Consider the following 57671-nt stretch of genomic DNA (forward strand, 5'->3'; position numbering starts at 1 on the left):
TGAGAACAATTCTTTCAATTTTATTGTTGTTTTTTTGCAGCTTAACTTATGCGCAAACAACAATAACAGGAACAGTAGTTGATGATAGCAATCTACCTATTCCTAGTGCAAACATTATTGTTATAGGAGCCTCAGTTGGTACGGTTACTGATTTTGATGGTAATTTCACATTAACAGTTAACCAAAACCCTCCATTTACATTACAAGCGAGTAGTGTGGGTTTTGAACCTTCATCTCAAGAGGTAAATACAAACAATCAAATCCTTAATTTTGTTTTAGCAGAAGGAACTTCACTTGATGAAGTAGTAATTTCTGCTTCTAGAACTCCAGAACGTATTTTTGAATCTCCAGTAACTGTAGAGCGTTTTGGCTTAAAAGAAATTAAAAACACAGCCTCTGCAGATTTTTATGGAGGTTTAGAAAACTTAAAAGGTGTTGATGTAAACACAAATAGTTTAACTTTTAAATCTGTAAACACTAGAGGTTTTGCTTCTTTTGCTAATACGCGTTTTATGCAATTAGTAGATGGTATGGACAATTCAACGCCAGCATTAAACTTCCCTATTGGTAACCTAGTTGGTTTAACAGAAACAGATGTACAAAGTGTAGAACTTTTACCAGGTGCTTCTTCTGCTTTATATGGTGCAAATGCTTTTAACGGTATTCTTTTTATGCGTAGTAAAAGCCCTTTTGACCACCAAGGTATAAGCGCATTTGTAAAACAAGGGGTTACTTCTCAAGAATCTGCAGGTACCAATCCGTACACAGATTTAGGAATTAGAATGGCTTACAAGTTTAGTGATAAGTTTGCTGCTAAAGTAAACTTTGGTTACTTAAACGGTACAGACTGGGAAGCTACTAGCGAAGTAGATAGCGATATGTATGGTGGTACAAGAGCAACCAATAGAAACTATAATGGTATTAATGTGTATGGTGATGAAGTTTCTGCAAACCTTAATGACTTAGCTGGTGGTACTGGTATTGTACCAGATGTATATGTTAGTAGAACAGGTTATAACGAACGTGATTTAACAGAAAATAAAGCCCAAAGTATTAAAGCAGATTGGGGTTTATATTACAGACCAATTACAGATAGTAATTTTGAAATTCAATATGTTGGTAAAGTAGGTACAGGTACCACAATTTACCAAGGTACAAACAGATATAATATTGATAACTTCTTTCAACAACAACATAAATTAGAATTAAAAAACGATAACTACTTTTTAAGAGGTTATGTAGTTGCTGATAAAGCTGGAGATTCTTATGATATGGTATTTACTGGAATTAACATAAACAGATCTTGGAAAAGTGATGAAGATTGGTTTGGTGATTACATAAACACATACGTAGCTGCAACTTTAGGTGGTGGTGCTACAGATGAACAAGCACATGCTGCAGCAAGAGCTGCTGCTGAAGACGGTAGGTTTGAACCAGGTTCTGCAGAATTTAAAAACGCTTTTAATAGAGTTATTAATGATCCTGACTTAGCTACAGGTTCCAAATTTCAGGACCAATCTAAATACTACCATGCAGATGGTAACTATAACTTTAGTCATTTAATTGATTTTGCAGATATACAAGTTGGTGGTTCTTTTAGACAATATGATTTAAATTCTTTAGGTTCTATCTATACTGATTATGATGGCTCTATTGACTACAGTGAGTTTGGTATCTATACACAAATTCAAAAAGATGTAGAATTAAATGAGGATATGGAATTGAAAATAACTGCTTCTGCACGTTATGATAAATCAGAATTTTTTGAAGGATTTCTTTCTCCTAGATTATCCTTAGGTTTAACACTTAATAAAGACCACAACATTAGAGGTTCTATTCAAACAGGTTTTAGAAACCCTACCACACAAGATTTATTTATTGGCCTAGATGCTGGTAGAGCTATATTAATTGGTTCTGCTCCAGATAACTTAGACAGATATTCAAGAGATTTTACTGCTAGTGACGGAACGGTTTACACACAAACAGGTGCTGCGGCATACAATAACTCATACGCTTCTTCTTCTGTAATAGCTTTTGGCGAAACTGGTGATCCAACGCAATTAAGAGTTGCTAACCCTAGTTTAGTAAAACCAGAAAAAGTAACTTCTGCAGAAATTGGGTATAGAGGTAAATTCAATAAACTTATTGTAGATTTTAGTACCTATTATAACAGATATAAAGATTTTATTTCGCAAGAGGTTGTTATCGCTCCATTTTATGGTTCTGTTGCTGATGGCTCTGCTGCTGTTGCCATTGCTAACAGCGACTTTCAAACCTATAGCGCATACACAAACTCTGATGTAAACGTAAATTCGTATGGTGCTTCTATTGGTTTATCTACTAAAATATTTGGAGATTTTGATTTAGGTGGAAGCTACACTTTTACAAAACAAGATTTTGACCAAGAAGCGAATCCTGATTTTGAAACCAATTTCAATACTCCAGAACATAAATTTAAAGCTTCTTTTGGTAACACTGAGGTATTTAAAAACTTCGGATTTAATGTAGCATACAGATTTAGTGATGATTATTTCTGGGAAGCAACTTTTGGTGATGGTGTAGTTCCTGAATTCCATACTGTAGATGCACAAATTAACTACAAAATCCCTTTCCTTAAATCTTTAATTAAAGTGGGTGGTACAAATATTGGTGGAAAAGAATACTTCACAGCATTTGGTTCTGGGTATATAGGTTCTATGTACTATGTTTCATGGACAATTAATAACTTATAAAATTAGCAAAATGAAAAATATAAAATATATATTACTATCTGCGGTCCTTATAGGCTTTACAGCATGTAATGACGAAGAGGATTTTGAAAACCAATTAGATAATCCTACACAAGAAGAAGTGTTACCTGCTTTAACAGCTGGTTCTGCAGATTTTTCTAACTATGTATCTATAGGTAATTCATTAACTGCTGGATATACAGATAATGCTTTATTTATTGCAGGGCAAACAAACTCGATGCCTAATATGCTATCGCAAAAATTTGCTTTAGCTGGTGGAGGTACTTTTACCCAACCATTAATGAATGATAATATTGGTGGGTTTTTATTTGGTGGCGTTCAAAATGCCGATGGTAGCTTTGGTCCTAGATTATATTTTGATGGTTCAGGCCCTGCTTCTTTACCAGGAACGCCTACAACAGAAGCTTTAGCTCCTTCTTTAGGAAGCCATAACAATATGGGTGTTCCTGGTGCTGCAAGTTTTCATTTACTATATAATGGTTATGGAAATCCTGCTAATTTAGCAACTACTCCTGCAACTGCTAATCCTTACTTTGTAAGAATAGCTTCTTCTCCAAGTGCAACTATTTTAGGGGATGCCTTAGCGCAACAACCTACCTTTGTATCTTTATGGATTGGAAATAACGATATATTAGGGTATGCTACTGCTGGTGCAGACGCAACTTTAGGTGCTATTACGCCGCAAACTATGTTTGATGCCTCTATAGACGCTATTATTGGTGCTTTACAAACTGCACAAGTACAAGGTGTAATGGCTAACATACCTTATGTAACAACTATTCCTCACTTTACAACTGTACCTCATAATCCGGTTCCTTTAGATGCAGCAACTGCAGCATATTTAAACAGTGCTACTGTGTATGGAGCATATAATGCTGGTGTGCAAGGGGCTTTTGCTTACTTGGTTAGTGTTAATGCCATTTCGCAAGAAGATGCAGATGCAGAAATAGCAAAAAGAACCATTAGTTTTGAAGCTGGTGAAGGTAATGCTGTTGTTATTATGGATGAAAACTTAACCGATTTAACAGGTATAGATCCAAATTTAGTAAGTATGCGCCAAGCTACTGCTGAAGATTTATTAGTTTTATCTGCATCTAATTTTATTGGTACAGAAGCGGTTCCTGGTAATTCTGCAACTGTAAATGGTGTTGCAATTCCATTGGCAGACAAATGGGTTTTAACTCCAGAAGAACAAGACGAAATAAAAATAGCTACAGATACCTTTAACACAAAATTACAAGATGCAGCAAATTCTGCTGGTTTTGCTTTTGTTGATGCTAATGCTTTAATGCAACAATTAGATAGTACAGGTTATCCTGATGGCGATTTTGTACTAACATCTAGCCTTGTAACTGGTGGTGTTTTCTCATTAGATGGTGTGCATCCAACGGCTAGAGGGTACGCTTTATTAGCAAATCAATTCATGAAAGCTATTGATGCAACTTACGGTTCTAACTTTGAAGCCTCTGGCAACTTAGTAGACTCAGGAGATTACCCAACAAACTACCCTCCTACGCTTCAATAATTTAAATAAATATTATAAAAAAAACGCCTTCAAATAGAGGGCGTTTTTTTATACCTAAAAAAGGGTAAATTTTTGATATATTTTTTAAATTAAAACCACTATATTTGCAGCGCGAAAAAACCTTATACTCTATATAATTGAGTAAATTGTCTTTCGTATTAATAATATACCAAAACATTAAATATAAAAGTAATGTCAAAAGTTACAGGTAAAGTTGCACAAATAGTAGGTCCAGTTATCGATGTAGAATTCGCTGCTGGTGCTGAACTTCCAAAAATTTATGATTCATTAGAAATCAAAAAAACAGATGGTTCTATTCTAGTACTTGAAGTACAATCTCACATTGGTGAAGATACTGTACGTACTATTGCAATGGATTCTTCAGATGGTTTAAGTAGAGGAACAGAAGTTAATACTACTGGAGCTCCTATACAAATGCCAGTTGGAGATGACGTTTATGGTCGTCTATTTAATGTAATTGGTGATGCTATTGATGGTCTTGGAGATTTACCTAAAGCTGGTGAAGCTGGGTTACCAATACACAGACAAGCTCCTAAATTTGAAGATTTATCAACTTCTACAGAAGTTTTATTTACAGGTATTAAAGTAATTGACCTTATTGAGCCTTATGCTAAAGGTGGTAAAATTGGTTTATTTGGTGGTGCTGGTGTAGGTAAAACAGTATTAATTCAAGAGTTGATTAACAATATTGCTAAAGGACATGGTGGACTTTCTGTATTCGCAGGAGTAGGAGAAAGAACACGTGAAGGAAATGATTTACTTCGTGAAATGTTAGAGTCTGGAATTATCAAGTATGGTGATGACTTTATGCATTCTATGGAAGAAGGTGGATGGGATCTTCAAAAAGTAGATAAATCTGTTATGAAAGACTCTAAAGCTACTTTCGTATTCGGACAAATGAACGAACCACCTGGAGCACGTGCGCGTGTTGCCTTATCTGGTTTAACTATTGCGGAGTATTTTCGTGATGGTGCTGGTGAAGGACAAGGAAAAGATGTACTTTTCTTTGTAGATAACATCTTCCGTTTCACACAAGCTGGTTCTGAGGTATCTGCATTATTAGGTCGTATGCCTTCTGCCGTAGGTTACCAACCAACATTAGCAACAGAAATGGGTGCTATGCAAGAGCGTATTACTTCAACTAAAAGAGGATCTATTACATCTGTACAAGCGGTTTACGTACCTGCAGATGATTTAACAGATCCAGCTCCAGCAACAACGTTTGCGCACTTAGATGCTACAACCGTACTATCTCGTAAAATTGCTGAGTTAGGTATTTATCCTGCAGTAGATCCTTTAGATTCTACTTCAAGAATTCTTACTGCTGATATTTTAGGAGATGATCACTACAACTGTGCACAACGTGTAAAAGAGTTATTACAACGTTATAAAGAATTACAAGATATTATTGCTATTCTTGGTATGGAAGAATTATCTGAAGAAGATAAAATGGCTGTTGGTAGAGCAAGACGTGTACAACGTTTCTTATCACAACCTTTCCACGTAGCAGAACAATTTACAGGTCTTAAAGGTGTTTTAGTAGATATTAAAGAAACTATTAAAGGATTTAATATGATTATGGATGGTGAATTAGATCACTTACCAGAAGCAGCTTTTAACCTTAAAGGTACCATTGAAGAAGCTATAGAGGCTGGAGAAAAAATGCTTGCAGAAGCGTAAGCCAAAGCAAGTGCTGAAAGTATTTCAGCAGCTGTTTAATATAAATGAGACTTCTGTTTGCTCAGAAGCTTTTAAATAAAATTTAAAAGATGTATTTAGAAATTGTATCACCAGAAGCAACTTTATTTAGCGGAGAAATAACTAGTGTTATTGTTCCTGGAATAAACGGTGAGTTTGAAATATTAAAAGATCACGCTCCTATTGTATCGCTTCTTAAAGAAGGAAACGTTAAAATTTATGGCGATATTTCTTTAGAGGATGAGGTAAAAGATAAATTTACTAAAGGAAACAATAATGCTACTTGGTTAGCTATTAACTCTGGTACTTTAGAAATGAATAACAATAAAGTGATTGTATTAGCAGACTAATTACAAACACATAGTATATATAAAAAACGCTTCAGAACATCTGAAGCGTTTTTTTATTTATATCATTTTGCAAAGAGCAAACTATCCTGAAGTAGTTCTTGTACAAATACTAGAGTCATTCTCACAAGAAGAACAATAATCTCCATTAGGAATGCAACCAGAACAATTTGCTAAGGCTGTTGTAGTACATAGCGTCTTACCAATGGCATAGCTGTTCGTTTTACCAGAATCTGTTGTACTATTTAATAAAGCTACCGTAGATACAGATGCGTCTTTATTTATAAATCGAAGATAATATTTGTTATCCTGTTTTTTAATTTGCGAAGAAACAGCTACTAAACCTAAATTTAATGTTTTGCTGTAATTATTAAAAGAGAGAATTAAATCCGTATCTGCAATTCCTAGTTGAACCTCTTGATTGGTCTTAAAAGCCACTACATTTCCTACAAACGTATTTGTTGAAAAATTCGAAGTATCAAAATCACTATTAGCATCTGCTTTATTGCAAGAATAAACAAATACACATAAAAAACTTAAAACAAGTAAATTCTTCATAACACGTACACGCATAGATTAACAGTGTTTTAAAGATAGAAAAAAAAAAATTAGTACACCTTTTTAATCACGTTAGTTACTATTCCCCAAATAACAAAATCGTTATCATCGGTAATTCTTATAATAGGATAATTCGGGTTTTCTGGTTGTAACCAAACGCCTTCTGCATCAACTTTTAAACGTTTTACGGTAAACTCACCATCTAAAAAACAAACGGCTATTTTGTTATGACTTGGCTCTAAACTTCTATCTATAACTAATAAATCATTATCATCTAATCCTGCTCCTATCATAGATTGCCCACTTACTTTTGCAAAAAAAGTAGCTTCCTTATTTTTTATAAGTTCACGATCTAAACTTATGCGCTCTTCTTTAAAATCTTCGGCAGGAGAAGGAAATCCAGCAGAAATTCCGGTATCTAAAAATACAGCACCAGAATTTTGTAATATTTCTGGAGTAAAAAAAGTAAGGGCTTCTGATTTATGTAGCAACATGACTTTAATATTTTATTTTAATTCTAAAAGTAGTACTATTTTACGAGATTTCTTTTCGCGAAACAATTTATTTTACACAAATAATATCATTAATATTAGTAGTATACTTTGGTGTTAAACGTTCTTGACGCATTTTCCAGGTACGCTTTAAGTCCTGATTTCCTAGCTTTATTTTATAGCTTCCGTATTTACTATTTACACCATCAATAGCGCGCATTAAATACCGATGCTTTGGGTTTTCTTGTTCAAATAAATGCAATTGGTAATTATCTATTGGTACTAAACCTGTAACAATAACTCCTGCTCTTTTGTATTTAATTCCTTTTTTAAAAATAGAGGCTGCTGCTTGTACAGCTTGCGTACTAATAATTAAAGAAGAGTTTGTTGGATACGGCAAACTCACCATTCTACTTACGTTATGCTGCTCTATATCTTTTTTATGTCTATCACTACTTAATTGCACAATAATTACATGACAGCTGGAACCTTGTTTTCGTAATTTTTCGGCACAACTTGTGGCAAAGGTAGAAATGCGTTCTTTAATATTAGCGATATCAGAATAGGTATACTCAAAACTTCGTGTAGTAGCAATCATCTTCTTGATGTTGTTGTGTGCTTCTAATGGTAGTGTTGGTATGCCTTCTAAATCTCGTTTTAAACGCGATTCTATTACAGAAAAGTGGCGTTTCACCCAAGCATCCGGTAATTGTGTAAAATCATAAGCCGTTTTACAACCTTTATCTTGTAAACGCTTACTTAATCTTCTGCCAATGCCCCAAACATCCTTTATTTTAGTCCATTTTAAGGCTTTTATACGTTTTTCTTCACTATCTATAACGTAAACTCCTTTTGTTTGTTCTGGATATTTTCTAGCTATTTTATTAGCAACCTTACTTAAGGCTTTGGTAGGCGCAATACCTACAGAAGTTGGTATGCCTGTCCATTTTAAAACGCGCTTTCGTATTTGTAATCCATAGGTATTAAAATCATAATTTTCAAAGCCTTTAAATTGTAAAAAAGATTCGTCTATACTATACACCTCAACGTCTGGAGTAAACTGTTTTAGTATTTCCATAACGCGCGAACTCATATCGCCATACAAAGAATAGTTAGAAGAAAGCACGTGAATATGCTTGGCTTTACAAAAGGATTCCCATTTAAAAATAGGCGCTCCCATTGGTAAATCCAACGCTTTAGCTTCGTCACTTCGTGAGATAACACAACCATCGTTATTGCTTAAAATAGCGACAGGTTTTCCTTGTAAATTAGGGTTAAAAACACGTTCGCAAGAAGCATAGAAATTATTACAATCTACTAGTGCAAACATAGTTTACAAAGATACTAGAAAAACAATTTCAATTTCTGTAAAGCAAATAATCTTATGAACTAAAATTTAAAAAATCACTCTTTAAATAATTATATTTGAAACAATGAAAGAAAACATTATTTGCGTTTCAGAATCTCCTAAACCCTTATGGGAAACCATTATTGCCGCATTGGCTTTTACTGCTGCTTTTGGTATTATTGTAGCCTCTTTATTATATAACTTTTTCAACATAAGCAATTTTAAAGCGGTTGCCACCATGACAGAAGGTGTTATTTATTTAGTAGGAATAGGTGTAGGGTTTAGCAGACATAAAAAAATATATGTAGATTTAAAAAACTCTAAGTTTAGAGCAACTACAGAAGTTGGCCTTGTTAAAATTGGCAAATGGGTAACCATTAAAAATTACGAATACGTTTCTATTTTCCTGCAATTACTAGCAGATGGAAGCTATATTTTTGAAGTGAATTTATGGTATAATAAAAACAAACACTTCAAGCTTTACGAAAAAAACAGCTTCGAAGATGCACTTGCAGTTGCTTATGATTTGTCTGAAGAACTAAACATACACCTGCTAGACGCTACCATTGCCAACGAATATAAATGGATTGACAAAGAAGCTTTAAAACAAAAGGTTATCTAAACAGAAAAGCGTAACTTTAATAAAGCAATTGTATGAATTAAAAAGTTCCCCACTTTCGTGGGAATAAAATGAGCACTACTTTTAAAACCATAGCTAAATTTCAATATTCTACCGAAGCCCAAATAATAAAAGGGCGTTTAGAGTCTGAAGGTATTCCTGTGTTTTTAAGTGATAATTTCACCATAGACACAGACCCTTTGGTAAGCAACGCTATTGGTGGTGTAAAACTTAAAGTGTATGTAAAAGATGCGCTTAAAGCACAGCATATTCTTACCACTATAGAAAAATATTCTTTAGATGATGCTGGCAATGCCATTACATGCATAAAATGTAACAGCAAACATGTGCAGCTGTTTTCTACAATTACAGATTTTAAATCCTTTTTTTCTTTTTTAGTAGGCTTTCTTTCTGGCACACTTCCCTTTTATACAAAAGACAAATACAGATGTAAAGATTGTAATACAGAGTTTGATATTAAATAATTTTTGTAACAAAACACCTACATAAACTACATATAAGTATAACTATATTATTAGATGCTTCTAAAATATAGAAAAACAAAAAGAAGAATAAACACATGGCTATTCTTCTAACTAAAATATTGTAAGGCAATTATAAAGGTCTTATATTTCAAACTTAATCTTTTATTTATACCAACTATGGAATGGTTTTCTGCTTTAGATTCTTTTGCGCAATTTTTTTGGGTTATTGCAAGTATTGCTTCTTTAATTTTTTTATTTGTTATAATAACCACTTTTGCAGGTATTGATGGTGCAGATGATTTTGAGGATTTAGATACAGGCATAGAATTTCAATTTATTACCTTTAAAAATCTTGTTGGTTTTTTCACCATTTTTGGCTGGATTGGTATTGCATGTAACAATGCTGGATTTTCAAAGCCCGTAACCGTAATTACAGCACTAGGTTGCGGATTACTTATGATGGCAATTATGGCTGTAATGTTTTATTCTATGCGAAAATTAACAGACAGCGGAACCTTAGAGTATAAAAATGCTATTAACGCTATTGGAGAAGTGTATTTAACCATTGGTGCAAACCGAACTAAAATGGGAAAAGTAAGCGTAAGAGTACAAGGTACTTTACGAGAATTAGAAGCACTTACAGACTCTTTAACCGACTTAAAATCTGGTACACTTATACAAGTTGTAGATGTCACTAGCAATGGCATTTTAATAGTAAACGAAACAAAAAAACCTATAGAACCAATTAAACAAAAAACACATGAACTACCTTCTAACACAGGAAATCTTTAATTTAGGATTTCCTATTGCAATTATTTTTGCAGTTTTATTTATTTTCATCTTCTTTATTATTTTAATAAAGCGCTATAAACGTTGTCCTTCAGACAGAATTTTGGTGGTTTATGGTAAAGTTGGTGGTGGGCAATCTGCCAAATGTATTCATGGTGGTGCGGCTTTTATAATGCCAGTAATTCAAGATTATGAATTTCTAGAATTAACACCTATTTCTATAGAAGTAAACTTAGTCAATGCACTGTCTAAACAAAATATTCGTGTAAATGTGCCATCGCGTTTTACTATTGGTGTTTCTACAGAACCTGGAATCATGCAAAATGCTGCCGAAAGACTTTTAGGTTTAAATCAAGATAATATTCAAGAGTTAGCACAAGAAATTATTTTTGGGCAACTGCGTTTGGTTGTAGCTTCTATGGATATTGAAGAAATTAACAACGATAGAGATAAGTTTTTAACTAACATTTCGCAAAGTGTAGAATCGGAGCTTAAAAAAGTAGGTTTAAAACTAATCAACGTAAACATTACAGATATTGTAGATGAGTCTGGATATATTGAAGCTTTAGGAAAAGAAGCTGCTGCGCATGCTATTAATGCTGCTAGAAAATCAGTAGCAGAAAAAACTAGAGATGGTTCTATTGGTGAAGCAAATGCGGTACAAGATGAAAGAACACAAGTAGCTGCTGCAAATGCACAGGCTGTTGAAGGTGAAAATACAGCAAAAATTGCGGTTGCTAATTCTGATTCTTTACGTCGTCAACGTGAAGCAGAAGCAGAACGTGTAGCAATTGCATCAGAAAAAGTACAAAGCGCAAAAGCCCTAGAAGAATCGTATGCTGCAGAAAAAGAAGCAGAAACAGCTAGAGCAGAAAGAGAACGTTCTTCGCAAATGGCAGATGTAATTGTACCTGCAGAAATTGATAAAAAGAAAGTAGAAATTGATGCAGAAGCAGAAGCAGAACGCATTAGAAGAAAAGCAAAAGGGGAAGCAGACGCCATATTATTTAAAGCACAAGCAGAAGCACAAGGGCAATTTGAAATATTAACCAAACAAGCTGCTGGTATGGAACAAATAGTAAAAGCTGCTGGAGATAACTCTAAAGATGCTGTGCTTTTATTAATTGCAGATAAATTACCAGAATTAGTAAGAATGCAATCGGAAGCCATCAAAAACATTAAGATTGATAAAGTTACCGTTTGGGAAAATGGTGGTAGTAAAGACGGAAAATCTTCTACTGCTAATTTCTTATCAGGAATGTATAAATCGGTACCTCCATTGCAAGAAATGTTTAATATGGCTGGAATGGAATTACCAGAATACTTAAAAGGAAAAGATATAAAAACAGACGATACTTCTACAGAAATTATAGAAGATAGTCCTGAAAAATAAAAACACTTTCGTTTTAAAATCCGCTTTTTAGCGGATTTTTTTTTGTCTTTACTTTTTCAATTAATCCTTATATTTACAGAAACCCTAACCTTTATGAAAGCACTAATAAAATTTTTAAGCATTACTTTATTATTAGTAACAATTACTATTTCTGCACAACAAGACCCTGAAATTTTTGATAAGTTTACATCTAAATTCTATACTATTGATGGGTACAAAATCAACGTAGAAGTTTTGGGTAGCGGAGATCCTATTTTCTTTCTTCCTGGAGGTCCTGGAAATTCTCATGATTATATGCAAGGTAATTTTGGGCAATACTACAAAACCAATACTGTGGTGTTTTTTGATTGGCTAGGTCGTGGTAAAAGTGACAATGCAAAAAACGCTTCAGAATATTCGGTAGAAGCAGATGTAGCACTTATAGAAAAACTTCGTAAACTATTAAATTTTGATAAAATTTCACTGGTTGGGCATTCCTACGGAACCGTTCCTGCGCAAGCATACGCCATAAAATATAAAGACCAAGTAGATAAAATGGTACTCATTAATGGGTTTCATTCTGGTGCCATGTGGCAAGCAAATTGCGACAGCTACAACCATTATGCAAAAACACATTTTCCTGAAAAATGGAAACAAGTAGACTCGCTTCGTGCTTTAGGCTACGTTTCTAGCCAAGAACCTTTAAAAACGGTGTATGGCAACTTTCCTACCAAATACATTTATTACCACAATACCAGCCTAAAACAAAACGTACCTAAATATACATACAGAGGTTGGGCTAATGATGTGTATACTACTATTATTGGTAAAGATGGTGATTTTGATGTTTCTGGTAGCATGATTAACCAAGATTACAGACAACAATTAAAAGATGTAAAAGCAAAAACATTAATTGTTGCAGGACGATATGATGGTGTTTCTACTCCAGAGTTTGCAGTACAATACAAAACCTTTATGCCACAAGCACAGTTTGAAATGTTTGAACAAAGTGGGCATAATCCCTATCTAGAAGAACCTGAAAAGTTTTATACAATATTTGAAACTTTTATGAATAAATAAGGTTGCTTACAGCAATACTTCTTCAAAAGATTGCTGTAATATTTTTACAACAGCTTCTATTTCTTCTTCGTTTAGGTGTCCAAAACCCAAACGTATGGCACAAGTACTTTTGTTTTGATATAGTATTGTTTTGGGTAAAAACAAGTTGTTCTTTTTTGCTTTTTCAGCAAGTTTAACAAGAGAAATTCTAGGAGAAAAACACAACCAAACCGCTAATCCTCCTGCTGGAATGTGCCAAGTAGCATATGCTTTAAAGTACATTTGCAAACAAGCACATAAATAATCTCGTCTTTGCTTATATACTGTAATATTCTTTTTAATTAATCGGTGTATTTCTCCTTCAGCAATTAGCTCGGTAAGCATTTGTTTTTGTATCAAATCGCCTTGCTTATCTAGTATTTGCAAATAATTTTTCGCTTCGTTAATAATATTTTCTGGAGCTACTATAAATCCTATTTGAAAACTAGGAAAAAAAGATTGGCCTAGTCTTCCTAAATAGATAACAACACCTGCTCCATCTGCACTTGCCATAGGTACCATTGCAGAACCTTCAAACTGAAAATCATAATCAAAATCATCTTCTATAATAGCAAATTGATATGCTTTTGCCAGTTGTAATAATTGCAATCGTCTTTCGGCACTAAGCGTTACTGTTGTAGGGTATTGTCTATGCGCACATACATAGACGCAGCGAATACTTCCTTTGGTGAAGTTTTTCTCAATAAAATCTACTTGTATTCCATGAGCATCAACAGGAATGGTTTTAATAGTTGCTCCTGCTTGCTGAAAAATCATATTCGATTTGTAATTACTTAAATCGCCAACAAGCACTACATCCTTTTTTTGAATAAGAAGCTGAGACACCATATACAAACTCATTTCGGTACTTCGTGTACTTACTATATTATTAGGTGGTATTTGAAAACCTCTTGTAGCATTTAAATAATTACATAACTGTTTATTAAAAGAGGTATATGATTGTTCTTGGTTTTGGTTCCATCTTGATATTAAAGAAGTACGCTTCATAGATGCACTATACCATTTTGAAAACTGGTATGTAGGATGTAATCTTAAATCGGGTTGCCCATCATTAATAACATATGTACATACCGAAAATTCTTGGGTAGAAGCCAAATGAAAAGAAGATTGAAATGGAAATCCTGCTGTTTTTGGGTAGGTTTTTAGTTTTTCTAAACCTTGTGATGCTGCTTTAATAGCAACGGTTTTCTTATCTGGTTTTAATACAAACGTACCTTTATTAGCAACAATATCTACCCAACCTTGTGATGCTAACTCATCATATACAGCTACTGCAGTATTTCTATTTATAGAAAGTAAGGCACTAAATTTTCTGGTTCCTGGTAACGCTGTACCTTCTGGTAAATAGCCACGCTGTATTGCATTAATAATTTGCTGGGTTATCTGTATATAAATAGAAGTGCTGGGCGACTTTTTAAATTGTATTAAGGTTTTTAATATGTCTTCAACCGGACTATGCATTGTTTTAAAACTGGACTACATTAATGATCCGGAAAGTTACGATTTTTGCAGCGTTAATAAACACTTTTACATTGTATTATGAAATTAAGTCCTTTATATATGTTTCTTGCGCTGTTTTCTATAACAACTCAAGCGCAAGATTTAGAAAAAGAACAACAATTAGATTCGGTTATTATTACTTCTACCAGAATAGATTTACCGTTTTCTAAAAACTCTAGAACCATAACAGTAATTACCCAAGAAGACATTAAAAAAAGCGCAACAACTAATGTTGCCGATTTACTACAACAGGTTGCTGGTGTAGATATAAGAAGACGTGGTACTGCTGGTATGCAAGCAGATTTATACATTCGTGGTGGTGGTTTTGATCAAACCTTACTATTGGTAGATGGTATAAAAATGGAGGATCCGCAAACAGGACACCATACCATGAATATGGCATTACCGCTAGATGTTATTGAGCGTGTAGAAGTTATTAAAGGTCCTGCTGCTCGTGTTTTTGGACAAAATGCTTTTACAGGTGCCATTAATATTGTAACCAAAAAAAATACAGAAAATAGCGTGGCAGTAAATGCGCAAGCTGGATCCTACGGCCAACTCCATGGTGCAGTTATGGTGAGTAGCCAATTAAAAAAATCTTCGCATATTTTTCAGGTTTCTAGAAATACTTCAGAGGGCTACAGATATAATACCGATTATGACAACCAGAATTATTTCATTAAAAGTAGCTTCAATACCAATAACACACCAATAGACCTTATTGCTTCGTTTCAAGAAAGAAAATTTGGTGCTAACGGTTTTTATGCTAGTCCTACAGCAACTAATCAATACGAAGAAACCCAAACTAGTCTTATTGGTATTTCTTCTAAAATTAAAAAAAACAAACTAACCTTAAAACCTAAATTGTACTGGAAACGCAACCAAGACATGTACGTTTTTGTAAGACAAGACCCTTCTATTTACAGAAATTTACACCAAACCAATAAAGTTGGCGCTGCAATAGATGCTTCTTACAAATCTAAAATTGGGGTTACTGGTTTTGGTATAGATGTATCAAAAGTATATTTATCTAGTAATAATTTAGGATCAAGAAATAGGTTTATGACTACCTTGTTTTTAGAACATCGTTTTAGCTTTGCAGATGACAAATTAGATATTACTCCCGGAATTGCGGCTACTTACTTTTCCGATTTTAAATTTCATGCCTTTCCAGGAATAGATGTTGGCTATAAAATAAACAACAACTTAAAAATCTACGGAAACATGGGGTATACCTACAGAATACCAACCTATACCGATTTATATTATACCAGTCCTACAGAATTAGGAAACGAAAACCTAGATCCTGAAGAAGCTATTGCGCAAGAGTTAGGCATAAAGTTTACTACGGGAAATTTTAACCTAAACCTTGCGGCTTTTAACAGAGATTCTAGAAAACTAATAGACTTTGTTAAAGAAAACGAAACCGATCTATGGCAAGCAACAAACATTAGAGATTTAAATACAAAAGGTGTAGAATGTAATGCTTCTTATGGGTTTACACTTGGTTCTTTTAATCAAGCAATGCAAGTTGGTTACACTTTTATAGAAGATGATTTAAAAGCGGTTTCTAACAATTTTTCAAGGTATTCTATAAACTCGTTAAAACACCATGCAACGGCTAGCATACAAACACAGTTTATAAAAAATCTGTCGCAAAATATCATTTATAAATATGCCGAAAGAACTTCTGGAGAAAGTTACGCAGTGGTAGATGCTAGTGTAAATTATACAATAAAAGCAGTAGAGTTCTCACTACTTGCTAACAATATTTTTAATACCGAATATACAGAAACCAACTTGGTGCCAATGCCTAAAGGAAACCTGCTTTTAGGTGTAAAATATGTGTTTAAATAAAACAACCTCGTCTTCTTATTGCTAGACGCTAACAGAAATCACTTCGCCTTATAAAAAAAACAGCATTTTTTTTTATAAGGCTTTTAGTACTACAAAACATATACGCAATTATTGGTGTTTTCCGCTTTGCAAAAAGAGAAGAATCCATACTAATTTTCATTTTTAAAAACGAGAAGAAAGCGCGGTTAAGAAGCTTGATTTTACAAAAAAGAATATCAGATTACTTTGGTTTTAGTAACTTTGGGTTTTTAAATCCATTATATTGAAACTCAACCTTCAAGACATACCTCGTGTAAAAAATATTACTAGAGAAAATTTTATTAAACACTATTTTAAACCACAAAAACCTGTGGTTATAGAGCGTTGTATAGAAGATTGGCCTGCATATACCAAATGGAATTTAGACTATATCAAACAGGTTGCTGGTGATAAAACAGTACCACTGTATGATGATAGACCTGTAGATTACAAAGACGGCTTTAACCAAGCGCACGCCACCATGAAAATGAGTGACTATGTAGACTTACTTAAAACCAAACCTACCAAATACAGAATTTTTCTGTATAATATTTTAAAGGAAGTACCGCAACTGCAAAAAGATTTTACATTTCCAGATTTTGGCTTAAAACTCATGAAAGGCTTACCAATGCTTTTCTTTGGCGGAAAAGATTCGCATACATTCATGCATTATGATATTGATTTAGCTAATATTTTTCACTTTCATTTTCAAGGCACCAAACAATGCATCTTGTTTAATCAAGAACAAAATAAATACTTATATAAAATACCTCACTCTTTAATTGTTAGAGAAGATATCAATTTTTCTAATCCAGACTTTAAAAAATGGCCTGCCTTACAACACGCTAAAGGCTATACTACAGAACTTAAACATGGCGAAGTTTTATATATGCCTGAAGGCTATTGGCACTACATGAAGTATTTAACTCCTGGTTTTTCTATGAGTTTACGTGCTATTGCTAGAAACCCAAAAAACCTTAGCAAAGCAATTTATAATATTATAATCATGAGGCACTTTGATAACTTAATGCGAAAACTAAAAGGACAAAAATGGATAGACTATAAAAACAAACAAGCAATTACTAAAACTAATAAAAATTTTAGCTAATTTTACCCCCTTTTAATACTAAAAATTTATAAATGAAAAATATCTTATTACTTATCACTTTACTAAGTGTTAGCTTTTTACACGCACAATCTTTTTCTGGTAATGGTGACCAAAAAGTACAAATTGGTGCAAATTTTCAAGACAATGCCACTAGTATTTTTGCTAGTTATGATTATGGATTAGGTGAAAACTTCTCTATAGGTGTTGCCTCTAGCTATGCTTTAGGTATTAATAATACCTATATTGATAAAGCTTTTGCAGATAGATTTGATATCGCAGCGCGTTTTAATGCCAATATAGGAAACGTAATAAACATTGATGATGCCTTTGATTTATATCCTGGGTTACACCTTGGTTTAAAGAATTTTGGTACACACTTAGGTGCTCGTTACTTCTTTACAGATGGTTTTGGTGTTTTTACAGAATTAAATGTACCTCTGGCTAAATATGATACTGGTGATTTAGAACCTTCAGAAAAATTACACAACCAATTTACAGTAAACGCTGGTATAGTGTTTAACTTGTAAGAAAACATCTACTACAAAACAAAAAGAGCATAAACTTATGCTCTTTTTTTATGCTTACATTTTAAAAATCAAGATTTCAAATAAAAAAAACATGCATTTCATCGAAAAAAAGATGCATTTCATGGAAACTAAAATTATTTATTCGAAATTTGATGTAAATATAACACCCCAAAACCTACTAACATGAAAACATTCCTACACTGTTATTTTGTTGCAGTCCTATTTACTATTTCTACCTATGCAAATTACAATAAGTCTGGCAACAATATAACTACAGCCTTTGCTCCTCCAGAAGAAGAACTAACTAATTTTACTTACGAAATCTATAACGGACCATCTACCACTAAAACATTTAGTATAGATGATGGTTTACTCTTAACAAGGCCGTATACAGTAATAGCTCCATCAGGATATGAAGTATCTACTTCTGCTAGTACTAATTTTGCAGATCAAATTGTAATTTCAGGCGCACTTATCTCCTTAGGCCCAGTTACTGTTTATGTTCGCTTAAAAGCCAACCTTATTATTGGCACATATAGTGGAAACATTACAGTTACTGCTCCAGAAACAACCGTAGCTATTTTTACATATCCTGCCATAAACTATACAGTATCGGTTACAGGAGAAGTTACCAGAAAAGAAACAATATGGAGCAATGGTGCATGGACTAATGGTACACCAACTTTAGAAACCACAGCTATATTAAATGACAACTACCATACAGATACATATGGAAACCTAGAAGCTTGGTCTTTAAACATTGCTGCCACCAAAACAGTAACTGTAGCTAATAACAGCTATTTAAGAGTAGAAAAAGACGTTACCGTTAACGGTACACTAGATGTAGAATCTAAAGGGTCTTTTGTACAAGTAGATGACTTAGGTACATTTACAGTAAATACTGGAGGCACCTCAAGAGTTAACAAAGAAACTTCTATTTTAAATAAATGGTATGATTATACCTATTGGAGCTCTCCTGTAAATGGCGCTACTGCAAATACAGCACTTGCTAGTGCTCACCCAAGTATGCGCTACTGGTTTAATGCGCAAAACTATCTAGATGAACTTACAGAAATGAATAATACAGGAACCTATGTTTCTGGTCATGATGATATTGATGACAATGGTGATGATTGGGCTGCCCTTGCTGGATCTTCGGTGTTACAACCTGGTGTAGGCTATGCTGCAACACATTCTAACGCTGGTTTTGTAGCTGGCAACTCCTATACCTATACCTTTACAGGACCTTTTAATACAGGAACCATAACCACTCCTATTTATTATAATGGCGATAATGGCGATTTAGACTGGAATTTTATTGGAAACCCTTACCCTTCTGCTATTAATGTAGAAGAGTTTTTTGCCCAAAACGATGGTATTGTTGGTAAAGCAGTGTATTTATGGTCACATGCAACACCTCCTAGTCAAAATGCAAGTGGTAATCAAACGCTAAACTTTAGTGCAGATGATTATGTAATTATTAACGGAAGTGGTGGTGTTGCTGGTGCTTCGCGTGAAATACCAAGTAATTATATTCCTTCAGGACAAGGATTTTTTATTCAAGGGCTAACAAATGCTAATGCTACCTTTACTAACGTGATGCGCGTTGCAGATGCAACCAGTAATGAGCAGTTTTTTAGAGATGCTAACGCAGCACAGGCAAATAAAATTTGGTTGAACCTTACTAATGAAGAAGGAGTTTTTAACCAAGCACTAATTGCGTATGTAGATGGCGCTACAGATAGTGATGATGGTGATTATTACGATGCCGTTAAAAACCTTTCTGCTGGTTGTGCTGCCGTTATTTACTCAACAATTGCAGAACAAAACAATAAAAAATATGCCATTCAAAGTAAAAATCCGCAAAACTTAAACCCCAACCAATCTATTGCTTTAGGCTTTAAAACCACTATTAGCAACAACACCCAATACACTATTGGTATTGCAAGAAAAGAAGGAGCTTTTTTTAACAACAACACCATTTTTTTAAAAGACAACCTTTTAAATACCACGCATGATTTATCTGCATCTAATTATACTTTTAATGCTACTTCCGGTGAATTTAATTCGCGTTTTGAAATACTTTTTACTTCAGAAACGCTAAGTACAAATACCAATGTATTACAAGACCAACTTAGTATTATACAGCTTAACAACGCAGAGATTATATGTAAAGTTGACCAAGGAAACACCATTAATAGTGTAGAAGTGTACAATACTTTAGGGCAACTAACAAATACCACAACAACAAAAGCAGCTGCTACAGTTACTATAAACAGTAGTGCGTTAGCAGTAGGTACTTATCTGGTAAAAGTATTGGTAAATAACAAAACCCTAATTACTAAAAAACTGGTAAAGCGCAGCTAAAAAAAAACAGCTTTTACTAAACAAATAAGCCTTAAAATAGTTGTTATTTTAAGGCTTATTGTATTAAACGGTTTACAGCATCATATACCAAAGGACTTTCCCAACCACGATAGAGCAGGTAATCGGCAAGTTTCTTTTTTTTCTTATAAATATTGCTTTCCCTAATGCTTGCCACCTTTTTTTCGGCCAAGGCATTAAAGGTTTCTAAATAATCTTCTTCCGCAATTTCTTTTAAAGCAATATCTATTATAGTCCTGCTAATTTCTTTTTGTTGTAATGCTTGCTTAAGCTTGTTTTTTCCCCATTTTTTTATTCTAAACTTACCAAGCACAAAGGCTTTTGCAAAACGTGCTTCGTTTAAAAAATTGTTTTGTATTAAATGCACCACTATTACATCAATTGCATCCGGAATCATACGCATATTTTTTAACTTTTCTACTACTTCTTTATGGCAACGTTCTTGGTACGCACAGTAGTATTCTAGTTTCTTTTGCGCTTCTTCTAAACTATATGTTTTTAGAGTATGCATAGACATGTACAAACAAATCAAGTTACGGTAAATTAATTATTAATTAACCTAACAAACCAACCCATAACTTAGTGATTAAATATATTTGGCTCTGTTATTTTTAATAAAAACAAAAATAATTATTTAAAAGGAATAAAACGTTACCCTGGCTATATTAACACATGTATTGGCTATTAATATTACGAACAAACAACCGGTCTTTTAAAAAACCCAACTAACACACTAACAAACAACACCTTAAACAAATAAAACATTCTGTTTTTGTATGCTATGTACCGTAAACAAAGGCTTACCACGCAGGTATAAAAAAAAACATAAAACGCTAAAAATTAACCTTTAGGTAACAAAAAAACAGTATAAAACACAAAATAATTACACTTTTTAACTTAAATTGCGCGCTTGTTTGGCAATATATTATCAAGCAAAATTAAAATATTTTCCCTATGACTAAAAACTACGCCCTAAGTTTACTAGCATTCCTATGCGCAATTGTATCTGGTTTTGCGCAGACAACAATAGCTATTCAGGATTTCGAAACTTCGCCTGCCACCCCAACAATGACATACACAGGTGGATCAATAGCAACAGGAACAGGCCCCTATCCTTCTGGAGACAATAATTTTGTAAGTGGTTCGCAGGCAATTGAAGAAAGTAATGGCACTTCAACTATAACTTTTTCAAATGTTGATGCTTCCGCATATACAAATGTTTATTTTACATGTAGATTAGCCTCTTTTTCTGGAACTACAGGAAATGGAGCTGATGGTGCAGATGGGGTTTACGTATATATTAGTAATGATGGAGGAACTACTTGGTTAAGTCAGTTAGAAGTACAAGGAAATAGTAATGCGAGATGGTCCTTTGATACAGGCACAGGAACTGCCTCTACTACATATGATAACAACAACAGCCCTACTGTATTCACCCCTGGTGGTGGTGGTTATAGAACTACTGATGGTTATAGCACAATAGTTATTGACGGTTTACCTAACGTGAATAACCTGAGAGTAAGACTAGTAATGAATAACAATTCTAGTAGTGAATATTGGATTGTAGATGATGCCGAAATTATTGGTACAATTGCTGGCCCAAACATCACCGCAACACCAACAACAATTACAGATTTAGATTATGCTTTTGGTGCAGGACCATCTGCTTCACAAAGTTTTGATGTTACTGGTACATTACTTACTGCAGGCATTGACATTACAGCACCTACAAATTTTGAAATTGCTACTACCGAAACAGGTCCTTATAGTAACACAGTGAATATTTCTGCTTTAAATGCTAATAGTAGCAATACCATTTATGTAAGACTTAAGACTGGCTTAGCATCTACTACGTATTCAGGGACAATTACCATGACTAATGCAACTTCAGGTATAGCAAGCACACCAACAGTTGAGGTTAGTGGAGAAGTATTACCTCCTCCACCTACTAATGACGATTGTAGTGGAGCTATAGATTTAACGCCAAGTTCTGGCACATGCACCTACACTACCTACTCCAATGAAAATGCTACAGATAGTAGTAGTGAAACTGCTCCAGGATGTGCCAATTATCAAGGTGGTGATGTTTGGTTTTCTGTAGTAGTTCCTGCAACAGGAGAAATCACTATAGACACCAATGACATAGGTTTTTCAGACAGCGGAATGGCTCTATATTCTGGGTCTTGCGGAAGCCTTACTCTAATAGAATGTAATGATGATGGCAGTATAAATGGAGCTATGTCTTCTATTACAAGAAACGACTTAACACCAGGAACTACTGTATATATTAGAGTTTGGGAATATGCAGGTAATGATTCTGGAGATTTTGGCATTTGTGTAACCACACCAACACCTTGTGTTGCTCCAACAACACAACCAACTAGTTTAAGCTTAAGTAATATAACTAGTTCTTCCATAGATGGTTCTTTTACAGCAACCACAGCAGACGACTACCTTGTGGTAGTTAGTACCTCAGCGACATTAGGTGCAAACCCTGTAGATGGTACTTCATATACTACAGGAGATTCTATTGGTAGTGGTACTGTAGTACAAAGCAGTAACGCAACTACATTTACAGCAACTGGTTTATCGCAAACAACTCAATATTACTTTTTTGTTTTTGCATTAAACGATTCTAGTTGTGCTGGTGGTCCAACATATAATACAACCATGCCTTTAACAGGAAGTGAAAGTACTGTTTCTGGGCCTTGTTTAGAAGAAGACTTTGAAAGTGGGCTTCCTGGAAGTTACCAAACAAATTCATGGACTTTAGCTTCAGGAACTTGGTCTGGAGCAAATGTTTATGGAGGAAATAATCCGCATACTGGATCTAAAAGTTGCCAAATGAAATCCACATCTGGAGCAAACATTATATCTCCTGATCTAGGTAGTGTACAAACCGTAAATTTTTGGGCAAGAGGTAGTACTAATTCCTCTATAATTCAAGTAAATTACTCGACAGATGGAGGTACTTCATGGACAGCTGCTCCAGAATCTCCATATTCATTAACAACATCACACAATCAATTTACAGCAACAATAAACACAACTTCTAACACAATTATACAGTTTTACAGAACTGAGGGCACTATATATCTTGATGACGTAGAAATTTACTGTGGTACACCTTGCACAACACCTGCAGACCCAACAGGTACTATTTCTGGTGCAACACCTATTTGTGCTGCTAGTACGTCTTTAAGTTTTTCTGGCACAGCACCTACTGATGTTGCTTATTATTGGCAAACTACTTCTTTAGGAGAAGACCTAAGCAATGATGCTTCAAGTAATTTAACCGTAACCACTTCTGGTGATTATTACGTAAGAGCTTACAATACGGTAGGTGGCTGTTGGTCAGACGGAGAAGTTGGTCCTTACACAGTTTCGGTAACAACAGCTACTCCAACTATAAACTCACACCCTAGCGATACTTCTGCAGGAATTGGCGGAAATGCTTCTTTTGTAGTATCTAGTCCTAATGCAAGTAGCTACCAATGGCAAGTCTCTACTAACGGTGGAACAACGTGGACCAACACAGGTACAGATAGCAACTCCCTTACGCTTACCAACGTACAATTAACAGAAGATGGAAATCTTTATCAAGTTATTGTTACCAATGCTTGTGGAAACACGACTTCTAATACAGCAACCCTAACAGTAACTACTTCTACTATTTTTAATCCTGGTGAACTTATTTTTGTAGGTTATGATGGTCAAATTAACGGAAACGGTTCAGAAGATGAGTTTTTAATTGCTACACTTGTAGATATTACTACTGGCACAGAATTTTCATTAGTAAATTCACGTTTTGAAGCTGGAGCTGCTGCTAATGCAAGAACCAATAAATGGGGAGGAGGAAGTAATGACGCAAGTCAAGCTCCTTTTGAAACCAAAATAACTTATACTGGTAGCACCGTAATACCTGCTGGTTCTGTACTTCAATTTGAGGTTACCAACACGGATGCCTTTATCATTTATGCTACAGTAACCGAAGGTACAACTACAACCACAAGAACTAGTGACTTTAATTTTAATGTTGTAAACCCTGGTTTACACGCTAACATTTCTACTTCTGGATCCGATCAACTATACCTAATGCAAGGAGATTTTGTATCTGATGGTTCTATTGATGCCAATGAAGCAAACTATATATTTAATGGTACCTTATTGCATGGTATTACCATTGACACACCATGGGTATCGCTTTCTAGTGCTTGTTCTGGTGGCTCTACAGATGCTAACCGTGTTTCTAGATTACCTGCAGAACTACGTTGCTTTAATGTAGAAAGTGAATATGATATTAGAGGATATTATGAAAATGACAAAGAACATGGGGTAGCTACTATTAGAACAATTGTAAATAATGTGTCTGATTATTCAGGAAACTGGAACATAGGCTCGTATAGTTTCGATCCAACTACTACAACCGCTTCTGATGGAGGTAGAACATTTAGCATTAGCCCAAGTAATCCTGCAGGACAATGGGTTGGTGATGTAGATACCAACTGGTTTAACTGTGCTAATTGGGAATCACTTGCAGTACCTAAACCTACAACAGATGTTATAGTAGATAATAGTGCTATAAATAATGCAGTTATAGACCATACTGCTTCTTACGCAGATGAGGTTAATGAAATAGCCTATGCCAACAACCTAACCATTGCAGGAAATGCTGTAGAAATTTCAGGAAGTATTAATAATGTTCTAGAAGTACATGGCGATCTTTTAATTGATACTCCTGGAGGTGTTCTAGACATGAATGATAATGACAACACCAATGCAGATGGTTATATTAAATTATATGGTGATTGGACAACAAACATAGGAACAACTGGTTTTGATGAAGGGAATGGTACAGTAGAGTTTGCTGGAACAACACCACAAATAATTACAAATACACAAACACCTATTCCTCCTAATATTCCAGAAGAATTTTACAATGTAATACTTAGTAACAACTTTAATACAAACGTATCTAATGATTTATATATGCATGGTAGTCTTACCATTAACTCAGGAAATACATTAACAGTTACAGATAACAGATATGTTTATGTAAATTTAGATGTTACCAATAACGGTATCTTTAATATTGAAAACAATGGATCTTTAGTTCAAGGAGATGATTCAGGTACAAACACTGGTAACATAAGCATGCAACGTACTGCTTCTATTCGTAAAATGGATTACGTATACTGGTCTTCTCCTGTTGCTGGTTTTAACACCAATAACATATCTCCTGCATCACCAACCAGCAGAATTTACAGTTGGAACCCAACAATAACAAATAGCAATGGTAGCCAAGGTAACTGGATTTCTGCTGCTAATACAACCATGACTCCTGGTGTTGGGTATATTGTTAGAGGCCCTAATTCTTTCAGCACAACTGCTGCTGATTACACAGCTACTTTTAACAATGGTGTACCTTTAAACGGAATTATAACTTCTTCTGTTTCTAGAGGAAGTAATCCTGCAGGTTATGACACCAATGATGACGATTGGAACTTATTAGGAAACCCATATCCTTCTGCTATAAACGCAATAGATTTTCTTACATTAAACACAAACCTTGAGGGATATATTAATATTTGGACGCATGGTACTCTACCTAATGCTTCTATTACAGATCCTTATTATTATGATTTTGCTGCAAATTATGATGAAAACGACTACCTAACTTATAACAGTGCAGGTTCTTCTGCTGGACCTAGTACTTTTAATGGTGATATAGCTGCTGCACAAAGCTTTATGGTAAATATGGTAGATGGGGCTGCTGCTTCAGAAACAGTTACTTTTAACAACTCTTTACGTGACATTAGCTTAAATAATTCTGAATTTTACAGAACTGCAAATACAGAAAAACACAGAATCTGGTTAGACCTAGTTCCAGAAGATCAACCTGCAAGAAGAATTTTAGTTGGTTATGTAGAAAACGCAACTATGCAAGTAGACAGAATGTATGATGCACAATCTGAACTAGATAGCAATAAAAACTTCTATTCGGTTATAAGTAATGAAGCTTATAAAATACAAGGTCGTGCATTACCATTTGTAGATACAGATGTTATTCCTTTAGGTATAAACGCAACAAGCGCTTCTAATTATACCATTGCTCTTTTTGCTGTAGATGGTTTATTTGAAAACAGTGAACAAAACATTTACCTTAAAGACAACACTTTAGGACACATACACCATTTAAATAATGCACCATATACCTTTGCACTAGATGCAGGAACACATAACAACAGATTTGAAATTGTATTTAATAACAACTCTTTATCTATAGAAGAAAACCAATACAACAACAGCTTAACTATAGTAGAACAACAAGATGGTAGCGTAGAATTTAGCACAGCTAAAGACTTACAAATTAAAAACGTAAAAATCTATGATGTATTAGGTAGGTTACTTTACAACCTAAACGGAAACAACAGTACAGAAAACTATATGCTAAATAATTTAAGCCAAGCCACTTATGTAGCCAAAGTAACATTATCTAATAATACGGTAATTACTAAAAAAGCGGTGAAAAGAAAATAACAATACAAAGTATTTCTTTTTATAACAAAAGGTTTAACCAATGTGGTTAAGCCTTTTGTTTTTTTTATACACGTAAACTTTTTTAAATATTATTAACTCCATTATAAATTATAAGGTGATAACACACCTAATAACACTCCGTTTTACCATTCATCGAATCAATATGTTATTAAAAGGTTATTTTATCTAAAGATTTAGAAATGAGACAGTTTCTTAGTATATTTACATTTTAAACTTCTTAATTAATAAGCATAACAGCAGAGATAGGTTATCTTATTGTTGAAAAGTTACGTTTAAATAAGTATCTCTATGAAAAAAAATTACTCCCTTTTATTGATAGCTTTTTTATACGCTTTAGTTTCTGGTTATGGGCAGATGAGCGATTTGATAATTTCGGAATATAGTGAAGGTTCTAGTAACAATAAATATGTTGAAATTTACAATGGAACAGGAAGTCCAATAGATCTATCTGATTATGAATTATGGAAGATTAGTAATGGTGGTAATTGGCACGAATCCTTAATAACCTTATCTGAAACATTAGCAGATGGAGATGTTTACATTATTGCTAATAGTTATTCAAATGGAGTGATTCTTGCCGAAGCCGATTTAACAGATGGAATTGCAACTTGGAATGGAAATGATGCTGTAGGTCTTGCAAAATTAGGATCTTTAATAGATGTAGTTGGTACAAATGGGGCAGACCCTGGTTCTGGTTGGGATGTTGCAGGAGTTAATAACGCTACTGCAAATCATACATTAATTCGTAAAAGTACTATTTGTGACCCAACAACTAATTGGACAGCTTCATCTGGAACGAATACTACCGACAGCGAATGGATTGTTTATAATCAAGACGAATGGACTTATATTGGTGCTCACACAGAAACTTGTTCACCAACCTCAGACCTAGAAATCACAGGCACACCAACAGACCATGGTTCTTTATGCGTTGGCTCTCCAGGTAGCACTGTACAATACACTATAACAAATAATGGTACTTTAGCAGCTCTTAATGTTACAGCCACATCTAGCGACACACAATTTACTGTTAGTGGTTTATCTACCACAACCATAGCGCCATCAGGTACTGCTACCTTTGATGTAGTTTTTACACCAACAGCAACTGGTGCTCAAGCCACGACCATAACCGTAAGTAGCGCGACAATTACAGACGATGCTACAATAAGCCTAACAGGAACAGGAATAACTACACCAACAATAATCACACAACCAGCAAACGCCACTCAAGTAATACCAGATACAGCTACTTTTACAGTTGCAGCAACAAACGCCACTTCCTACCAATGGGAAGTTAACACAGGTAGTGGATGGAATATCGTAACAGGAGGTTCTGGAGACACTACGGCATCTTATACCACTAGCGCTACTACAGAAGCTATGGATGGTAACCAATACAGATGCATTCTAACTAATGCTTGTGGCTCTACAACATCTGCTACTAGTACTTTAACACTAAGTAATAGCTCACCTAATAATGCGCAAAATTTAAGTGGCTGTTTTGAAGACACAGCAGTTACTTTAAACTGGAACAATCCATCCACTCCACCAACAGGAGGTTATATTATTTTTGCTATTGAAGGAACCACACAACCTACAGCTCCATCAAATGATGCAAATACCTATACAGCCAATTCTAATTTTAATACTGCTCCTTTTGAAACACCTGCTAGCTTAGGAAAAGTAGTGTATAAAGGCAACGGAACCACTGCTACTATTACAGGCTTAACAGAAGATACTACCTACTCCTTTAGAATTTTTGGCTATAATGGAGAAACCCTTACAGGATGGGCAAATGGTACTTCTGTTGGCAGTAATTTAGAACAAATTGCACAAGGAGATGTTAGAAACCTAACAGCAACACCGTTAACCAATCAAGTAACCCTGAACTGGCTAAACCCAACACCAACTTCGTGTTGGGATGAAATACTTATTGTTGCCAATCAAGGTGCTGTTACTTTTACACCAACAGGTGATGGTTCTGCGTATACCGCAAATGCCGTTTATTCTGGAGCAAATCAAGTAGTATATAAAGGCACAGGTAACTCTAGAGCCATTACAGGCTTAACTAATGACCTTAGCTACTGCTTTAAAGCATTTATTCGTAGAGGAACCACCTGGACACAAGGTGTTGAGGTTTGTGCAACACCAACTTTAACTTATTGTGATTCTTATGGAGATGGAAGCGACACTTTTCTTACTCTAATTAAAAATGTAGAATTTAATACCATTAATAATGCTTCAGACAATACTGATAATGATTATACAGATTACACCTCTATATCTACAAATGTCAATTTAGGAGAAAGCTACAACCTTACTGTAAACGTAAATACAGATGGTACTTATACCACCACCACAAGAGCTTGGATAGATTGGAACAACGATGGTGATTTTGATGATTATGGTGAAGATTATGAATTAGGAAATGCTTATAATGTAGTGAATGGTGCTACAGACGCTTCTCCTTTAAGTATTGATGTACCAACCAATGCAGTAATAGGAAATACAAGAATGCGTGTTTCTACTAAATTTGACACATCAGCCTCTACACCTTGTGAACAAAATTTTGATGGAGAGGTTGAAGATTACACCATTGTCATACAACAACCAACTGGTGCAGAAATAACGGTTGAAGGAAATAATATTAATATTCCTAACGGATTTAACGCTCCTTATGGTTTAAACAACACCTTATTTGGTACAATTAATCTTGGTAGTTCTAGTGCTTCAAAAACATTTACTATTAAAAATGTAGGATTATCAAACTTAAATTTAACAGGAACACCTAGAGTAGATATTGCTGGTTTGAATCCTGGAGATTTTTTAGTGAATGTACAACCAAGTACTGCAACATTAGCTTCTAATGCAGAAGTAGATTTTGAAATTACATTCACTCCTCTTGCTGATGGTGTAAGAACTGCAACAGTAAGTATTGCTAATAACGATGTTACTGGAACTGAAAATCCGTTTACTTTTGATATTCAAGGAACAGGTCAATGTCCTGCTTCAGTAACTAGTACCATTTGGCCTACAGAAGGACCTGTTGGAACAGAAATAACAGTAACCTCTAGTAATGATTTATCTGGAGCAACTGCACAGTTAAATGGCGTTGATATAACTGTACTTTCTTCTAGCACATCCGAACTTATTTTACAATTACCAAATGACGTTACAGATGGTAATTTAGTGGTTACTTTAACAACAGGTTGCTCTTCTTTCAATTCCTTTGATGTTATTGATACTAGTATTTCGGGTTGTGAATCTGGAACCTCATCTACAACACCTACCGATATCTTTATTAGTGAAGTTACTGATGCTACCTCTGGTAGTTCTTCTTACGTAGAAATATTTAATGGTACTGGTACAGCTGTAGATTTAAGCGATTATGATTTAAAATTATATAATAACGGAAGCACCTCTTCTTCTGGTACAGTAAACCTTACTGGCACATTAGCAAATAACAGTGTACATGTAGTAAGTATTGGTACAACTACTTGTACAGAAAACAACTTAAACGTAAGTCCAAACCAAAGCGAACCTAGTTTAGGAGGAATTAATTTTGACAACAACAAGGCAGATGCTATTGTTTTAGAAAAAACCGCTGGTACCAATCAAGGAGAAAAGGATGTATTTGGTGTAAAAAGCTCTGGTAGTTGGGCAAACAGCTTATCCTTTGGTGACGAGGGTGTTAATTTTAGAAGAAAAAATGATGCGCCTATTTTACCAACCATGACTTTTGATTTAGCACATTGGAATATTATTGATTGGACAACTTGTTCAGATTCTGATTATGTAAATATTGGTTTGTATGATTTTTCATTAGGTATACCACCAATTATTACACAACACCCTCTTCCTCAGAATGCAACTTGCGATCTTACTGCAAGCTTAACAGTAGAAGCATCAGAAGGTGTAACCACAGGCTTACCTCTTGCATACCAATGGTATTATTTGGCTCCAATGCAAACCACTTGGACTGCTGTTACAAACGACGCAACATACTCTGGTGCCACAAGCGCAATTTTAAGTATAGACAACACATTAAACGCTATTGATTACCAATTTTATTGCCAAGTAAGAGAGGATGGAGCTACTTGTTATACCGCAAGTGAAGCTGTAAAACTTAAAACACAAAAAGCAGAATGGGATGGCACCATGTGGTTAGATGGTATTACTCCAGACATGAACACCATAACAATAATTAATGGCGATTACAATACCCTTTCGGAAACTAGTTTTACTGCTTGCCAGCTACTTGTAAATGCAGGAAACCAATTGGTTATTGCTAATGGAGATTTTGTAGAAGTCATAAACAATGTAGAGGTGTATGGTGATGGTTCTAATACAGACGGAATACTTGTAGAAGACAAAGGAAGCTTTGTACAACGTGGTGATGGTGTAAATGCAGGAACATACACCTTACATACAGATGCTATAACACAAGTAAACAAACGTACTGCTCCTTTAAACAACTGGTATGAATACACCTATTGGAGCTCTCCTGTAGTAGGTGAAACTATTGGTAATGGTTTATTAGAAGCGCATCCTACAAGACGTTTTTGGTATAATGCGCAAAATTATTTAGACCAAACTGCCGAAACCAATAACAACAACGGAACCGTTACAGGTCAAGATGATATTGATGATAATGGTAACGATTGGCAATTCACCAGCAATAGCGATGTTATGTTACCAGGTATTGGTTACGCTGCAATGCACAACCAAACAGGTTTTGGTATGCCTGGAGCAAACTACGAATATACTTTTGAAGGCGCATTACATACAGGTGACTATACAGTACCTCTGTACAGAAACGATCTTGAGTTAAACGATAATAACTGGAACTTTATTGGTAATCCGTATGCTTCAGCAATTGATGCAGATGCTTTTCTTGCTGCTAACACCATTATAGACACTAATGTATCTGAAACAACAACAGGTGTTACCGATGGTGCTATCTTTTTATGGTCTCAAAACTCAGCATATACAGATACCAATAACGGAAATGAAGTTTTAAATTTTGCACAAAGTGATTATGCCGTAATTAATGGAATAGGGCAAACTGCTGGTGGTGATGGTGTAACACCAGATAGATTTATTCCTTCTGGACAAGGTTTTTTCATCTCGCTATCTAATGCAGCAACTACAACAACCGCTTCTGGTACTATAGAAACTGCCAATGTTATTTTTAACAATAGCATGCGTGTAACAGGAAACAATAATCAGTTTTTTAGAACTACAAACAGTGACCTAACAGAAAAAATTTGGCTAAATTTAACTACAGATAATGGCGCATTTAACCAAATACTAATTGGTTATATTAATGGTGCTACAAATGCCTATGATGGCATGTATTATGACGCACCAAAAAACTTTGCTACAGATGCGCATACTATTCTTTACTCTATTATTGAAGATACAAATGCTAAAGACAAATTAGCAATTCAAGCTAGAGCTCCTGAAAGTTTAAACCTAGAAGAAGTGATACCTTTTGGTCTTAAAACAAGTATTGCAGAAGCAACCATTTACACCATTAGTATTGCACAAGTACAAGGAGGGTTTTTAACCAATAACACCATTTACTTACGTGATAAATTAATGCAAGTGGTTCATGATTTAAGTGCTTCAAACTATAGTTTTACATCAGAAACTGGTGAGTTTAATGATAGGTTTGAAATTGTATTTAACGATACTTCTTTATCTATTAATGAAAACCAATTAAATAACGCGCTTACCATAATAGAACAACCTGATGGTATGGTAATGTTTAGCACTTCTGATGATGTACAAATTAAAAATGTAAAAATCTATGATGTTTTAGGAAGATTGTTATACAACTTAAACGGAAACAGCAGCACAGAAACCTATAATTTAGATAGATTAAGCCAGGCTGCTTATCTTGCCAAAGTAACATTATCTAACGATGTGGTTATTACAAAAAAAGCAATTAAAAGAAACTAAGTAGAGTCTCGATTTTTCTACTTTGTATGAAACAACAAAAAGCCTTTCTTTTTTTTGAGAAAGGCTTTTTTTGCGTTAAGGATGGAAATGGCATCCTTTTTATGGTATCTAAACCTGGTTTAATTAGTACTGTAGTTTCTATTTGTTTTCTGTTTATTTAGCACACTAAACATTAAAACATAAAAAGATATAATGTACAGCCTGGTACTACGTAGCTTAAGCGAAGTAGTAAACGCCCAAATAAAAAATTACAAACTATAGGCTATAACTTAAGGCTATAATAAAGTTTCTTCCTGGAGCAGCAATACCAGAAGAATAGGTTTTATAACGTTGGTCTGTAATATTTTCTAAACTTGCTGTTAGTGTAGTATTTTTACAGATTTCCATTTGTGCACTAAAATTTAAAGTATACCAGGATGGCGAATACGGGTTTCCGTCACTATCTAGAGCGTAGATGTAATCTTTTTCAGCTTCTGAAGGCGCTAAATCTAAAAACGAAAGTTCGTTATTGTATTCTGCAAAAGCATCTAGTTTTAATTTATTTGATTTCCAAATAAAGTGTGTATTTCCAAAATTTGGTGCTATATGCCTTACTGGAACCTCAACATCATTATCTTCTTCTGTACCACCAATTACATTGTATTGTGAGCGAAGTTGTGTTTTTTCAGAAAAGTTAATTTCCATGCCAACTTCAAAACCATAAATCCATGCTTTAGAAGCATTTTGCATGGCTTGTACTTGACTTAACTCTCCGTTATACATAATTTCACTTTCGCCATTTAAGGTGTAATCACGTCTTACCAAAGCATCATCTAAATAGGTGTAATAGGTTGCTAAATCTAAAACAACCACATGATCAAAGTTTAATTTTAAACCTAGTTCACCACTATACGCATACTCTGGTTTTAAGTTTTCATTTGGTACAACCACAGATCCTGGTTCGCTGTCAAACACTTTACCAACGTCATCAATATTTGGAGCTCTAAATGCTGTAGAGGCATTTAATTTCCACTGCATGGTTTTATTAGGAGCCCAACTTATACCTGCTGTACCTGTAAATGCGCCAAAATCACTTTTTGTAGTATTAAAAGGAAGGTTTAAAAACACATTATTTGCTGTAAAATCTGCTTGGTAAGCAACATGGTTATATCGAATACCAGATTGCAATACAAATTTAGGGTTTGGCTTATATTTTAAACTAGCATAAGCTGCAGCAGATTGCCAGCTGGAATTGTCTGGATATCTAGTTACAATTGCTTCGGTAGTATTGGTGGTTATATCTCTAGCAAATGCTTTTGAATGTACTTTATTATATACATACTCTAAACCATAAAATAATTCGGTTTTAGTACTTAACAGTTTTTCAAAATCTAGATTAGCAGAGTATGCATCTACATGTTCTTCTGTATTATCTTGAATTGTAGATTGATAATCTCTATCTATTCTGCTTTCTTGAAAATTTTGGTATGCAGTTACAAATTTTATTTTATCATACAAGCTAGCTCCACTACTTAACTTGGTTACCCCAAAGTTAGTCATAAACCATTTTTGCGGACCATAATCCCATTGTGCAGAACGTAATTCATCACCATTATAACGTATTAATCTATCATATCTTGGGTAATCTGAAGTAGCCGAATAATATACACCTGCATCAAAACTTAAATCATCTGAAGCTTCATAACGTACTTTTTGTAGCAGGTTTATTTGATCATAACCTGTAAATTTTTGAATTCTTGGATTGCTATTTTGCACAATAACATCTTCGCCATTATTGGTTTCAATATATTCTGTTCTTAAGTAATCGTCAGGACCATGCGCTCCCATTCTTAGGTCATCAAAAGAAGTATAACTAGCATTGGTAAAAAACGCCCATTTTTTAAGTCCTATATTAAAATCTAAATGTCCTGTTTTTTCATTAGATGCTGTAGCATATCTTACTGCTGCATTGGCAGTAAATGCAAGAGAATCTGTGTAAGATAATTTTGGTGTTTTTGTATAAAAACTCATCACACCACCAATGGCATCACTACCATAAATTATAGAACCTGCACCAAGGGTTACCTCTGTGTCTTGAATGCTAAAAGGATCTATAGATATTACATTTTGCAGGTTACCTCCTCTAAAAATAGCATTGTTCATACGTACACCATCTACCGTAATTAAAAGCCTGTTGGTAGAAAAACCTCTAATCATTGGGCTACCTCCTCCTAATTGACTTTTTTGTATATATACTTGTCCAGATTGCTCTAATAAATCTGCACTAGTTTGCGGATTAGAAAATTGAATATCTTTAGCGCTTATATTGGTTATTTTTTGCGGAATATCTCTTTTACTCTGTTTAAATTTTGAAGCAGATACCACAACCTCTTCTAAGTCTTGCGAGTTGGCTGTTAAAGCTACAACAGCATTTTTTATTTTAGCTTTTTCAATAGAAAACACATGATAAGAAAGGTGTTGAAAGTATAAAACATCTGAAGCATTAAAAGCATCTAAATTTGCTTGGCCATCAAAATCTGTAATGGTACTTTTTAATTTACTATGGTTATAAATAGCAACGCTTGGTAAGGGTTCTCCGGTTTCTTTATTTATAACGGTTATTTGTTGTGCCTGCGTAAAAATACTTGTAAAAAATAAAAAAAAAAGAATAGTAATATACTTCATATTATGTATTAAAAACTTGATTAAAAATCTCTAGGGATTTTGGTTTTTTAAAACTTCCCAAATGTAAATCAAAATAATACAACAACATAGTTAAAAAAGCCTGTCTTTGCGTTGCATTTATTTTGATAGCAGATAGGTTATCAAAAACTGTGCCTAGTAACTGTTTTAACAGTGTTAAATTTTCACCTGTAATACTATAAAAATCTGTTGGTTTGTTTTCAAACCTTCCTCCTTTTAAATTAAAAGAAGAAAAATCACTTTTATTTTCCTCTGGATAAAAACCAAGGTGTTTGGTTAGTTTTAATAAAAATAATAAATGAAAGTTTGTACAACTATCTTGCATATCTAACCACTGCAGCGTAGTTTCTAGATACACATAAAGAGCTTCGTTTTCTTCTTCTTCCTGAAGTGATGTAGATAGTACTTCAGACAAGAACATAACAATAGTACTTTTAAAGATATCATTATGCAAGGTTGCGTAAATTACGTGAGGCTTTACTTCTTTTATATATTGAAGGGACCTGTTTTCTTGATAGGTTATTTCTAGCTCTAATTGAGAAAGTAATTGAAAATATGCTTTTTTTACTTTTCCTTTTTTAGCCTTTAAAATCCCTTTTTGTAAAAAGCTAACAACACCATATTCTTTAGTATAACATTTAATAATTAAATCATGCTCGCCATACTTTATTTTAGATAAAACAATAGCATTGGTTTTTACAATCATTATCTCACAACCATTATTTTTAAGACTTTAGTTTCTAAAGTATCTAAATCTGAAAGCATTATTAAGTAAACACCAGAAGCGACCACATTATTAGCAAGGTTTTTACCATTCCAAAAAGCGGTTCCACCATCAATTTCTAAATTATATCCTTTGTATCTTGAATTGGTTCCTGTTTCTGCTTCTGCAACTAGGTTACCTTCAATATCTGTAATTTTAATATTTACATTATCTGAAATATCTTTAATTTTTACTTTGTCTTGTGTAATATTGAATGTTGGTCTTACAGGATTTGGGTACACATAAGCATCTTCTAAACTTTCTGTTGCAGAAGAACCTCCTGCTTTAAAAGAAACTAAACCTTTTTCTGTTGCTATATAAACCGTACCATTAGAGGAATCTATAGATAAATCTAAAACATTATTGGTTGGCAAAGCCGAGTTCTCTGTAGTAAAATGATATATCGTTTCTTGTCCATCTGATGAAAAATAAAACAAACCAGAATCTAGCGTACTCACCCATTTATTATTAGATCCATCAACTTCAATATCTGTAATAAATTGTTGAAATAAGAGTTCTTCTGCTACACCATCTTCTAAAATAATAATTTGGCTTGCTGTTATACTTGCTTCTGTAAAAAAGGAAGTAGTATTATATAGCACACGCAATCCTTTATCTGTACCAAACCAAATTTGATTTCTATTATCTAAAGCTAATGCAGTAATAATAGTAGAAGGCATGTTTTGTTCTTCTGTATATAAAGCTCTAAGTTTTACACTGGAGTTATTTTCATTATAGCCAATAAGTCCAAAATTATAGCCTCCAAACCATTTTGTTCCATTACTATCTATAACCAAATCCCCATGACCCCATTCATCATTTAATCCGTCGTTAATTAAAGTTGAAAAATCATAACTCTGCCATTGTCCTGTAGATGGATCATAAGATTTTAAAGGTCTTTCAACTCTTCCGGTTGTAGTCCATAAAACACCATTACTATCAAAATTAGAACCACCTTGTCTTATACTTACTACATTTGAATTTCCTGGTATAACTAAAGACTCTAAACCACTATTGGTTTGATCATGTAAAATTATAGAAATATCATCTTCTACTTCTAACAAGCCATCTTGAAAAGAACTAATAAACACATGGTTTTCTGCAAAAGGGTTTATTGAAATGGTATTTAAATCTCTCGCATTTAACACACTATCATAAGGTATGTTTTTCCATTCTTCGTTTTTTAAATGACTATAACCATATTGTCTTAAGGGAGAAGGATTAAAATGCAAATCATAATCACCATAGGTAACCCAAAGATTATTAGCAGAAGCTTTTATAGAAAAAGTATAATTAAAAAGAGGGCCATTAGGTAATATTTCTACAAATGTAACAGGGTTTAAAATGGGTGTTTTTATTAAACCTAAGTCTGTGGTACCAATATACAAATACTCATCATCTATTGTAGCAGATGTAAATTCTGTATCTAAATCATCACTGGTAGATACTTGTGCTATTTGTGTGAAATTACCATCATATACGAATACATCATTTTCTGTAGTTACAATTAAATAATTATTAACGCTTCTAAGATCTATTTGCTGGTCATCATGAACAACTAAATCTGTAAGTGAATTATCATCTTCTATTTGCAAAAAAGATCTACTAAATTTAGCTGCATATAAATTACCATTATTCTTTTCTATTACCAGAAAATTACCTGTAGCTACAGTCTCCCATTCCTCAAAATCTACTAAATTACTACTATTTAATGGTGCTCTTTTAGTACCATTTGCATCTAAACAAGCAGCATAAATGTAGTCGTTATAAACTACTGTTTGTTTTATTCTAATTTGAGTTCCTTGGCTACCAATATAATACGTGTCTCCAAACTCTAAACGCTCTAAATCATAAACAGAAATACCGTATTCTGTAGAAATATATACGAGACCATCATACTCATTAAAATGATTAATATTTTTATCTGTAGGTGGTATGGTTGGTTTTTCAAATATATCTAATATGGTTAACACATCTTCTTCAGGGTCATCAAAAGCAATCTCTATTAAACCATTTTCATACCCTATAATTAAAAGCTCATATGCTTCACTATAGTGAATTTTAGAAATCGTTTCACCAGACAAACCATTAACCGTTGTTATCGTTTCAATTTCATTAGTTTCAATATCATAACTAAAAATTGCATTTTCTGAAGCTGCATAAATTTTTCCATTTCCTTGAGATACATTTTTAATATCGGAATATGAAAAATACCCTTGCCATTGTGCAGAATAATCTTGTGATGATGCTACTATTGGCAATAGTAACAGTAGTATGCGTGTTATTTTTTTAATCATAATTAAAATATTCAACTTCAAATATATTTATTACTAACGAGTTTTAAGTTAAAATAATATATTAAAAACAAAAAAGCTTCCTTATTTAGGAAGCTTTTTTAAAAATATATTATATAAGCTACACCACTCCTTGTGCTAACATGGCATCTGCCACCTTTACAAATCCAGCAATGTTTGCTCCTTTTACATAATCTACATAACCATCTTCTTGCGTACCATAAGTAACACAAGACTCATGTATATCATTCATAATTTGGTTTAATTTAGCATCTACTTCTTCACGTGTCCAGTTATAACGTAAAGAGTTTTGACTCATTTCTAAACCTGATGTTGCAACACCACCTGCGTTAGATGCTTTTCCTGGTGAGAATAATATTTTAGCTTTCTGCAAAGCTTCAATAGCCTCTGGTGTTGTAGGCATATTTGCTCCTTCAGCAACCGCTATTACATTATTATTAATTAATGCTTTTGCATTGTCTGCATTTAATTCATTTTGTGTTGCACATGGCAATGCTATATCACAGTTTACTCCCCAAGGTCTTTCTCCTTTATGAAAAGTTGCTGAAGTATATTTATCTGTGTACTCATTAATTCTTCCACGATTCACATTTTTAATCTCCATGATATATGCTAATTTTTCTGCATCAATACCATCTGCATCATATATATAACCAGAAGAATCAGACATAGTAACTACCTTACCACCTAATTCTGTTACTTTTTCACAAGCATACTGTGCTACATTACCTGAACCAGAAATAACAACTGTTTTTCCGTTTATTGAATCTCCTTTAGTAGCTAGCATATTTTTTGCAAAATACACACAACCATAACCTGTTGCTTCTGGTCTAATTAAAGAGCCTCCATAAGTAATACCTTTACCTGTTAAAACACCTGTAAATTCATTACGTAGTCTTTTATATTGTCCAAACATATAACCTATTTCACGACCACCTACACCAATATCTCCTGCTGGAACATCTGTATTTGCACCTATATGTCTAAACAACTCATTCATAAAAGATTGGCAAAAACGCATTACTTCGTTATCACTTTTTCCTTTAGGATTAAAATCACTTCCTCCTTTTCCTCCTCCCATTGGTAAGGTGGTTAATGAATTTTTAAACACTTGTTCAAAACCTAAAAATTTTAAAATACTAAGATTTACTGAAGGATGAAAACGCAAACCTCCTTTGTAAGGTCCTATTGCGGAATTAAACTCTACTCTAAACCCTCTGTTTACTTGAGTATCACCTTGATCATCAATCCAAGGAACTCGAAATATTATAGTACGCTCTGGCTCTACCATACGCTCTAATAACATTTTATTTTGATACTGAGGATTCTTCTCTATAAACGGAATAACCGTTTCAGCAACCTCATGAACAGCCTGTAAAAACTCAGGTTCATGGCTGTTTTTTTCTTTTACTATATCTAAAAAAGCTTCAATTTTATTTTTCATTTTATGAAATTTTTGATAAATATTATATATCGAATATTATATGTGCAAATATACATTATCTTTAAAAAATATGTGCTTTTTTTTTATTTTTAGCAATGTCATTCAAATAATAAATTATTAGATTTGATTGTTATTGCAAGTACAGCAAGAATAACACATCCTTTTGTCTGATTTATTTGCGGGTATAGCGATTATTTTTATATTTGTTGTAAGTATTTTGCTCTAATTTTGAAATCATACCATGTTTAATTTGAAACAATTAACCTTCGTTTTGTTCTTTGTAATAGGAACACACACTACATTTTCTCAATTGGGATTTTCTCATGAAATAGGTGTTATTGCTGGTCCTGTAGCCTTTCAATCTGACTTTGGGGTTAGGAATGATTTTGAAACTGATGCAGGTAATACAGGTATTGGTATTGGTATTATACATTATATAAACTTTGCCTATAGAGCAGACTGTAATTGCTATTCTACAGACACTTATTTTAATGATCATTTTAAATTACGAAGTGAACTTTCTTGGAATAAAACCAAACTAGATCATTTTGGAGAATGGGTAGATAACCCTAGCCCTAGTTATGACCAACTAAGAACCCATCATGGAGAAGCCAATAATTTTGATATTGGTATGCAATTAGAATACTTTCCTTTAAGCATTAGATCTTTTCAAGGATTTGCTTATAGATTTGCTCCTTTTGTTAGTTTTGGTGTACACTACACCTCATACAATCCTAAGGTATATACAGACGAACCTGGTGGAAACATTTTAGATCCTAATAATTTTTTCGGTCCTTGGGTACAAGGGCAATCTTCGGTTACTGATGTAATTAGCGATGCCTCTGGTAGCACATGGTCTACTGTAGCTAGTGTTGGTGTACGTTATAAACTTACAGTGGTTTCTGATTTAATGTTAGATTTAAGAACACAATATTTTTATAGCAACTGGGTAGATGGCTTAAACCATACTTTAGACTCTAACAAAGCTAATGATTGGTTATTATGGCTAAACTTTGGTTACATTTATTATTTAGACTAGAAATTAAAACATAAAACAAAAAAACTCAAGCTTAGGCTTGAGTTTTTTTGTTTAGAATAACATATAACTATTCTAATGCTTGTTTTAAATCTGCTATTAAATCTGCTTCATCTTCAATACCAACACTTAAGCGTATAAGCGAATCTACAACTCCTATTTTTTCTCTTTCCTCTTTTGGTATGCTTGCATGTGTCATACTTGCTGGATGACCAGCTAAAGACTCCACACCACCAAGAGATTCTCCTAAAGTAAATAGTTTTAATTTTTCTACTATTTTAATAGTTTCATCATAATTATTTCCTTTAGTAGTAAAAGACAGCATACCTCCAAAATCTTTCATTTGTGCTTTTGCAATATCGTGATTTTGATGCGTATTAAACCCTGGCCAATATACTTTTTCAATTTTGGAGTGTGCTGCCAAATAAGTAGCCACAGCTTTACCATTTTCACAATGACGTTGCATTCTTACATGCAATGTTTTTATTCCTCTTAAAACTAAAAAACTATCTTGAGGTCCGCTAATAGCACCACTTGCATTTTGTATAAAATATAGTTTATCTGCCAATTCTTTATCTTTTACAACTAGTGCTCCCATAACCACATCACTATGACCGCCAAGATATTTGGTAGCAGAATGCATTACTATATCTGCTCCTAAATTTAGTGGTTGTTGTAAATATGGTGTAGCAAATGTGTTATCTACTGCAAATAAAACATGGTGTTTTTTAGCTATTACCGCAATTGCTTTAATATCTATAATTTGCAATAAAGGGTTGGTTGGTGTTTCTACCCAGATAAGCTTTGTATTAGGGTTTATATAGCTTTCAATATTGGCTGCATTTTTCATACCAATAAAATGGAATTTAATACCAAAGGGCTCAAAAATCTTGGTAAATAACCTATAAGTTCCTCCATACAAATCATTGGTGGCTATTACCTCATCTCCAGGCTTTAAAATTTTTACAACAGCATCTATTGCAGCAAGTCCTGAACCAAATGCTAAACCAAAATTTCCGTTTTCTAAAGCTGCAAAAGCATTTTCTAAAGCATTTCTTGTAGGATTATGTGTTCTAGAATATGCATATCCTTTATGTACTCCTGGAGACGTTTGGGCAAACGTTGTTGTTTGGTATATTGGTGGCATTACAGAGCCATAGGCTGGATCTGGTTTTTGACCTCCATGAATTACCTTTGTATTAAACTTCATTTCTTAATTTATTTATAACAAAAATAAGTTTTAACTCGTTGTATTCAAACCTAAAGTATATCTTTAATCTATCTTTAACTTATAATTAATTAACACATTGAAATCTCTTCGTTTACTTATTATTCTGTTTATTTTTTCTTCTTGCCAAAAAGAAAACACAACGCTTACTTTTTCTGAAGTTACTATTTTAAAAGAAACCACTACTACTATTGAAATCAACATGCCTAAAGCACTTGGTAAAAATCCTGCAGCAAAAAAAATTAATACTACACTTAATCATTTTGTTTGTAAAGCTTTGCATATAGATGCTGCTACACCTAAAAAAGAAACTCTAGAAGCAAGCATGCAAGATTTTAATGCTGCATACAGCAATTTTAATACTTTAATAAGTGAAGAGTTAAAAGAAGAATTACCTAAATGGGAAGCATTAATTGATGGTGAAGTTATTTATACCACCACAAACTTTGTATGTATAGCAATGAACTCTAGCATAAATACAGGAGCCGCAAATAGTAGTTTAATTTTAGAGTTTTTTAATTTTGACACAAAAACAGGTGCTCTTTTAACCACAAAAGATATAATTAACAATATAGAAGACTTCACGGATTTGGTAGAAAAATATTACAACAAAGAAGTAACTTCAACCTTTATAGAAGCAGACGCGCTTTTAAATAATAACAAATTTAAGCTTCCAAAAACTTTAGGCTTTAGTGAGGAAGGTATTATCATTTTATATGATAATTTTAGTGTTGGTGCTTTTGAAAAAGAAATTGTAGAATTCACTATTCCGTATGAAGTAGCAAACACTTATTTAAAACTGTAATTACAAGGCTCTTTTAAGCGCTAAAATATAACCTAAATGAATACCTTCATGAAAGTTATTAAAGGCAACAGCTTCTTCAACATTAGTTAAAGTGCTTTTGGTTGAAACAGTATATTCTGTATAGGTTTTAAATACCTTATTGGTATAGTCTTCTTGCGTTTTTGTAATTGTAGAAAACAATAAACCTTTAATTTCATCTACTTCTTTTTGTGTTACATCGCGTTCTGTTTTGGTACCTTTTCTATACATTTCTATCATTTCATCTGTTAAAATAGAAGGTAATCCAGACAACTTATACACTAATAATTGTTGTGTTACAATGGTATGCGCAATATTCCAAATAATAGTATTATTAAACCCTTTTGGCTTTTTATTAAGTTGCTCCAGACTAAGATTCTCTATCAGAGAATGAAGTACGTTTCTATTTTTTAAGTTTATATCAAAAGCCCAATTCATGTTTCTATATTTTGGATAAAAATAATTATTTTTTAATAAGAATGAACGTACTTTGTAGCTTAAATCTTTTCGGTATGAAAAAAGTATACTATTTAAAAACGTGTAGTACGTGTATTAGAATTTTAAAAGAATTAAACCTTTCTTCAGAATTTATTCTTCAAGACATTAAAAAGGAAGAAATTACAGTACAACAGTTAGAGCAAATGAAAGGCTTGGCAGGAAGCTATGAAGCACTTTTTAGTAAAAGTTCTAAACTATATAAAGAAATGGACCTAAAAAACCAGAATCTAACCGAAAAAGACTATAAACACTATATTTTAGAGCATTATACTTTTTTAAGTCGTCCAGTGTTTATAATAGATAATGCAATTTTTATAGGAAACTCAAAAGCAAACGTTGAAGCTGTTAAAAAAGTTTTAAATGCATAAAAGAACTGTTGCCTTAATTGCTGTATTTTTAGTACAATTACTTTACGGCTTAAATTTTACTTTTGCAAAATTCGTAATGAATGAAGGCTATATAAAACCTTTTGGTTTTGTGTTGCTTCGTATTTTTGGAGCAACCATATTATTTTGGATATTAGACGCTTTTATGCCAAAAGAAAAAATTGACATCAAAGACTTTAAAACCTTTGTTATAGCTGCTTTTTTTGGTGTAGCTACTAATATGCTACTCTTCTTTTCTGGACTAGAACTTACTACACCTATTCACGCTGCGGTAATTATGATTACCACACCTATAATTATACTTATTTTTTCTGCATTTTTTTTAAAAGAACGCATTACAGGCTTAAAAATTACAGGAATATTATTAGGTTTTGCTGGCGCACTGGTACTTTCTATTTACGGTAAATCAGTACGTGTTGGTGATAATATATTTTTAGGGAACTTAATGGTTTTTGCAAATGCAGTTTCGTATAGTGTATACATTATTATTATAAAAAAACTTACCGAAAAATACCATCCTTTTACTTTTATAAAATGGTTGTTTTTGTTTGGTTTCTTTATAGTGCTTCCTTTTGGTTATCAAGAAGTACAAGAAATACAACTAGCTACCTTTTCACCTTATGTTTATTTTTCTGTAGGTTTTGTAATTATTGGTGCTACTTTTGGCACCTACTTATTAAACCCTTTAGCTTTAAGAACCTTAAAAGCAAGCACCATTGGTACTTTTATTTATTTACAACCAGTAATAGCTGGAGTGTTTGCTATTTTAATGGGAGTAGACTCTTTAAACGCTGTAAAAATAGTGGCTATGGTTCTTATTTTTTCTGGAGTATACTTAGTAAGTAAAACCCCTAAACTACAAGACTAGATTTTTAGGCATCTTGCCTTTTTCTCTTGTATCTTCTTTAGTAAGAACTTTATAGTCTTCAGATTTAGGAAAAGCATCAGCAATAACCAATAACTCCTCTGGTAAAGCAGTCATTTTTCTTTCTTTTAAATCAATCCACGCACCCATCATTTCACAATGTGCAATATTTTCGCCTTTTTTATTGTAAAAATTATGATCAAATTTAAAAAGTGTTCCGTCTTCACTTAAACCAGAAACACTAAGACTAACCGTTATTACTTGCCCTAAAAAAGCTTCTTTAAAATAATACATATGCTCATAAAAAACAACAGGCCCTAAATTATATTTGGCTAGCTCTCGCATAGAAAACCCTTGCTCTATAAGAAAAGCCATTCTAGTATGACTCATAAAATTAGTATAAGCAGAATTTGCTAAATGTCTATTAGCGTCTACATCGCTCCAACGTATTTCAAATTGTTTAGTGTACATCTTTTTTTTAATTTATATGCAAATTTACATATTTATATTATGCACGCATACTATAAATTGTATTTTCTAAACCTATACTTTTAGCTATCTTTGTAAAACTTAAATAAAATCTTATGATTCATTCTATGACAGGTTATGGTAAATCTGTTTTACAATTACCAACAAAAAAAATTACTTTAGAAATTAAATCGCTTAACAGTAAAAACCTGGATTTAAATGCTAGAATGCCTTCTATTTACAGAGAAAAAGAATTAAGCCTACGCAAACTTATTGGTAAACAATTAGAACGTGGTAAAATTGATTTCTCTATTTATGTTGAAGTTACAGGAGAAGAAACCACTACACAGCTTAACAAACCTGTAGTAAAACAATATATTAACCAACTAAAAGAAGTTGTTAATGGTGACGAAACAGAATTATTAAAAATGGCGGTTCGTTTCCCTGATGCTTTAAATACTGAAAAAGCAGAAATTGATGAAGAGGAATGGAATACTATTTTAGCCGAAATAAAAGTTGCTTTAAGCAGAATTGAAACCTATAGACTAGACGAAGGAAAAGTACTAGAAGCCGACTTTAAAAATAGAATTACAACTATTGCAGACCTATTAGAACAAGTCATTAAAATGGATCCCGAACGTATTGAAGGGGTTCGTGAACGCTTACGTAAAGGTGTAGAAGACTTAAAAGAAAAAGTAGACCAAAACCGCTTTGAACAAGAACTAGTTTACTATATTGAAAAATTTGATATCACAGAAGAAAAAGTGCGTTTACAAAACCACTTAGAATATTTTATTTCTGCGTTAAACTCTAAAGACTCAAACGGAAAAAAACTTGGGTTTATTAGTCAGGAAATAGGAAGAGAAATAAACACTATAGGTTCTAAAAGTAATTATGCACCAATGCAAAAACTGGTAGTACAAATGAAAGACGAACTAGAAAAAATAAAAGAACAACTTCTTAATGTACTTTAACAAGGTTAGAAACATAAAAAGAAGAAGAACTAATAATAAATACCACGCTGAGCTTGTTGAAGCGCTTTAAAAAATAGAATTTGACTAAAAACAACAAAGAAAAAGGGAAACTAATAGTATTTTCTGCTCCTTCAGGATCTGGAAAAACAACCATTGTTAGACACCTACTTAAACAAGAAAAATTAAATCTAGCATTTTCTATTTCTGCTACTTCAAGAGAAAAAAGAGGAACAGAAGTACATGCCGAAGACTACTATTTTTTATCTGCAAGCCAATTTAAACAACACATTAAAGACGACGATTTTCTAGAATGGGAAGAAGTCTATAGAGATAATTTTTATGGCACTTTAAAAACCGAAGTAGAACGTCTTTGGGCTTTAGGTAAAAATGTAATTTTTGATATTGATGTTTCTGGAGGTTTACGTATTAAACGAAAATTTCCGGAACAAACCTTGGCAGTATTTGTAAAACCACCAAGTATTGACGAGTTAAAAATTAGATTAAAAAAGCGCAAGACAGAAAGCGATGATAAAATTAATATGCGTGTTGCAAAAGCAAGTGCAGAACTTGCAACAGCACCTCTTTTTGATGTGATTATTGAAAATGACAATTTAGACAAAGCATTACTTGAAGCTGAAACTCTTGTTGGTAATTTTTTAAACCCTAAAAAAGAGCAATAAAATGAAAGTAGGTTTATACTTTGGCTCATTTAATCCTATACACATTGGTCACTTAATAATTGCTAACCATTTAGCAGAGCATAGTGATTTAGATCAAATATGGTTTGTGGTAACACCACACAATCCTTTTAAAAAGAAAAACACCTTACTAGATAACTACCAGCGTTTAGAAATGGTATATCAAGCAACCAAAGATTATATAAAACTAAAACCTAGTGATATAGAGTTTGGCTTACCACAACCCAATTACACCATAAATACCTTAGCACATTTACAGGAAAAATACCCTAAAAATGCCTTTAGCTTAATTATGGGAGAAGACAATTTGAAGAGTTTTCACAAATGGAAAAACTACGAGCTTATTTTAGAAAACCATGATATTTATGTATATCCTAGAATTTCTGAAGGAAAAGTAGAAACTCAGTTTGACAACCATAAACGTATTCATCATGTAGATGCACCAATAATACAACTTTCGTCTACATTTATACGTAAAAACATTAAAGCAAATAAAAATATAAAACCAATGCTACCAGAACATGTTTGGCAGTATATAGATGAGATGAATTTTTATAAATAATATAAAGGTTGATATAGAGAACAACAATTAAATATAAAATGCATTCAAGTTCGTTGAGATCTATAAGATGAAAAAACCTCATAAAAAAAAGCCAACACAATGCGTTGGCTTTTTATTTATATACTTTTATAGAACTTAGTCTAAAGCAGGAATACGTAATACTTGACCAGGATAAATTTTATCAGGATGCTCAAGCATTGGTTTATTAGCTTCAAAAATCACAGGGTATTTCATTGCATTTCCGTAAAATTTCTTTGCAATTTTACCTAAAGTATCACCACTAACCACTGTATGAAACTGTGCTTCTGGCTCTACATGCTCAACAGTCATTTGGTCATCTACTGTAGCAATACCATTAGAGTTACCAACTACTAATATTACTTTTTCTTTTGTTGCTTGGTCATAAGCCATACCAGAAATGGTTGCTGCATCATCATCTATAAATACACTTAAGTCTTCTACTTGTAGCCCTAAATCTTTAACTGTTGTTTCTAATCTTCTTGCAACTAATGCTTCTTCTTTTAACTCTTCTGCATTTGCTGCTGCTGCTTTTTCTGCTGCTTCTTCTTCGGTTGTTTTCCCTATTCCAAAAACTTTTGCGCCTGCATTTTTAATAAATGAAAATAATCCCATAATTGTTTTTTGTGTTTAATGTTGTTAATTAATTATTGTAAAGTTGAAAAAAAACTTCTTTAATTCCAATTAATGTTAACAACTAATATGCCAAAATCTTACAAAAAAAGAAACCGTTTAAAAATTTCTCTTTAAACGGTTTCCAAATTAACTAACCAACCAATTTTTTAACAATAACAGCTTATTAATTAATAATAAACACCTTGTCATTGTATTCTATTTATAATATATCTCGTGTGTTTTCACGTGTGTTTTCAGTTTTTTCTGTACGCTGTACACGTAGTTTTTCTGCACTTGATTTTGTTTTATCTGTTGTTGTTCCTGTTTTTAAATACTGTATATAACCTCTTCCTTTAAACTCATATAAAGTACCTGATGCGTTATGAAATAACTCTATAGTATTATCACTAATAACGCTCAATTCAAAAAATTCATTGTCAAAGTAATCATAATCTAATGTTAATGTTTTTTGGTACATATTACCATTTACATCACCAATGGCATATATTCCAGAATAATCCCAAAATATATTGTTTGGGTTGGTACCTACTCCATCTTGTGAGCTTCTAAAAGTTATTCCATTTCCACCTGCTAAAAACTGCATAAAATTTTCATTATCAAATTCATTTAAAGCACCATAATTACTAGTATATGTTTTTTCCCAAGCTTCATATTCTTGCATAAAATAATGAATGTTATCATAAAAAACATAGTCGTAATCAAAGGTAGCGCGTTGGTAACCATGTAAAAAATACGAAGTATCATTATAAGGGTTATACAACTCAATGGTATTATAATCTATTTGGTAAACATCAAAAGTGTTAAAACCATCTACATCATGATCTACATCTAAAATCATATCATAAGTATCATAATAACCAACAGAAATACCATAACCGTTTCCTTGACTACCAATACCTACTAAGTTATTATTAGCATACAACACGCCGTTTCTAAAAGACACTGTAAATGCGGTTTGCAAAAAACGTGTTTCGCCATAACCTATGGTTTGATTGATGTCTACATACCATAATTCATAGCTTCCTAACAGCTGGTTTAATGAAACCGTTGTTGTTGGGTTGTTATAGTTATCTACATAAATATCTTCATGATAACATGAGGTAAATAAAAGTGCTATTAAAGCAAATCCCGAAAGTAGTTTTGTGGTTTTCATATTTTACAATTTAATTAAAACGCTTGAAAATGTAATTTTCAAAAACAGTTAAAAATCTAATTAATTATAACATTTACTGTTTTTTACACCTTTCATTATCTTTTGTTTTATGGTTTATATTTAATGGCATTCAAAACGCATGCCAAAAAAATTAAGTATCTGTTTTTACATCGCTTAGCTATCATTGATATTTTATGTATTTTTGATCTTTAAATCAATTAGTATTTTTTCGCTTTCGCGGAAATGAAAAGAAATTATTCTCCATGAGTACACCTTTAAAATTTGCTGTTTTTGGTAGTGGCAGTTGGGCTACTGCAATAGTAAAAATGTTATGCGAAAACCAACAAGAAGTTGGTTGGTATATGCGTAGTGTATATATAAAAGAACATTTACTAAAAGAACAGCATAACCCAAGTTACTTAAGCTCTGTAGAGTTTCATTTAGACCAGTTAAAAATAAGTAATGATATAAATGAAATGGCAGCATATGCCGACGTATTAATATTTGTAATACCGTCTGCATTTATGTATTCTGAACTAGAAAAACTCACCTATAACATTCAGGATAAAATTGTAGTTTCTGCCGTAAAAGGCATTATACCAGAAACAGGAAAACTGGTTGGTGAGCATTTTCATGATGTTTATAAAATTCCTTTTGAAAACATTGGTGTAATTGCTGGTCCTTGTCACGCAGAAGAGGTTGCACTTGAGCGTTTGTCTTACTTAACCATTTCTTGTGCAGACCCAGAAAAAGCACAAAATATAGCTAATGCATTATCTAGCGATTATATTAAAACTAAAATTAGCGATGATGTAATTGGTACAGAATACGCAGTTATGCTTAAAAATATATACGCAATAGCTGCAGGAATAGCACATGGTTTAGGCTATGGAGACAATTTTCAGAGTGTACTAATGAGTAATGCAATACGTGAAATGAAGCGTTTTATAAAAAAAATGCACAAAATGAAACGTAATATTAACAACTCTGCATACTTAGGAGATTTGTTAGTAACGGGTTACTCTGTTTTTTCAAGAAACAGAATGTTTGGTAACATGATTGGTAAAGGCTACACCGTAAAGTCTGCGCAAATGGAAATGAGCATGGTTGCAGAAGGGTATTATGCTACAAAATCTGCTCATTTACTTAACGAAAAAAACAAAAAGAAAACCCGTTTACCTATAATAGAAGCTGTTTACGAGATTCTTTATGAAAATAAAGATGCAAAAAAAGTGTTTAAAAAATTGACAGATAATTTAGATTAAAAAAAAAGCCTTCTCCTAAAATTTTGGAGAAGGCTTTTTTTAAATCTATAAATTCAAGTTTATATTTTGTACTCACAAACCTGTTTTTATCTATAGAAAAACAGCTTATTGTTTATGATCCATAACAATCCATTTACTTCTTTCACCATCATATACCAGATGTATCATTTCGTATTTTTCTGGTTTTAAAGAACTATTACTTTCAATTTGATTTGACTCCGCTGAATCATCATCATCATCTTTTAGTTCTAATTTACCGTCTTGTGGGTATAACCAGATATGTTGTCCGTCTTCTCCGGCTTTAATTCCGGTAAATTTAACATCATCATTACCTGCATATATTCTTATAATTGTTTTGTCTTCATTTTCCTCTCCTGCACCAATACGTAAATCTACATCATCAAATTCATCATCTCCTCTTCCTAGATCAATTGCACCAAACGAGAATTTAGGATTACTAGAAGCACTAAGCGTATTATTGTTTAACATTAAATTTGTACCAATATAAATTTCACGAAAAACACCGTTTTCATCTAAGCCACCTAACTTAATAGTAGCCACTCCAGATTGGTTGGTTACTCTAAATTGGGTTGTACCATTAACATCTAATGTTTCTTGAGGATTAGTTGTGCCAATACCAACTTGCCCTATAGTTTTTGCACATACTAATAACATGCTTATAATAAGTAATTTTTTCATAACAAAATGGGGATTAATTTTAATAGATACATTTAAGCATATACATTATATACTCAATTTTTTTTTTAATTTTTTAGGAAATAATAGAAGTAAATTTCACCTCTACGTTACTTTTTTTTTATGGATAACAATATAAATTTGTAGTTCTTTATTTTACTAAAACACCACGAGCTTCTATTAAAGGAATAGGCTGCAATGCTTTTAAATTAATACTATTTTTTCTAAAGGTATAGGTTTTATCAAACATTTTATTGCCTTCAAAAAATGAAACTTTAAATTGGTTGTTTATTGCAAATAGCTCTTCTTGCATGAGTTCAATTTTTGCATAGCTTTTTTTAGGAAGCTTATCTAGTTTTTTTCTAAAAATTGAAGTCATTTTATCCTCAGAAAACCCACTAGTTACTATAAGTACCATTTCTAGATCTACCTCTTTATCATTTATAATATAAGCATTCCAGTCTTGGCTTTTATACGTGTCGTTATATTCATTAACAACTGCAATGTAAACATCTTCTACTTTAGGGATTTCTATATCTTTTTTCATTTTGCAAAAATACGAAACTATTCAAAATATGAATTAGAATAAGTACTACTACTTATTCCTTTTAAATTATAAATTACCAAATGAGTAAACAATACTTCTTTAGAGTACAATTGAAATAAATTATTTTCTTTAAAAATTAGATTATCAATTCTAAAAAAATAAATTTTTACTATTAATTCTAAATTAATTTCCTGTTTTATATCTCCAGCTTCTTGTGCTTTTTGGAGTAGATTAAATACGAGGATAGTAGATAATTCTTCTGTAAAATCATCTAAAACCTGACCTGCTTTCGGATAATATTTTTGTAATCCAAAAAGAAAAGAGGGTGTAAAGTGTTTTAAATACGTAAACCCTCTTTTATAAATTAACACTATACACAAAATAGGATCATTAGTATTGCTGCTAATAATCCTATTTATATCTTCTTTATACGCATTTAATAAACTCTCTAAACTAGAAGCTACAAGATCTTCTTTATTGTCAAAAAACGTATAAATTGTTTTTTTAGATATACCAAGCGTACTGGCTATTTCGTCTAAAGTTACCTGCTTACTTCCGCATTGTGTGAACTTTGCAATCGAACATTTTAACAAGTCTGCTTTAGTAATCATGGTATTTTAGCTTATTCTATTTCCAACCACCACCAAGAGCTTCGTATAAATCTACGATAGAAATTAATTGTTGTAATTGGCTGTCTATAATATTAAGCTCTGCACTTAAAGCACTTTGTCTTGCCGTTAATAAATCTAGGTAGTTAGCATAACCATTTTTAAGTAATTCTTCAGAGTTTGCTTCTGCAGTACGCAAGGCTTCAACTTCGTTTTTTCTAAATTGAAATTTCTTAGTTTCTGCCTGTAAAGAAAACAATGCATTAGACACTTCAGTTCCTGCAACCAATAAGGTTTTCTTAAAATTTAACAAAGAACTTTCTTGATTTGCAAGTGCAACTTCTTTTTGAGTTTTAAGCTTTCTTTGGTTTAAAAGGGGTTGTGTTAAGCCACCAACAACGGTTGCAAACAAAGAATTAACATTTAATAATTTATCTAATTCTAAACTTTGTAATCCTGTTGAGGCTGTTAATGTTAACGATGGATATAGGCTACTTTTAGCCACATTAGTAAGTTCAAAATCTTGAATTAACGCATATTCTGCAGCCATAACATCTGGTCTGTTACTTAATAATGTTGCTGGTACACCAAGTTTAATATCTTGTTCTATTTTTTGAAGATCTAAACTACTTCTTTCAAAACGTTGTGGTTGTTTACCTAATAATATACTTAGTGTATTTTCTGTTTTAAAAATAGCCGTTTCAATATCTACTTGAAGCGCTTTAGCACTATTGTACTGTGCTATATTTTGGTCTACAGCAACTTGTGTAACCTGCCCAGCATCTTTTAATGCTTTAATAGTAGCCACACCACTTTCTCTGGTTGCTATAGTTTGTTTAGTAACTTCTAATTGCGCATCTAAAGCCAATAAGTTGTAATAGGTATTTGCAATACTAGAAATCAATTGCGTTTTTACCGCTTGATGTCCTGCTACACTTTGTAAATAAGCCGCTTGTGTTGCTCTTTTATTAGATCTTATTTTGCCCCAAATATCTGCTTCCCAAGAAAGATTTGCTGTAATATCATAGGTATCTGTTCCTTCACTAAATATAGAACCAAACTGACTGTTTTCAGAAAACTCTTGACGTGTATAATTTGGACCCACGCTTAAAGTTGGCAAATAACCTGCTTTACCTTGTTTTGCATAGGCTTGCGCAGCAATTATTTGTTGCAGAGCAATACGCACATCCATATTATTTTGCAGGCCTTCTTCAATATATTGCTGAAGGTACTGGTCTGTAAACAAATTTTTCCAGGATACGTCTGCAATAGAAAGACTATCTGTTGGTAAATTTTCTGTTCTGTAAAGCGCTTCGGTTTCTGTTGTTACATCTGGTCTTACATAGTCTTCTGCAACAAAACAACTTTGTAATGTAAATGCAACAAGCAGTAAAAGTGCTCCTTTACTAAAATTTTTATGTCTTATAATAGTTTTCATCTCTTTATTCTTCAATAGTTTGTACTGCTGGTTTACTAGAAACTTTTTCTTGTAACCACTGAAATAATATAAATAATATAGGAATGACGAATACTCCTAAAAGTGTACCTATTAACATTCCTCCTGCTGCTCCTGTACCAATAGAATTGTTACCTTCAGAACCTACACCTTTAGCTAACACTAATGGCATTAATCCTAAAATAAAGGCAAATGAGGTCATTAAAATAGGACGTAAACGCGCTTTTGCTCCATGAATAGCGGCATCTACAATACTTTCGCCATTTTTTCTTCGCTGTAAAGCAAACTCTACAATAAGTATGGCATTTTTTGCAAGCAGACCAATAAGCATGATTAAAGCAATCTGGAAATAAATATTGTTTTCCAATCCAAAAAACTTGGTACTTATATAGGCTCCAAATACACCAAATGGTAAGGATAACACTACTGCAAATGGCAATAAATAACTTTCATATTGTGCACTTAGTAAGAAATACACAAACAGAATACTTAATATAAATATAAAGGTAGTTTGGTTTCCTGCATTTACCTCTTCACGTGTTAAACCAGAATAAGCAACGGTATAATTACTTGGCAGTTTTGCTACTTCTTCTTCAATAACTCGAATAGCATCTCCTGTACTATATCCGTCATTTGTAGCTCCTGTTATACTTGTTGAGTTTAGTAAGTTAAAACGCGTTACCGATTGTGGACCATACACACGTTTTAAGGTTACAAACTGTGTAATTGGTGTCATTTCACCTGTATCTGTTCTTACATACATACTATTTAAAGCGCTTTCATCTGCTCTGTCTTCTGGTAATGCTTGAATATATACTCTAAATTGTTTTCCAAATCTTGAAAAATCGGAAGCATAAATCCCTCCAATATATCCTTGTAATGTGGAAAAAATACTCGTTACCGAAACTCCTTTTTCTTTAGCCAAAGGCACATTAACTTCCATTTCGTATTGTGGATAATTTGTACTAAAAGAAGAGGTTGCGTATTTAATTTCAGGATGACTCATTAAAGCCATTGAGAATTCTTTATTCGCTTTGTCTAAATCGGCAAACTCACCACCATACTTGTCTAATAAATTAATTTCGAAACCTGAAGCATTACCAAAACCACGAATACTTGGTGGTGAAAAGAATATGATATTTGCCTCGGGAATAGTAGCTGCAATTCCAAATAATTTTCCTGTAATGGCTTGTGCGGAAAGTGAAGGGTCTTCACGGTCTGCCCAATCTTCTAATTTAATAATACCAAAACCATAATTACTACCAGAACCAGAAATTAAACTTCTACCTTTAATAAAGTTAACACCAACAATACCTTCTAGTCCATCAATTTTACCATATAAATCTTTAGCTACTGCATTGGTTCTATCTAAAGAAGCTCCAGGAGGTAATTCTATATTGGCAAAAATAATTCCTCTATCTTCATTAGGCACAAAACCTGTTGGTGTTGTTGTTGATGCCCAATAAATACCAACTCCTGCGATAATTAATAATATAACGGAAACAAATTTTCTTTTATATAAAAATTGAAGTGATTTACCATAACGCTCTACAGTAGCATTAAATCCACGATTGAATAAGGTGTAAAAACGTTTTAATGGACTTTTTCCTTTTAATTCTTCATCGTCTTTATGCTCTTTGAATAACAAAGCACATAAGGCAGGACTTAGTGTTAATGCATTTACTGCAGAAATAAGAATGGCAATAATTAATGTCACACCAAACTGCTCGTAAAAAACTCCGGTTGGACCTGTAACAAACGTTACTGGGATAAATACGGCTGCCATAACTAAAGTAATAGAAATGATGGCTCCAGAAATTTCATTCATAGCTGTTAATGTTGCTTTTTTCGGGTTGTGTTCGCCTTCATCCATTTTAGCATGTACGGCCTCAACAACCACAATGGCATCATCTACCACAATACCAATGGCGAGTACTAACGCAAATAATGTTAAAAGATTGATAGAATACCCAAAAACATTCAAGAAAAAGAAAGTACCAATAATAGAAACAGGTACTGCTATTGCAGGAATTAAGGTAGAACGAAAATCTTGCAGGAATATAAATACCACTAAGAATACTAGTAAAAAGGCTTCTAGCAAGGTGCTTACTACTTTATCAATAGATGCGTTTAAGAATAAACTGGTATCGTAAGGCACAAAAATATCTAAGCCTTCTGGGAGATCTGTTTTTACGTCTTCTAAAGTTGTTTTAATATTTTCAATAATCTCTTGTGCGTTTGAACCTTTGGTTTGAAAAATTCCCATAAACACGGCAGGATTACCTAAACTCATCGCGTTTGATGCGTAAGATTGTGCATCTAATTCTATGGTTGCGATATCTTTTAAACGTAAAAACTCACCATTTCCTAAAGCTTTAATTACAATATCGCTGTATTGCGCTTCATCTTTAAATCGTCCACTATAGGTTAGAGTATATGAAAATGATTCTCCATTATTTTGACCTAAAGAACCTGCAGCAGCTTCTAAGTTTTGTTCTGCTAAAGCTGCCGAAACATCTGACGGTATTAAGTTATAAGCTGCTAATTTTTCTGGATTTAACCAAATACGCATGGCGTAATCCTGTTGCGAGAATACACTAACATCACCAACACCACTAATACGTTGCATGGCTGGAATAACATTAATTTTTAAGTAATTCTGAATAAAAGTAGCGTCGTAATTATCGCTTTCTGAATACATAGCAATAAACATTAACGCACTAGTTTCTTGCTTTTGTGTTACAACTCCCGTTTGTGTTACTTCTGTTGGCAATAATGGAGCAGCTCTAGCTACACGGTTTTGTACATTTACAGCTGCAATATCTGCATCCATTTCTTGATCAAAATATACCGTAATTTCAGCTGTTCCTGTGTTAGAAGCTGTAGAGGTAATGTAGGTCATTCCTTCTACACCATTAATTTGTTCTTCAATAGGAATGATAACACTTTCTAAAACAGTTTCGGCATTTGCTCCTGTATAATTTGCAGTCACCTTAATAGTTGGTGGTGCAATATCTGGATATTCCTCTATAGGTAAACTAGTGATACTGATAACACCTAGCATAACTATGATAATAGAAATTACTGTTGAAAGCACTGGTCTTTCAATAAATGTTTTTAACATGATTAAATATGTTTGAGGTTAACTAGTTTTTAAATAAAGTTGCTATGGGTTTAATTGCCTCATCAAAAGAAGTTTCTTGAGGAGAAATTACCATTCCGTTTCTTAATTTACCAACACCAGATATTACTATTTTATCCTTTGCTGTTAAACCAGATTCTACAACATAAAGGTTGTCAACGGTTCCTTTTACTTTTATAATGGCAGTTGCAATTTTGTTATCTTCAACAAGTTTAAAAATCATGACATTACCTTGTTGCTCAAAAGTTGCCGATTGTGGTACCACTATAGCATCTTTATATTCAATAGGAAATCTAATCTTACCGCTATTTCCATTGGTTAGAATTTCGTTTGGATTATCAAATGCTGCTCTAATTTGAATGGTAC

General features: G+C 33.2%; 43 protein-coding genes (2 of these 43 running past the window's edge). 23 read left to right on the forward strand and 20 right to left on the reverse strand.

Annotated elements, in window-relative coordinates; translation table 11 throughout:
* From KO494_RS15285 to KO494_RS15300, 4 genes are all read left to right on the forward strand, one after another.
* Positions 1–2732, forward strand: partial view of a TonB-dependent receptor domain-containing protein gene (locus KO494_RS15285; RefSeq protein WP_215968487.1) — the 3' portion only. 1 nt of this gene lie to the left of the window's left edge; the window shows 2732 of its 2733 coding nt (coding positions 2–2733); the start codon is cut by the window's left edge — 2 of its three bases fall inside, at positions 1–2; its stop codon occupies positions 2730–2732.
* 10 nt (positions 2733–2742) lie between these two features.
* Positions 2743–4275 (forward strand): G-D-S-L family lipolytic protein, encoded by a 1533-nt coding sequence (locus tag KO494_RS15290; RefSeq protein ID WP_215968488.1) that lies wholly within the window; start codon positions 2743–2745, stop codon positions 4273–4275.
* Between the two features lie 192 nt (positions 4276–4467).
* Positions 4468–5976, forward strand: coding sequence for a F0F1 ATP synthase subunit beta (atpD, locus tag KO494_RS15295; RefSeq protein ID WP_215968489.1), 1509 nt, complete (start codon positions 4468–4470; stop codon positions 5974–5976).
* Positions 5977–6065: 89 nt separating this feature from the next.
* Positions 6066–6344: a F0F1 ATP synthase subunit epsilon gene (locus tag KO494_RS15300; protein ID WP_215968490.1), complete on the forward strand. Its 279-nt coding sequence runs from the start codon at positions 6066–6068 to the stop codon at positions 6342–6344.
* Positions 6345–6425: 81 nt separating this feature from the next.
* Here the strand turns inward: KO494_RS15300 and KO494_RS15305 are convergent, their stop codons facing one another.
* The 3 genes from KO494_RS15305 to KO494_RS15315 all read right to left on the reverse strand — a co-directional run bounded on the left by KO494_RS15305 (position 6426) and on the right by KO494_RS15315 (position 8720).
* Positions 6426–6914 carry a hypothetical protein gene (locus tag KO494_RS15305; RefSeq protein ID WP_215968491.1) on the reverse strand — a complete coding sequence of 163 codons (489 nt, stop codon included), beginning with the start codon at positions 6912–6914 and terminating at the stop codon, positions 6426–6428.
* A 35-nt stretch (positions 6915–6949) separates the two neighbouring features.
* Positions 6950–7393 carry a LexA family transcriptional regulator gene (locus KO494_RS15310; RefSeq protein ID WP_215968492.1) on the reverse strand — a complete coding sequence of 148 codons (444 nt, stop codon included), beginning with the start codon at positions 7391–7393 and terminating at the stop codon, positions 6950–6952.
* 67 nt (positions 7394–7460) lie between these two features.
* Complete coding sequence (locus tag KO494_RS15315; protein WP_215968493.1) at positions 7461–8720, reverse strand: Y-family DNA polymerase; 1260 nt, start codon at positions 8718–8720, stop codon at positions 7461–7463.
* Positions 8721–8823: 103 nt separating this feature from the next.
* Here KO494_RS15315 and KO494_RS15320 point away from each other — a divergent pair, with 103 nt between their 5' ends.
* The 5 genes from KO494_RS15320 (at position 8824) to KO494_RS15340 (ending at position 13083) form a co-directional block, all read left to right on the forward strand.
* Complete coding sequence (locus KO494_RS15320; protein WP_215968494.1) at positions 8824–9360, forward strand: hypothetical protein; 537 nt, start codon at positions 8824–8826, stop codon at positions 9358–9360.
* A gap of 68 nt (positions 9361–9428) precedes the next feature.
* The gene (locus KO494_RS15325; protein WP_215968495.1) at positions 9429–9842 is read left to right on the forward strand and encodes a putative signal transducing protein; all 414 of its coding nucleotides are present in this window, start codon (positions 9429–9431) and stop codon (positions 9840–9842) included.
* Positions 9843–10019: 177 nt separating this feature from the next.
* A complete protein-coding gene (locus tag KO494_RS15330) occupies positions 10020–10634 on the forward strand; it encodes a hypothetical protein (protein ID WP_215968496.1) in 615 nt (204 codons plus the stop codon).
* The gene (locus KO494_RS15335) at positions 10603–12024 is read left to right on the forward strand and encodes a flotillin family protein (RefSeq protein WP_215968497.1); all 1422 of its coding nucleotides are present in this window, start codon (positions 10603–10605) and stop codon (positions 12022–12024) included. Before KO494_RS15330 ends, KO494_RS15335 begins: the two co-directional genes overlap by 32 nt.
* Before the next feature lie 93 nt (positions 12025–12117).
* Entirely contained in the window at positions 12118–13083 is a 966-nt protein-coding gene (locus KO494_RS15340) for an alpha/beta fold hydrolase (RefSeq protein WP_215968498.1), read from the forward strand.
* A 6-nt stretch (positions 13084–13089) separates the two neighbouring features.
* Here KO494_RS15340 and KO494_RS15345 read toward each other — a convergent pair whose 3' ends face one another.
* A complete protein-coding gene (locus KO494_RS15345; RefSeq protein WP_215968499.1) occupies positions 13090–14583 on the reverse strand; it encodes a PLP-dependent aminotransferase family protein in 1494 nt (497 codons plus the stop codon).
* 78 nt (positions 14584–14661) lie between these two features.
* On the opposite strand from KO494_RS15345, the gene KO494_RS15350 reads away from it, so the two are divergent.
* From KO494_RS15350 to KO494_RS15365, 4 genes are all read left to right on the forward strand, one after another.
* Entirely contained in the window at positions 14662–16479 is a 1818-nt protein-coding gene (locus tag KO494_RS15350) for a TonB-dependent receptor (RefSeq protein ID WP_215968500.1), read from the forward strand.
* Between the two features lie 262 nt (positions 16480–16741).
* Complete coding sequence (locus KO494_RS15355) at positions 16742–17605, forward strand: cupin-like domain-containing protein (protein WP_215968501.1); 864 nt, start codon at positions 16742–16744, stop codon at positions 17603–17605.
* Positions 17606–17637: 32 nt separating this feature from the next.
* Positions 17638–18132 (forward strand): DUF6646 family protein, encoded by a 495-nt coding sequence (locus KO494_RS15360; RefSeq protein ID WP_215968502.1) that lies wholly within the window; start codon positions 17638–17640, stop codon positions 18130–18132.
* Positions 18133–18315: 183 nt separating this feature from the next.
* Positions 18316–20499 carry a T9SS type A sorting domain-containing protein gene (locus KO494_RS15365; RefSeq protein WP_215968503.1) on the forward strand — a complete coding sequence of 728 codons (2184 nt, stop codon included), beginning with the start codon at positions 18316–18318 and terminating at the stop codon, positions 20497–20499.
* Between the two features lie 55 nt (positions 20500–20554).
* On the opposite strand, the gene KO494_RS15370 is transcribed toward KO494_RS15365, so the two are convergent.
* Positions 20555–21028, reverse strand: a complete 474-nt coding sequence (locus KO494_RS15370) for a regulatory protein RecX (RefSeq protein ID WP_215968504.1) — start codon at positions 21026–21028, stop codon at positions 20555–20557.
* A gap of 443 nt (positions 21029–21471) precedes the next feature.
* On the opposite strand from KO494_RS15370, the gene KO494_RS15375 reads away from it, so the two are divergent.
* A complete protein-coding gene (locus tag KO494_RS15375; RefSeq protein ID WP_215968505.1) occupies positions 21472–27057 on the forward strand; it encodes a T9SS sorting signal type C domain-containing protein in 5586 nt (1861 codons plus the stop codon).
* Positions 27058–27366: 309 nt separating this feature from the next.
* Positions 27367–33042 (forward strand): choice-of-anchor D domain-containing protein, encoded by a 5676-nt coding sequence (locus KO494_RS15380; protein ID WP_215968506.1) that lies wholly within the window; start codon positions 27367–27369, stop codon positions 33040–33042.
* A 255-nt stretch (positions 33043–33297) separates the two neighbouring features.
* Here the strand turns inward: KO494_RS15380 and KO494_RS15385 are convergent, their stop codons facing one another.
* The 4 genes from KO494_RS15385 to gdhA all read right to left on the reverse strand — a co-directional run bounded on the left by KO494_RS15385 (position 33298) and on the right by gdhA (position 40246).
* A complete protein-coding gene (locus tag KO494_RS15385) occupies positions 33298–35706 on the reverse strand; it encodes a TonB-dependent receptor (protein ID WP_215968507.1) in 2409 nt (802 codons plus the stop codon).
* A 1-nt stretch (position 35707) separates the two neighbouring features.
* Positions 35708–36430, reverse strand: coding sequence for a DNA repair protein RecO (recO, locus tag KO494_RS15390; protein ID WP_215968508.1), 723 nt, complete (start codon positions 36428–36430; stop codon positions 35708–35710).
* On the reverse strand, positions 36430–38784 hold the full coding sequence (locus KO494_RS15395; RefSeq protein ID WP_215968509.1) for a two-component regulator propeller domain-containing protein: 2355 nt from the start codon (positions 38782–38784) through the stop codon (positions 36430–36432). Before KO494_RS15395 ends, recO begins: the two co-directional genes overlap by 1 nt.
* Positions 38785–38902: 118 nt before the next feature.
* On the reverse strand, positions 38903–40246 hold the full coding sequence (gene gdhA / locus KO494_RS15400) for an NADP-specific glutamate dehydrogenase (protein WP_215968510.1): 1344 nt from the start codon (positions 40244–40246) through the stop codon (positions 38903–38905).
* Positions 40247–40487: 241 nt separating this feature from the next.
* On the opposite strand from gdhA, the gene KO494_RS15405 reads away from it, so the two are divergent.
* Positions 40488–41285 (forward strand): pre-mRNA-splicing factor 38, encoded by a 798-nt coding sequence (locus KO494_RS15405; RefSeq protein ID WP_215968511.1) that lies wholly within the window; start codon positions 40488–40490, stop codon positions 41283–41285.
* A gap of 67 nt (positions 41286–41352) precedes the next feature.
* Here the strand turns inward: KO494_RS15405 and KO494_RS15410 are convergent, their stop codons facing one another.
* Complete coding sequence (locus KO494_RS15410; RefSeq protein ID WP_215968512.1) at positions 41353–42492, reverse strand: cystathionine gamma-synthase; 1140 nt, start codon at positions 42490–42492, stop codon at positions 41353–41355.
* Between the two features lie 97 nt (positions 42493–42589).
* On the opposite strand from KO494_RS15410, the gene KO494_RS15415 reads away from it, so the two are divergent.
* Positions 42590–43315 (forward strand): PdaC/SigV domain-containing protein, encoded by a 726-nt coding sequence (locus tag KO494_RS15415; protein ID WP_215968513.1) that lies wholly within the window; start codon positions 42590–42592, stop codon positions 43313–43315.
* Here the strand turns inward: KO494_RS15415 and KO494_RS15420 are convergent, their stop codons facing one another.
* Positions 43316–43771, reverse strand: coding sequence for a DinB family protein (locus KO494_RS15420; RefSeq protein WP_215968514.1), 456 nt, complete (start codon positions 43769–43771; stop codon positions 43316–43318). It abuts the gene before it with no gap.
* Positions 43772–43845: 74 nt separating this feature from the next.
* On the opposite strand from KO494_RS15420, the gene KO494_RS15425 reads away from it, so the two are divergent.
* Together KO494_RS15425 and KO494_RS15430 are read left to right on the forward strand one after the other, a co-directional pair.
* Positions 43846–44199 carry an arsenate reductase family protein gene (locus tag KO494_RS15425; RefSeq protein WP_215968515.1) on the forward strand — a complete coding sequence of 118 codons (354 nt, stop codon included), beginning with the start codon at positions 43846–43848 and terminating at the stop codon, positions 44197–44199.
* On the forward strand, positions 44192–45085 hold the full coding sequence (locus tag KO494_RS15430; RefSeq protein ID WP_215968516.1) for a DMT family transporter: 894 nt from the start codon (positions 44192–44194) through the stop codon (positions 45083–45085). The genes KO494_RS15425 and KO494_RS15430 overlap by 8 nt, the downstream gene beginning before the upstream one ends.
* On the opposite strand, the gene KO494_RS15435 is transcribed toward KO494_RS15430, so the two are convergent.
* Positions 45074–45553, reverse strand: coding sequence for a thioesterase family protein (locus KO494_RS15435; protein WP_215968517.1), 480 nt, complete (start codon positions 45551–45553; stop codon positions 45074–45076). The two genes, KO494_RS15430 and KO494_RS15435, sit on opposite strands and share 12 nt — an antisense overlap.
* Before the next feature lie 113 nt (positions 45554–45666).
* Between KO494_RS15435 and KO494_RS15440 the strand changes: the two genes are divergently transcribed.
* The 3 genes from KO494_RS15440 (at position 45667) to nadD (ending at position 47784) form a co-directional block, all read left to right on the forward strand.
* Positions 45667–46524 (forward strand): YicC/YloC family endoribonuclease, encoded by an 858-nt coding sequence (locus tag KO494_RS15440; RefSeq protein WP_215968518.1) that lies wholly within the window; start codon positions 45667–45669, stop codon positions 46522–46524.
* An 80-nt stretch (positions 46525–46604) separates the two neighbouring features.
* Positions 46605–47204 carry a guanylate kinase gene (gmk, locus tag KO494_RS15445; protein ID WP_215968519.1) on the forward strand — a complete coding sequence of 200 codons (600 nt, stop codon included), beginning with the start codon at positions 46605–46607 and terminating at the stop codon, positions 47202–47204.
* A 1-nt stretch (position 47205) separates the two neighbouring features.
* A complete protein-coding gene (gene nadD / locus KO494_RS15450; protein ID WP_215968520.1) occupies positions 47206–47784 on the forward strand; it encodes a nicotinate (nicotinamide) nucleotide adenylyltransferase in 579 nt (192 codons plus the stop codon).
* Between the two features lie 135 nt (positions 47785–47919).
* Here nadD and lysM read toward each other — a convergent pair whose 3' ends face one another.
* A complete protein-coding gene (gene lysM, locus KO494_RS15455; protein ID WP_215968521.1) occupies positions 47920–48417 on the reverse strand; it encodes a peptidoglycan-binding protein LysM in 498 nt (165 codons plus the stop codon).
* Between the two features lie 220 nt (positions 48418–48637).
* Complete coding sequence (locus KO494_RS15460) at positions 48638–49591, reverse strand: nicotinic acid mononucleotide adenyltransferase (RefSeq protein ID WP_215968522.1); 954 nt, start codon at positions 49589–49591, stop codon at positions 48638–48640.
* Between the two features lie 263 nt (positions 49592–49854).
* On the opposite strand from KO494_RS15460, the gene KO494_RS15465 reads away from it, so the two are divergent.
* The gene (locus tag KO494_RS15465; protein ID WP_215968523.1) at positions 49855–50856 is read left to right on the forward strand and encodes an NAD(P)H-dependent glycerol-3-phosphate dehydrogenase; all 1002 of its coding nucleotides are present in this window, start codon (positions 49855–49857) and stop codon (positions 50854–50856) included.
* A 105-nt stretch (positions 50857–50961) separates the two neighbouring features.
* Here KO494_RS15465 and KO494_RS15470 read toward each other — a convergent pair whose 3' ends face one another.
* From KO494_RS15470 to KO494_RS15495, 6 genes are all read right to left on the reverse strand, one after another.
* Entirely contained in the window at positions 50962–51555 is a 594-nt protein-coding gene (locus KO494_RS15470) for a hypothetical protein (RefSeq protein ID WP_215968524.1), read from the reverse strand.
* A 148-nt stretch (positions 51556–51703) separates the two neighbouring features.
* A complete protein-coding gene (locus tag KO494_RS15475; RefSeq protein WP_215968525.1) occupies positions 51704–52099 on the reverse strand; it encodes a hypothetical protein in 396 nt (131 codons plus the stop codon).
* Positions 52100–52116: 17 nt separating this feature from the next.
* Positions 52117–52710, reverse strand: a complete 594-nt coding sequence (locus tag KO494_RS15480; RefSeq protein ID WP_215968526.1) for a TetR/AcrR family transcriptional regulator — start codon at positions 52708–52710, stop codon at positions 52117–52119.
* Between the two features lie 16 nt (positions 52711–52726).
* Positions 52727–54145 (reverse strand): efflux transporter outer membrane subunit, encoded by a 1419-nt coding sequence (locus tag KO494_RS15485; protein ID WP_215968527.1) that lies wholly within the window; start codon positions 54143–54145, stop codon positions 52727–52729.
* Between the two features lie 4 nt (positions 54146–54149).
* Entirely contained in the window at positions 54150–57287 is a 3138-nt protein-coding gene (locus KO494_RS15490; protein WP_215968528.1) for an efflux RND transporter permease subunit, read from the reverse strand.
* A 22-nt stretch (positions 57288–57309) separates the two neighbouring features.
* Positions 57310–57671, reverse strand: partial view of an efflux RND transporter periplasmic adaptor subunit gene (locus KO494_RS15495; RefSeq protein ID WP_215968529.1) — the final stretch only. Its footprint extends 772 nt past the window's final position; the window shows 362 of its 1134 coding nt (coding positions 773–1134); its start codon lies beyond the right edge, outside the window — the gene reads right to left on this strand; the stop codon is at positions 57310–57312.

The sequence above is a fragment of the Lacinutrix sp. C3R15 genome, from assembly GCF_018860825.1.
Classification (GTDB): Bacteria; Bacteroidota; Bacteroidia; order Flavobacteriales; family Flavobacteriaceae; genus Oceanihabitans.

Bases quoted from the DNA above. Each gene is read 5' to 3' on its own strand.
- gdhA (WP_215968510.1), bottom strand. From the start codon at position 40,246: ATGAAAAATAAAATTGAAGCTTTTTTAGATATAGTAAAAGAAAAAAAC.
- nadD (WP_215968520.1), top strand. From the start codon at position 47,206: ATGAAAGTAGGTTTATACTTTGGCTCATTTAATCCTATACACATTGGT.
- KO494_RS15375 (WP_215968505.1), top strand. From the start codon at position 21,472: ATGACTAAAAACTACGCCCTAAGTTTACTAGCATTCCTATGCGCAATT.
- KO494_RS15325 (WP_215968495.1), top strand. From the start codon at position 9,429: ATGAGCACTACTTTTAAAACCATAGCTAAATTTCAATATTCTACCGAA.
- KO494_RS15475 (WP_215968525.1), bottom strand. From the start codon at position 52,099: ATGAAAAAAGATATAGAAATCCCTAAAGTAGAAGATGTTTACATTGCA.
- KO494_RS15405 (WP_215968511.1), top strand. From the start codon at position 40,488: ATGTTTAATTTGAAACAATTAACCTTCGTTTTGTTCTTTGTAATAGGA.
- KO494_RS15420 (WP_215968514.1), bottom strand. From the start codon at position 43,771: ATGAATTGGGCTTTTGATATAAACTTAAAAAATAGAAACGTACTTCAT.
- KO494_RS15380 (WP_215968506.1), top strand. From the start codon at position 27,367: ATGAAAAAAAATTACTCCCTTTTATTGATAGCTTTTTTATACGCTTTA.
- KO494_RS15350 (WP_215968500.1), top strand. From the start codon at position 14,662: ATGAAATTAAGTCCTTTATATATGTTTCTTGCGCTGTTTTCTATAACA.
- KO494_RS15485 (WP_215968527.1), bottom strand. From the start codon at position 54,145: ATGAAAACTATTATAAGACATAAAAATTTTAGTAAAGGAGCACTTTTA.
- KO494_RS15335 (WP_215968497.1), top strand. From the start codon at position 10,603: ATGAACTACCTTCTAACACAGGAAATCTTTAATTTAGGATTTCCTATT.
- KO494_RS15315 (WP_215968493.1), bottom strand. From the start codon at position 8,720: ATGTTTGCACTAGTAGATTGTAATAATTTCTATGCTTCTTGCGAACGT.
- lysM (WP_215968521.1), bottom strand. From the start codon at position 48,417: ATGGGATTATTTTCATTTATTAAAAATGCAGGCGCAAAAGTTTTTGGA.
- atpD (WP_215968489.1), top strand. From the start codon at position 4,468: ATGTCAAAAGTTACAGGTAAAGTTGCACAAATAGTAGGTCCAGTTATC.
- KO494_RS15435 (WP_215968517.1), bottom strand. From the start codon at position 45,553: ATGTACACTAAACAATTTGAAATACGTTGGAGCGATGTAGACGCTAAT.
- KO494_RS15395 (WP_215968509.1), bottom strand. From the start codon at position 38,784: ATGATTAAAAAAATAACACGCATACTACTGTTACTATTGCCAATAGTA.
- KO494_RS15345 (WP_215968499.1), bottom strand. From the start codon at position 14,583: ATGCATAGTCCGGTTGAAGACATATTAAAAACCTTAATACAATTTAAA.
- KO494_RS15430 (WP_215968516.1), top strand. From the start codon at position 44,192: ATGCATAAAAGAACTGTTGCCTTAATTGCTGTATTTTTAGTACAATTA.
- KO494_RS15310 (WP_215968492.1), bottom strand. From the start codon at position 7,393: ATGTTGCTACATAAATCAGAAGCCCTTACTTTTTTTACTCCAGAAATA.
- KO494_RS15425 (WP_215968515.1), top strand. From the start codon at position 43,846: ATGAAAAAAGTATACTATTTAAAAACGTGTAGTACGTGTATTAGAATT.
- KO494_RS15490 (WP_215968528.1), bottom strand. From the start codon at position 57,287: ATGTTAAAAACATTTATTGAAAGACCAGTGCTTTCAACAGTAATTTCT.
- KO494_RS15305 (WP_215968491.1), bottom strand. From the start codon at position 6,914: ATGCGTGTACGTGTTATGAAGAATTTACTTGTTTTAAGTTTTTTATGT.
- KO494_RS15370 (WP_215968504.1), bottom strand. From the start codon at position 21,028: ATGCATACTCTAAAAACATATAGTTTAGAAGAAGCGCAAAAGAAACTA.
- KO494_RS15320 (WP_215968494.1), top strand. From the start codon at position 8,824: ATGAAAGAAAACATTATTTGCGTTTCAGAATCTCCTAAACCCTTATGG.
- KO494_RS15365 (WP_215968503.1), top strand. From the start codon at position 18,316: ATGAAAACATTCCTACACTGTTATTTTGTTGCAGTCCTATTTACTATT.
- KO494_RS15385 (WP_215968507.1), bottom strand. From the start codon at position 35,706: ATGAAGTATATTACTATTCTTTTTTTTTTATTTTTTACAAGTATTTTT.
- KO494_RS15465 (WP_215968523.1), top strand. From the start codon at position 49,855: ATGAGTACACCTTTAAAATTTGCTGTTTTTGGTAGTGGCAGTTGGGCT.
- KO494_RS15340 (WP_215968498.1), top strand. From the start codon at position 12,118: ATGAAAGCACTAATAAAATTTTTAAGCATTACTTTATTATTAGTAACA.
- recO (WP_215968508.1), bottom strand. From the start codon at position 36,430: ATGATTGTAAAAACCAATGCTATTGTTTTATCTAAAATAAAGTATGGC.
- KO494_RS15470 (WP_215968524.1), bottom strand. From the start codon at position 51,555: ATGAAAAAATTACTTATTATAAGCATGTTATTAGTATGTGCAAAAACT.
- KO494_RS15460 (WP_215968522.1), bottom strand. From the start codon at position 49,591: ATGAAAACCACAAAACTACTTTCGGGATTTGCTTTAATAGCACTTTTA.
- KO494_RS15480 (WP_215968526.1), bottom strand. From the start codon at position 52,710: ATGATTACTAAAGCAGACTTGTTAAAATGTTCGATTGCAAAGTTCACA.
- KO494_RS15300 (WP_215968490.1), top strand. From the start codon at position 6,066: ATGTATTTAGAAATTGTATCACCAGAAGCAACTTTATTTAGCGGAGAA.
- KO494_RS15330 (WP_215968496.1), top strand. From the start codon at position 10,020: ATGGAATGGTTTTCTGCTTTAGATTCTTTTGCGCAATTTTTTTGGGTT.
- KO494_RS15410 (WP_215968512.1), bottom strand. From the start codon at position 42,492: ATGAAGTTTAATACAAAGGTAATTCATGGAGGTCAAAAACCAGATCCA.
- KO494_RS15290 (WP_215968488.1), top strand. From the start codon at position 2,743: ATGAAAAATATAAAATATATATTACTATCTGCGGTCCTTATAGGCTTT.
- KO494_RS15360 (WP_215968502.1), top strand. From the start codon at position 17,638: ATGAAAAATATCTTATTACTTATCACTTTACTAAGTGTTAGCTTTTTA.
- KO494_RS15440 (WP_215968518.1), top strand. From the start codon at position 45,667: ATGATTCATTCTATGACAGGTTATGGTAAATCTGTTTTACAATTACCA.